The sequence below is a fragment of the Streptomyces sp. NPDC055243 genome (assembly GCF_044544025.1).
Taxonomy (GTDB): Bacteria; Actinomycetota; Actinomycetes; order Streptomycetales; family Streptomycetaceae; genus Streptomyces.
The window spans coordinates 1-56,071 of record NZ_JBITWR010000006.1; the positions used below are offsets into that span (position 1 = coordinate 1).

52 protein-coding genes and 1 tRNA gene (1 of these 53 cut by a window edge) are annotated in these 56,071 nt (G+C 70.5%); 35 read left to right on the forward strand and 18 right to left on the reverse strand.

Annotated elements, in window-relative coordinates; translation table 11 throughout:
* The first annotated feature begins 271 nt into the window (after positions 1–271).
* A complete protein-coding gene (locus ACIGXX_RS18610) occupies positions 272–1,711 on the forward strand; it encodes an RICIN domain-containing protein (protein ID WP_399976937.1) in 1,440 nt (479 codons plus the stop codon).
* Between the two features lie 30 nt (positions 1,712–1,741).
* On the opposite strand, the gene ACIGXX_RS18615 is transcribed toward ACIGXX_RS18610, so the two are convergent.
* Both ACIGXX_RS18615 and ACIGXX_RS18620 read right to left on the reverse strand, forming a co-directional pair.
* A complete protein-coding gene (locus tag ACIGXX_RS18615; RefSeq protein ID WP_399976940.1) occupies positions 1,742–2,386 on the reverse strand; it encodes an NAD(P)-dependent oxidoreductase in 645 nt (214 codons plus the stop codon).
* A gap of 58 nt (positions 2,387–2,444) precedes the next feature.
* Positions 2,445–3,392, reverse strand: coding sequence for an EamA family transporter (locus ACIGXX_RS18620; protein WP_399976943.1), 948 nt, complete (start codon positions 3,390–3,392; stop codon positions 2,445–2,447).
* A gap of 141 nt (positions 3,393–3,533) precedes the next feature.
* On the opposite strand from ACIGXX_RS18620, the gene ACIGXX_RS18625 reads away from it, so the two are divergent.
* Complete coding sequence (locus tag ACIGXX_RS18625; protein ID WP_351171018.1) at positions 3,534–4,061, forward strand: MarR family transcriptional regulator; 528 nt, start codon at positions 3,534–3,536, stop codon at positions 4,059–4,061.
* 393 nt (positions 4,062–4,454) lie between these two features.
* On the opposite strand, the gene ACIGXX_RS18630 is transcribed toward ACIGXX_RS18625, so the two are convergent.
* Complete coding sequence (locus tag ACIGXX_RS18630) at positions 4,455–4,646, reverse strand: DUF397 domain-containing protein (protein WP_351171021.1); 192 nt, start codon at positions 4,644–4,646, stop codon at positions 4,455–4,457.
* A gap of 11 nt (positions 4,647–4,657) precedes the next feature.
* Positions 4,658–5,512 (reverse strand): helix-turn-helix transcriptional regulator, encoded by an 855-nt coding sequence (locus ACIGXX_RS18635; protein ID WP_351171025.1) that lies wholly within the window; start codon positions 5,510–5,512, stop codon positions 4,658–4,660.
* A gap of 316 nt (positions 5,513–5,828) precedes the next feature.
* On the opposite strand from ACIGXX_RS18635, the gene ACIGXX_RS18640 reads away from it, so the two are divergent.
* From ACIGXX_RS18640 to ACIGXX_RS18655, 4 genes are all read left to right on the forward strand, one after another.
* Positions 5,829–6,224, forward strand: coding sequence for an ATP-binding protein (locus tag ACIGXX_RS18640; RefSeq protein WP_383822327.1), 396 nt, complete (start codon positions 5,829–5,831; stop codon positions 6,222–6,224).
* A 169-nt stretch (positions 6,225–6,393) separates the two neighbouring features.
* Positions 6,394–7,398 carry a hypothetical protein gene (locus tag ACIGXX_RS18645; RefSeq protein WP_399976951.1) on the forward strand — a complete coding sequence of 335 codons (1,005 nt, stop codon included), beginning with the start codon at positions 6,394–6,396 and terminating at the stop codon, positions 7,396–7,398.
* A 146-nt stretch (positions 7,399–7,544) separates the two neighbouring features.
* Entirely contained in the window at positions 7,545–8,891 is a 1,347-nt protein-coding gene (locus ACIGXX_RS18650; RefSeq protein ID WP_351171046.1) for a nitrate/nitrite transporter, read from the forward strand.
* A 131-nt stretch (positions 8,892–9,022) separates the two neighbouring features.
* Positions 9,023–10,198, forward strand: a complete 1,176-nt coding sequence (locus tag ACIGXX_RS18655) for a uroporphyrinogen-III synthase (RefSeq protein ID WP_399976955.1) — start codon at positions 9,023–9,025, stop codon at positions 10,196–10,198.
* Here ACIGXX_RS18655 and ACIGXX_RS18660 read toward each other — a convergent pair.
* Complete coding sequence (locus ACIGXX_RS18660; RefSeq protein WP_366462223.1) at positions 10,150–10,722, reverse strand: anthrone oxygenase family protein; 573 nt, start codon at positions 10,720–10,722, stop codon at positions 10,150–10,152. The two genes, ACIGXX_RS18655 and ACIGXX_RS18660, sit on opposite strands and share 49 nt — an antisense overlap.
* A 166-nt stretch (positions 10,723–10,888) precedes the next feature.
* Between ACIGXX_RS18660 and ACIGXX_RS18665 the strand changes: the two genes are divergently transcribed.
* The 6 genes from ACIGXX_RS18665 (at position 10,889) to ACIGXX_RS18690 (ending at position 17,824) form a co-directional block, all read left to right on the forward strand.
* The gene (locus ACIGXX_RS18665; protein WP_351171055.1) at positions 10,889–11,476 is read left to right on the forward strand and encodes a CGNR zinc finger domain-containing protein; all 588 of its coding nucleotides are present in this window, start codon (positions 10,889–10,891) and stop codon (positions 11,474–11,476) included.
* Between the two features lie 159 nt (positions 11,477–11,635).
* Positions 11,636–12,220 carry a sigma-70 family RNA polymerase sigma factor gene (locus ACIGXX_RS18670; protein WP_351171058.1) on the forward strand — a complete coding sequence of 195 codons (585 nt, stop codon included), beginning with the start codon at positions 11,636–11,638 and terminating at the stop codon, positions 12,218–12,220.
* Positions 12,217–13,026, forward strand: coding sequence for an anti-sigma factor family protein (locus tag ACIGXX_RS18675; RefSeq protein WP_383822338.1), 810 nt, complete (start codon positions 12,217–12,219; stop codon positions 13,024–13,026). Before ACIGXX_RS18670 ends, ACIGXX_RS18675 begins: the two co-directional genes overlap by 4 nt.
* 82 nt (positions 13,027–13,108) lie before the next feature.
* Positions 13,109–15,463, forward strand: coding sequence for a UvrD-helicase domain-containing protein (locus ACIGXX_RS18680; protein WP_351171064.1), 2,355 nt, complete (start codon positions 13,109–13,111; stop codon positions 15,461–15,463).
* A 350-nt stretch (positions 15,464–15,813) separates the two neighbouring features.
* On the forward strand, positions 15,814–17,247 hold the full coding sequence (locus ACIGXX_RS18685) for an NAD-dependent malic enzyme (protein ID WP_361469453.1): 1,434 nt from the start codon (positions 15,814–15,816) through the stop codon (positions 17,245–17,247).
* A gap of 295 nt (positions 17,248–17,542) precedes the next feature.
* Complete coding sequence (locus ACIGXX_RS18690) at positions 17,543–17,824, forward strand: HU family DNA-binding protein (RefSeq protein WP_016645140.1); 282 nt, start codon at positions 17,543–17,545, stop codon at positions 17,822–17,824.
* A 70-nt stretch (positions 17,825–17,894) separates the two neighbouring features.
* On the opposite strand, the gene murA is transcribed toward ACIGXX_RS18690, so the two are convergent.
* The gene (gene murA, locus ACIGXX_RS18695) at positions 17,895–19,238 is read right to left on the reverse strand and encodes a UDP-N-acetylglucosamine 1-carboxyvinyltransferase (protein WP_361469450.1); all 1,344 of its coding nucleotides are present in this window, start codon (positions 19,236–19,238) and stop codon (positions 17,895–17,897) included.
* 245 nt (positions 19,239–19,483) lie between these two features.
* Here murA and ACIGXX_RS18700 point away from each other — a divergent pair, with 245 nt between their 5' ends.
* From ACIGXX_RS18700 to ACIGXX_RS18730, 7 genes are all read left to right on the forward strand, one after another.
* Entirely contained in the window at positions 19,484–20,119 is a 636-nt protein-coding gene (locus tag ACIGXX_RS18700; RefSeq protein WP_351171074.1) for a YqgE/AlgH family protein, read from the forward strand.
* Between the two features lie 71 nt (positions 20,120–20,190).
* Complete coding sequence (locus tag ACIGXX_RS18705) at positions 20,191–20,499, forward strand: DUF3039 domain-containing protein (RefSeq protein ID WP_160505308.1); 309 nt, start codon at positions 20,191–20,193, stop codon at positions 20,497–20,499.
* A gap of 95 nt (positions 20,500–20,594) precedes the next feature.
* A complete protein-coding gene (locus tag ACIGXX_RS18710) occupies positions 20,595–22,211 on the forward strand; it encodes a beta-N-acetylhexosaminidase (RefSeq protein ID WP_361469443.1) in 1,617 nt (538 codons plus the stop codon).
* Positions 22,212–22,508: 297 nt separating this feature from the next.
* The gene (locus ACIGXX_RS18715; RefSeq protein WP_351171081.1) at positions 22,509–23,411 is read left to right on the forward strand and encodes an FAD binding domain-containing protein; all 903 of its coding nucleotides are present in this window, start codon (positions 22,509–22,511) and stop codon (positions 23,409–23,411) included.
* Positions 23,408–25,069: a (2Fe-2S)-binding protein gene (locus ACIGXX_RS18720; protein ID WP_399976966.1), complete on the forward strand. Its 1,662-nt coding sequence runs from the start codon at positions 23,408–23,410 to the stop codon at positions 25,067–25,069. The genes ACIGXX_RS18715 and ACIGXX_RS18720 overlap by 4 nt, the downstream gene beginning before the upstream one ends.
* Entirely contained in the window at positions 25,066–27,378 is a 2,313-nt protein-coding gene (locus tag ACIGXX_RS18725; RefSeq protein WP_351171087.1) for a molybdopterin cofactor-binding domain-containing protein, read from the forward strand. Before ACIGXX_RS18720 ends, ACIGXX_RS18725 begins: the two co-directional genes overlap by 4 nt.
* Positions 27,375–27,914: an AAA family ATPase gene (locus tag ACIGXX_RS18730; RefSeq protein WP_351171090.1), complete on the forward strand. Its 540-nt coding sequence runs from the start codon at positions 27,375–27,377 to the stop codon at positions 27,912–27,914. The genes ACIGXX_RS18725 and ACIGXX_RS18730 overlap by 4 nt, the downstream gene beginning before the upstream one ends.
* Before the next feature lie 181 nt (positions 27,915–28,095).
* On the opposite strand, the gene ACIGXX_RS18735 is transcribed toward ACIGXX_RS18730, so the two are convergent.
* Positions 28,096–28,167, reverse strand: a tRNA-Cys gene (locus tag ACIGXX_RS18735).
* A gap of 184 nt (positions 28,168–28,351) precedes the next feature.
* Here ACIGXX_RS18735 and ACIGXX_RS18740 point away from each other — a divergent pair.
* The 4 genes from ACIGXX_RS18740 (at position 28,352) to ACIGXX_RS18755 (ending at position 33,740) form a co-directional block, all read left to right on the forward strand.
* The gene (locus ACIGXX_RS18740) at positions 28,352–29,809 is read left to right on the forward strand and encodes an MFS transporter (RefSeq protein WP_361469435.1); all 1,458 of its coding nucleotides are present in this window, start codon (positions 28,352–28,354) and stop codon (positions 29,807–29,809) included.
* A 123-nt stretch (positions 29,810–29,932) separates the two neighbouring features.
* Entirely contained in the window at positions 29,933–31,729 is a 1,797-nt protein-coding gene (locus ACIGXX_RS18745) for a DEAD/DEAH box helicase (protein ID WP_351171096.1), read from the forward strand.
* A gap of 418 nt (positions 31,730–32,147) precedes the next feature.
* Positions 32,148–32,789 (forward strand): IclR family transcriptional regulator, encoded by a 642-nt coding sequence (locus tag ACIGXX_RS18750; RefSeq protein WP_190080202.1) that lies wholly within the window; start codon positions 32,148–32,150, stop codon positions 32,787–32,789.
* 144 nt (positions 32,790–32,933) lie between these two features.
* Complete coding sequence (locus ACIGXX_RS18755) at positions 32,934–33,740, forward strand: S16 family serine protease (protein WP_351171099.1); 807 nt, start codon at positions 32,934–32,936, stop codon at positions 33,738–33,740.
* Positions 33,741–33,888: 148 nt separating this feature from the next.
* Here the strand turns inward: ACIGXX_RS18755 and ACIGXX_RS18760 are convergent, their stop codons facing one another.
* The 6 genes from ACIGXX_RS18760 to ACIGXX_RS18785 form a co-directional block, all read right to left on the reverse strand.
* Positions 33,889–34,506 (reverse strand): winged helix-turn-helix domain-containing protein, encoded by a 618-nt coding sequence (locus ACIGXX_RS18760; protein ID WP_351171102.1) that lies wholly within the window; start codon positions 34,504–34,506, stop codon positions 33,889–33,891.
* A gap of 72 nt (positions 34,507–34,578) precedes the next feature.
* Positions 34,579–35,550 (reverse strand): glycine betaine ABC transporter substrate-binding protein, encoded by a 972-nt coding sequence (locus ACIGXX_RS18765; protein WP_399976975.1) that lies wholly within the window; start codon positions 35,548–35,550, stop codon positions 34,579–34,581.
* The gene (locus ACIGXX_RS18770; protein WP_383822680.1) at positions 35,547–36,446 is read right to left on the reverse strand and encodes an ABC transporter permease; all 900 of its coding nucleotides are present in this window, start codon (positions 36,444–36,446) and stop codon (positions 35,547–35,549) included. Before ACIGXX_RS18770 ends, ACIGXX_RS18765 begins: the two co-directional genes overlap by 4 nt.
* 5 nt (positions 36,447–36,451) lie before the next feature.
* Positions 36,452–37,744, reverse strand: a complete 1,293-nt coding sequence (locus tag ACIGXX_RS18775; RefSeq protein WP_383822356.1) for a betaine/proline/choline family ABC transporter ATP-binding protein — start codon at positions 37,742–37,744, stop codon at positions 36,452–36,454.
* Positions 37,737–38,384: an ABC transporter permease gene (locus ACIGXX_RS18780; protein ID WP_351171145.1), complete on the reverse strand. Its 648-nt coding sequence runs from the start codon at positions 38,382–38,384 to the stop codon at positions 37,737–37,739. The genes ACIGXX_RS18775 and ACIGXX_RS18780 overlap by 8 nt, the downstream gene beginning before the upstream one ends.
* A 129-nt stretch (positions 38,385–38,513) precedes the next feature.
* The gene (locus ACIGXX_RS18785) at positions 38,514–38,984 is read right to left on the reverse strand and encodes an Lrp/AsnC family transcriptional regulator (protein ID WP_160505290.1); all 471 of its coding nucleotides are present in this window, start codon (positions 38,982–38,984) and stop codon (positions 38,514–38,516) included.
* Between the two features lie 133 nt (positions 38,985–39,117).
* Here ACIGXX_RS18785 and hppD point away from each other — a divergent pair, with 133 nt between their 5' ends.
* The 4 genes from hppD to ACIGXX_RS18805 are packed head-to-tail and all read left to right on the forward strand — an operon-like array spanning position 39,118 to position 41,473.
* Positions 39,118–40,287: a 4-hydroxyphenylpyruvate dioxygenase gene (hppD, locus tag ACIGXX_RS18790; protein WP_351171108.1), complete on the forward strand. Its 1,170-nt coding sequence runs from the start codon at positions 39,118–39,120 to the stop codon at positions 40,285–40,287.
* A 34-nt stretch (positions 40,288–40,321) separates the two neighbouring features.
* Complete coding sequence (locus ACIGXX_RS18795; RefSeq protein WP_351171111.1) at positions 40,322–40,615, forward strand: hypothetical protein; 294 nt, start codon at positions 40,322–40,324, stop codon at positions 40,613–40,615.
* Positions 40,608–40,886, forward strand: coding sequence for an SH3-like domain-containing protein (locus tag ACIGXX_RS18800; RefSeq protein WP_383822360.1), 279 nt, complete (start codon positions 40,608–40,610; stop codon positions 40,884–40,886). Before ACIGXX_RS18795 ends, ACIGXX_RS18800 begins: the two co-directional genes overlap by 8 nt.
* Positions 40,886–41,473, forward strand: coding sequence for a nitrile hydratase subunit alpha (locus tag ACIGXX_RS18805; protein ID WP_351171116.1), 588 nt, complete (start codon positions 40,886–40,888; stop codon positions 41,471–41,473). Before ACIGXX_RS18800 ends, ACIGXX_RS18805 begins: the two co-directional genes overlap by 1 nt.
* A 103-nt stretch (positions 41,474–41,576) precedes the next feature.
* Here ACIGXX_RS18805 and ACIGXX_RS18810 read toward each other — a convergent pair whose 3' ends face one another.
* Complete coding sequence (locus tag ACIGXX_RS18810) at positions 41,577–43,133, reverse strand: tetratricopeptide repeat protein (protein WP_361474642.1); 1,557 nt, start codon at positions 43,131–43,133, stop codon at positions 41,577–41,579.
* 99 nt (positions 43,134–43,232) lie between these two features.
* Between ACIGXX_RS18810 and ACIGXX_RS18815 the strand changes: the two genes are divergently transcribed.
* Positions 43,233–44,612, forward strand: a complete 1,380-nt coding sequence (locus ACIGXX_RS18815; RefSeq protein WP_351164799.1) for an FAD-linked oxidase C-terminal domain-containing protein — start codon at positions 43,233–43,235, stop codon at positions 44,610–44,612.
* A 43-nt stretch (positions 44,613–44,655) separates the two neighbouring features.
* Here the strand turns inward: ACIGXX_RS18815 and ACIGXX_RS18820 are convergent, their stop codons facing one another.
* On the reverse strand, positions 44,656–45,135 hold the full coding sequence (locus ACIGXX_RS18820) for an SsgA family sporulation/cell division regulator (RefSeq protein WP_351164798.1): 480 nt from the start codon (positions 45,133–45,135) through the stop codon (positions 44,656–44,658).
* Between the two features lie 231 nt (positions 45,136–45,366).
* Between ACIGXX_RS18820 and ACIGXX_RS18825 the strand changes: the two genes are divergently transcribed.
* Together ACIGXX_RS18825 and ACIGXX_RS18830 are read left to right on the forward strand one after the other, a co-directional pair.
* The gene (locus ACIGXX_RS18825) at positions 45,367–46,944 is read left to right on the forward strand and encodes an RDD family protein (protein ID WP_351164797.1); all 1,578 of its coding nucleotides are present in this window, start codon (positions 45,367–45,369) and stop codon (positions 46,942–46,944) included.
* A 161-nt stretch (positions 46,945–47,105) separates the two neighbouring features.
* Positions 47,106–47,756: an RDD family protein gene (locus tag ACIGXX_RS18830; RefSeq protein ID WP_351164795.1), complete on the forward strand. Its 651-nt coding sequence runs from the start codon at positions 47,106–47,108 to the stop codon at positions 47,754–47,756.
* 57 nt (positions 47,757–47,813) lie between these two features.
* Here ACIGXX_RS18830 and ACIGXX_RS18835 read toward each other — a convergent pair whose 3' ends face one another.
* Positions 47,814–48,107 carry a hypothetical protein gene (locus ACIGXX_RS18835; RefSeq protein WP_351164821.1) on the reverse strand — a complete coding sequence of 98 codons (294 nt, stop codon included), beginning with the start codon at positions 48,105–48,107 and terminating at the stop codon, positions 47,814–47,816.
* Between the two features lie 474 nt (positions 48,108–48,581).
* Here ACIGXX_RS18835 and ACIGXX_RS18840 point away from each other — a divergent pair, with 474 nt between their 5' ends.
* Both ACIGXX_RS18840 and ACIGXX_RS18845 read left to right on the forward strand, forming a co-directional pair.
* Positions 48,582–50,996, forward strand: a complete 2,415-nt coding sequence (locus tag ACIGXX_RS18840) for an immune inhibitor A domain-containing protein (RefSeq protein WP_399976984.1) — start codon at positions 48,582–48,584, stop codon at positions 50,994–50,996.
* A gap of 156 nt (positions 50,997–51,152) precedes the next feature.
* Positions 51,153–51,506, forward strand: a complete 354-nt coding sequence (locus ACIGXX_RS18845) for a hypothetical protein (RefSeq protein ID WP_351164793.1) — start codon at positions 51,153–51,155, stop codon at positions 51,504–51,506.
* Between the two features lie 61 nt (positions 51,507–51,567).
* Here ACIGXX_RS18845 and ACIGXX_RS18850 read toward each other — a convergent pair whose 3' ends face one another.
* Together ACIGXX_RS18850 and ACIGXX_RS18855 are read right to left on the reverse strand one after the other, a co-directional pair.
* On the reverse strand, positions 51,568–52,152 hold the full coding sequence (locus tag ACIGXX_RS18850; protein ID WP_351164792.1) for a nicotinamidase: 585 nt from the start codon (positions 52,150–52,152) through the stop codon (positions 51,568–51,570).
* Positions 52,153–52,300: 148 nt separating this feature from the next.
* Entirely contained in the window at positions 52,301–53,629 is a 1,329-nt protein-coding gene (locus ACIGXX_RS18855; protein ID WP_351164791.1) for a nicotinate phosphoribosyltransferase, read from the reverse strand.
* A gap of 80 nt (positions 53,630–53,709) precedes the next feature.
* Here ACIGXX_RS18855 and clpS point away from each other — a divergent pair, with 80 nt between their 5' ends.
* The 3 genes from clpS to ACIGXX_RS18870 all read left to right on the forward strand — a co-directional run.
* A complete protein-coding gene (gene clpS, locus ACIGXX_RS18860; RefSeq protein ID WP_160505277.1) occupies positions 53,710–54,024 on the forward strand; it encodes an ATP-dependent Clp protease adapter ClpS in 315 nt (104 codons plus the stop codon).
* Between the two features lie 11 nt (positions 54,025–54,035).
* The gene (locus tag ACIGXX_RS18865; protein WP_351164790.1) at positions 54,036–54,632 is read left to right on the forward strand and encodes a DUF2017 domain-containing protein; all 597 of its coding nucleotides are present in this window, start codon (positions 54,036–54,038) and stop codon (positions 54,630–54,632) included.
* A 377-nt stretch (positions 54,633–55,009) separates the two neighbouring features.
* A protein-coding gene (locus ACIGXX_RS18870; RefSeq protein ID WP_351164789.1) for an amino acid permease crosses the window boundary here: on the forward strand, positions 55,010–56,071 show its 5' portion. The gene runs 408 nt beyond the window's last position; the window shows 1,062 of its 1,470 coding nt (coding positions 1–1,062); it begins with the start codon at positions 55,010–55,012; its stop codon lies off the right edge, out of view.

Below are 56,071 nucleotides of genomic sequence, written 5' to 3' on the forward strand. Positions count from 1 at the left end.
GGGGCCGGGGGGGGGGGGGGGGGGGGGGGGGGGGCCCCCGGGGGCGCGGGCGCCCGGGCCGCACCCGGCGCCCCGGGCGGGGCCGTGGGGGGGCCCCCCCCCCCGGCCGGCGGGGGGGCCCCCCCTCCGTGTTTTGCTTTGCGTTCGGTGTTGACGTAAACATCGACCACATTTACGGTCCCTCAACAGACATCAACATGAAACAACAATTGAGGATGTCGGAGAGCACGACCGCTCGCGTCCACCCCCACCTTCGAAGAAGGGACCTTCGATGTTCCGACGCGCCCGCAGACCCTTACTGGCCGCCATCCTGAGCATGCTGTGGCTGGTCGCCGCCGGCTTCCCGGCACATGCCGCGCCGGTCACCGTCACCAACGGGACCCAGTTCACGGACACCACGGGAGCCGGGGTCCACGCCCACGGCGGCGGAGCCGTCAAGGTGGGTGAGTTCTACTACTGGTTCGGCGAGAACCGTCACGCGGACAACACGTTCAAGGCCGTCTCGGTCTACCGCTCCTCCGACCTGAAGACGTGGGAGTTCAGGAAGAACGTCCTGACGCAGGACAGCGACCCGGAGCTCTCCGTCGCCAACATCGAGCGCCCCAAGGTCATCTACAACAGCGAGACCCGCAAGTTCGTCATGTGGATGCACAAGGAGAACGGCAAGGACTACACCGAGTCCCGCACCGCCGTCGCCGTCTCCGACACGGTCGACGGCGACTACAGCTGGAAGGGCAGCTTCCGGCCGCCGAGCGGGACCACGTCCCGTGACATGACGCTGTTCAAGGACGACGACGGCACGGCGTACCAGATCTCGTCCGGCAGCGAGAACGCCGACCTCTTCATCTACCGGCTGACCGACGACTACACGGCCTTCGACAAGGAGGTCGCCAACCCCTGGCCGGGCCACCACCGGGAGTCCCCGGCACTGTTCAAGCGGGACGGGGTCTACTTCATGCTGACCTCGGGAACCAGCGGCTGGTACCCCAACCAGCAGCGGTACGCGACCGCCGACAGCATCACCGGCCCCTGGTCTCAGATGAAGGAGGTCGGCGACGCGACCGCGTACGGCTCCCAGACCGCGTACGTCCTTCCGGTACAGGGCACTTCGGGCACCTCCTACCTCTACATGGGCGACCGCTGGGGCAACTCCATGGGCGGCACGGTCAACGACTCCCAGTACGTCTGGGCGCCGCTGGCCTTCCCGACCAGGACCACCATGAGCCTGCCGTGGTACCCGCAGATCTCCGTCGACACGGCTGCCGGAACCGTCCGAGGAGTGGGCGGCGGACCCCACTACAGCCTCGCCGCCCGGCACAGCGGCAAGTGCCTGGACGTCTCCGACGACTCCTCCGCCGACGGCGCGGCCGTCGTGCAGTACGCGTGCGACGGCGGCCTCGACCAGCAGTGGCGCCTGGAGGAGGCGGGCGACGGATACGTACGGGTCCTGGCGCAGCACAGCGGCAAGTGCCTGGACGTGGCGGACGAGTCCACCGGGGACGGGGCCTTCGTGAACCAGTACCGATGCGGTTCCGGAGCGCATCAGCAGTGGCGCTTCGAGGACCGGGGAGGCGACACCTACCGGCTGGTCTCCCGGCACAGCGGCAAGTGCCTCGACGTGGCGGACGAGTCCACCGGGGACGGGGCCCGGCTCGTGCAATGGACCTGTGGCAACGGTGCGAACCAGCAGTTCCAGCGGTCTGCGGTGTGAGCAGCGTGAGTTCGGGTCTGTGGCCGGTGGTCAGTACCCGACGGTGAAGCGGGTGCGGTGGTGCTTGGGGCGTTCGGCCTCGTCCAGGAGCGCCACCGCCAGGTCCTCCATGGAGATGGCGGAGTTCCCCTCGGCGTCGACGATCAGTTCGTCGGCGCCGAGCCGGTAGGTGCCGGTGCGGACGCCCGGTTCGAGCAGGGCGGACGGGCTCACGTACGTCCAGTCGACGTCGGTGCCGGCGGTGCGGACGGCGTCGAACTGGGCGTTGGAGGCGAGGGCGATGTGACGCCAGGCGGTGGGGACGTAGGCGGGATCATCGATGGCGAGGACGCCTTGCCCGCCCGGCACGGTGAGACTCCCGGCCCCGCCGACGATCAGCAGGCGTACGCCGGTCTTGTCCAGCCCCGCGAGCAACGCCCGGCTGATGGCGGCGTGTTCGGGCTCGCGGCCGGGGGCGGGTCTGGTGGCGTTCACCACGAGGTCCTGCCCGGAGCTCAACTCGGCTACCTGCTGAGGGACTCCGGCGTCGCCGGTGCGGTGGACGGCGGCGGGGTGCAGGGCGGGGAACCGTGCGGCGTCGCGGACGACGGCGGTGACTTCGTGGCCGCGGGCGAGAGCTTCGGTGACGACGCGGCTGCCGACGTTTCCGGCTGCGCCGAGGACGGTGATGCGCATGGGACCTGCTCCTTGTGCGGGACGGATGGCGCGGGGAGGGAGAGGGGAGCGGGAGGGGCTACGGGTGTCGTCGTGCGGGGCGGCCTTGCCCGACCAGCACGCTCGCGACGACGAGGAGCAGCCCGCCCACCTGCCAGAGGGTGAGGGTCTGCCCCAGGAGGAGCAGTCCGGCGAGGGTGGCGACGACGGGGTTGGTGAGCCCGAGGAACGACACGGACGATGCGGGGAGCCGCTCGATGCCGCGGAACCAGAGGGCGTACGCGATGGCGGTGCCGATGATGCCGAGGTAGGCGTATCCGGCGAGGTTGGCGCCGGTGAGGTGACCCGGCAGCCCTTCGAAGGAGAGCGCGATGGGGGCCAACACGATCCCACCGGCGGTGAGTTGCCACCCGGTGAGGGCGAGCAGCGAGACACCCTCCGGCCGCCCCCAGCGCTTGCTGAGCACGACGGCGAGGGCCATGAGGGTGGTGGCGATCAGCATGGCGGCGATCCCCACGGGGTCTACGGACGCGCTGCCGCGCAGGACGAGCAGCCCGACGCCGACGACGCCTACCAGCCCGGCGAGCAACGTACGACGGGTGGGCCGCACCTTCAGAACCCCGATCCCGAAGCCGGCGACGACGAGCGGCATGACGGCGCTGACGGTGGAGGCGACGCCGCCGGGCAGGTGGTAGGCCCCGAAGAACAGCAGGGGGAAGAAGGCCCCGAAGTTGAGCAGTCCGAGCACCCCCGCCTTCCACCACCAGTCACCGCTGGGCAGCCGCCGGGTGAGGGCGAGCAGGATGAGCCCGGCGGGCAACGCGCGCAGGGCCGCGGCGAGGAGGGGGCGGTCCGGGGGCAGGAGTTCGGTGGTGGTGACGTAGGTGGTGCCCCAGGTGGCGGGGCCGATGGCGGCGAGGGCCGCGGCGGCGAGAGCGCGGTTTCGCGGTGCTTGACCGGGGCGGTGTGCGCTGCGGGTCTCGTGTGCCGCGGTGTTTGCCTGAGCCTGCGGGCTGCTGATGGACATGGTGTGCTCCCCCTAGGTTCCCCTGAACGCTATTATTCTCAACGTTGAGATAAATATGAACCCTGGGTCTGCGAACGTCAAGTATCTGAACGTTGAGATACTCGACGTTCGCGAACCCGGGGCCTTGAGAGGAGTGCGGGAATGGCTGACCCCGAGGTGGTGGCCGACGCCATCGACGAGCTGCGCGGCCAGTGGCACCGGGAGCGTCCGGACATGGACGCGGCGGGCCTGGACGCGATGGCCCTGGTGGGCCGCATCAAACGGGCGGACCACCTGCTGAGCAAGGGGATGAAGCCGGTCTTCGCCGAACACGGCCTGGAGTTCGCGGAGTTCGACGTCCTCGCCACGCTGCGGAGGGTGGGTGCCCCGCACGAACTGACGGCGGGCGGCCTCCTGAAGAGCGCGATGGTGACGTCGGGCGCCATCACCAACCGCCTCGACAAGCTGGAACGCAAGGGCTTGATCGAACGCCACCCGGACCCGTCCGATCGCCGGGCGATCAAGGTCCGCCTGACGGAGGCGGGTCTGGGGTTGGTCGACCGCGCGGTCGTCGACCACGTGGCGAACGAGGAGCGAATGCTGGGCTCTCTGTCGGCGGAGGACCGCGAGGCCCTGGACGGGGCATTGCGGAGGCTGTTGGTTTCGCTGGGGGATACGCATCTGGGCTGAGCCCTGCCGCAGTTGCCCAGGGGGCCCGGTGGCTTCGCGGATTCAAAGGGCGAAGAGGAGCCGTGGCTCGTGCCTGTTGGTGAGGGTCGAGCTGCGCTGAGCGATGGATCTGCGCCAACGGCAGCGTTGCGCGGACGCTATGCCCGCCTATGCCCCCCCGCAGGGCGGGACGCCGCCCACCCTGCTCGCGGCGGCCACCCTCACTGCTGCCGCGGTCCTCTCGCTTTCTGCTTGCGGAGGGGGCGATGGCGACTCCAAGGAGAACAACAAGATCACGGGTGCGGAGTCCGGCGAGAAGAGAGAGTCGCCGACCCCGACAGCATCCGACGACGGTATCGAACGCCGGGGGCCACCTCGGCTGCCTCCTGCTGGTGATGCTGCGCTCTGTGGCGGTCAGATATTGACGCGTGGGGCGGTCTTGAGGGTGCGTATCAGGGCGTGGAGGCGGTCCGGGGTTGTCGTGAGGATGGTGTCTGGGGTGTCGCTTTCGCGGAGGTGGATTGTGCCGTCCGGGGCTGCGGCTATGTAGACGCAGGAGGAGGCTTCCTGGCTATGGGTCGACTTCTGCCAGCGCAGTTCCGACACTTTGGGCTCCTTCAGATGTCGCGGGCCAGCCGCATGATGTGGTCCCGGGACTTGCCCGGTGCCAGCGCGGCAGCTTCCATGCGGTCCAGGACCAGACGGTAGCGCTCCAACTGCGCCGGCGAATCGATGAGTTCGCCGCCGTGATCGGTATCGATTTGTACGGTGTCGAGTTGCTGGACCGGGCCGTGGAAGTAGTCGATGCCCTGACCGGACGTGTGGAAGGGGCCACTGTCGAACGTGATCACGGCGATGGCTACATGCTCCGCCTCGCTCATCGCGGCCAGGTGATCGAGCTGGTCCCGCGCGGTGGCCCGGTCGCCGAATCGCATACGTAGTGCGGCCTCGTGGATGATCGCGGTGTACGGCGGAGGGTGCTCGCGGTGCAGGACTTCCTGGCGCTTGATGCGGTGCGAGACGCGGTGCTCGATCTCGTGCGGCTTCAGGGGTGGCACGGTCTGGTTGAAGAGGGCTCGTGCGTGGGCCGGAGTCTGAAGCAGTCCGGGAATGTTGATGATCTGCGCCACTCGTAGCGCGACGGCGTGGTGCTCGACCTCGGTGAGGTCGAGCATCCGATGAGAGTGGACCTCGCGGTATTCCTCCCACCATCCGCGCCTGCGGTCGCCTGTCATGGAGGCAAGTGCGTCCACCAGAGCCTCGTCGGCGCAGTCGTAGTGGCGAGCCAGCGTGCGTACGCGCTCGCCGCTGACTCCGTAGCGTCCGGCCTCGATGTTGCTGATGCGCGACTGAGTGGCACCCAACAGCGCGGCTGCCTCGGTGGCTGACAGATCCGCGCGTTCGCGCAGCCTGCGGAGTTCCGTTCCGAGGCGTCGGCGGCGGGCGGTCGGCGGCGGGCTCGTCGACGGCATCAGCGTGCTCCTTGCTCGTACGCGTACTGCAGAGGTAACTCACACGAGTTAACTAGGGCTACAGTCCCTGCTTTCCATGGAATGTAGTCCATGAAGGTGGCTACGGTGTGTCTCACGCCACTCAAGTTCCTTGTCCCGTAAGGCGGAAGCGCACCGCGCCGCACGGCTGCGGCATTGCCACCGCTCATCCGGATCGGCACGTCGAGTGGGACAACCCCCCTCCCTGGGAGGCCTCATGGTCACCGTAGCCCCACCCCAAGGCTGGTCCTACGCCCTTCATCTGCCCCACGATCCAAGAGCGCCCCGCGTTGCCCGCATGACCTTGCGGGCCGCCCTCTCCGGGCACGGCATGTTGGAACTCCTCGATGTCGCCGAGCTGTTGACGTCCGAGATGATCACCAATGCCTATCGGCACACGAAGGGCCCCGCCTCGCTGCGGCTGCGGTCCGTGCGGGACGGGCGGCTTCGTGTCGGGGTGTGGGACACCAGCCCCTATATCCCTGCTCCCTTCGACAAGCCGCCCGGTGCCTTCGGTGCGCCTGCGCCTGTGTCCACGGACTCCGACAGTGGGCGGGGGCTCTTTCTCGTACGGCAGTGCGCCGACTCGTGGGGCGGGTGGCCGCTCGGGGATCAGCTGTTCGGGAGCGCGGGGAAACTGCTGTGGTTCGAGGTGGAGGTGCCTGCGGGGTGCGGGGTCGGTGTGGCTGTCTGAGGGAGGGCGGTGGCGGCGGGCAATCTTGGGCCCCCGCACGGCTTCGGCCGTCGTATGCGGGGCTTGTGCCTTGGACAGCCCGTGGTGGATGTTGGGGACTGGGCGGGGGCAGGGGGTCTCCGCCGGGCTCTGCGAGGAGTCGAGTCGGACAGCGAGGGGACCCGCACTCATGAGCCAGCCTCCCGGCCAGCCGCCGCAGGACGGATCACAAGACGGACCGCAGGGCGGATCACAGGGCGGACCGCAGGGCGGATTCGGGCCACCGCAGCAGCCTCAGCCGCCCATACCGGGGCCACCCGCTGGGCCTTACGGCGCCCCGCCGACCCCTCCGCAGCCGCCCGCCGATGGGCAGAATCCGTACACGCAGGACCCGTACACGCAGGACCCCTACGCGACGCAGGGACCGCCTCCCGCCCAGCCCCCGCAGGGCCAGCCTCAGCAAAGCGGCCCCTACGGCCAGCCCCCGCAGAGCGGCCCCTACGGTCAGCCGCCCCAGGGCCCGTACGGGACCGCGCCCCAAGCCCCGTACGGAGCAACCCCCTTCGGCCAGCCCGACCCCCAGTACGCCGGCTACCCACCGCCCCCTCCGCCCGGCGGCGGCAGCGGCAGCGGAGGCAAGAACAAGGTCGCCCTCATCGTCGGCTCCGTCGTCGTGGCCGCCGCCCTCGTCGGCGGTGGGATCTTCCTCGCCACCAGTGGCGACAGTGACGACGACCAGAAGCCCAAGGCCGACAAGAGCGTGTCCGCCAGCCCCTCCGCCTCCGACGACCCCTCCGAAGAGGTGCCCTCCGCGGAGCCCTCGGCAGACCCCACCACCGACGACCCCCTCGACGAGCCGACCGAGGACGAGACGGAACGGCCCGCCGGTGACACCGGGTACCAAGGCCAGTGGCAGAACGACGAGGCCAAGACCCTCACCATCGGCGCCAAGCTCACCTCCGGACAGGGCAAGGGCAAGCACTCCGTCTCGTACATCGACGCCGGCGGCGACGGGCTCTGCATGGGGCTCGGGCAGGCGCAGGGCGGCACCGGCTTCCGCATCGCGCTCAAGTGCGGCACCGGCGACGACGAGAAGTACATCTCCGCCGACCTCACCCAGGCCGACGACGAAGTGACCCTCAAGTGGGACAAGGGCGGCGGCACCGACGTCCTCCCGTGGGTCAACGCCGCCTGACCCAGCCGCCCGCCAGAGCCCCTCACCGCCCGCCCCACCGCCAGGTGAGAGCAACGTTCCCCGCCGGTCACCGCGTGCCACAGGGCTGAAACCCGGCCTCCCTACCTTCGGGTCATCAGCCGCAAGCCGTGGAGATGAGGCCTGTCATGTGGATCCAGCGGTGGGACCCGGAGGACGAGAGGTTCTGGAACGAGGAGGGAGGCGAGCGCGTCGCCCGGCGGAACCTGGTGTTCTCGATCCTCTCGGAGCACATCGGGTTCTCCATCTGGACCCTGTGGTCCGTGATGGTGCTCTTCATGGGGCCCGAGTACGGGATCGACCCCGCCGGGAAGTTCTTCCTGGTGTCCATGGCCACCCTGGTGGGAGCCGTCGCCCGCGTCCCCTACACCTTCGCCGTCGCCCGCTTCGGCGGGCGCAACTGGACGATCATCGCGGCCGGCGCGCTCCTCGTGCCCACCATCGCGGCCTTCACCGTGATGGAGCCCGGCACCTCCTACACCACCTTCATGCTCTGCGCCCTCCTCACCGGCGTCGGCGGCGGCAACTTCGCCTCCAGCATGACCAACATCAACTCCTTCTTCCCGCTGCGGAAGAAGGGGTGGGCCCTTGGGCTCAATGCCGGTGGCGGCAACATCGGCGTACCCGTCGTCCAGCTCGCCGGGCTCGCGGTCATCGGGGCCGGGGGCGGGCCCCGCGTGCTCCTGGGGATCTACATCCCCCTCATCTTCGTCTCCGCCCTCTGCGCCGCCCTCTTCATGGACAACCTCGCCACCGTGAAGAACGACACCGGCGCCGCGAAGGAGGCCGTCCGGGACGCCCACACCTGGATCATGGCCTTCCTGTACGTCGGGACCTTCGGGTCCTTCATCGGCTACAGCTTCGCCTTCGGGCTCGTCCTGCAGACCCAGTTCGGGCGTACTCCGCTCCAGGCCGCCGCCGTCACCTTCATCGGGCCGCTGCTCGGCTCGCTCATCCGGCCCGTCGGCGGGCGGCTCGCCGACCGGTTCGGCGGGGCCCGCATCACGCTGTGGAACTTCGTCGGGATGGGCGCGGCCACCGCTGTCGTGGTCGTCGCCTCCATGCGCGAGTCGCTCGCCCTCTTCGTCGGCGCCTTCATCGCCCTCTTCGTGCTCACCGGGCTCGGCAACGGGTCCACGTACAAGATGATCCCCGGCATCTTCCAGGCCAAGGCCCTCCAGAAGGGGCTCCAGGGAGAAGCCGCCGCGGCCTACGGGCGGCGGCTCTCCGGTGCCTCGATGGGGCTCATCGGCGCCGTCGGCGCGCTCGGCGGGCTCGGGATCAACCTCGCCTTCCGGCAGTCCTTCCAGACCGTGGGGTCCGGGACCGGCGCCTTCCTGGCCTTCCTCGCCTTCTACGCGGCGTGCTTCTGCGTCACCTGGGCCGTATACCTTCGCCGCCCCGCGCCCGCCCCGGACTCCGGGCAGAGCGCCGACGCGGAGACGAAGCCCCAGCTCACGTACGCGGAGGTCTGAGAGAGAGGCGGTCGTAGCCTGGTGTTACACGTACGACATCGTGGTGATCCGGGGTTGTCACGGGCTGTTGGCAAGCTCGTCCAACCCCGGACCACCCATCACGCAGTACTAGCGGGACGAGAGCAGCTGCCATGCACGCGACCCCTCAGAACGGTCAGCAGAAGAACGGTCACCAGAAGAACGGCCACGCACCCCTCGCCGGATTCACCGTCGGCGTCACCGCCGCCCGGCGCGCCGACGAGCTCGGAGCGCTGCTCCAGCGGCGCGGCGCCACCGTCCTGCACGCTCCCGCCCTGCGCATCGTCCCGCTCGCCGACGACAGCGAACTCCTCTCCGCCACCAAGGAGCTCATCGACCACGCGCCCGACATCGTGGTCGCCACCACCGCCATCGGGTTCCGCGGCTGGATCGAGGCCGCCGACGGCTGGGGCTTCGGCGAGGCGCTGCTCCATTGTCTGCGGGGCGTGGAGCTGCTCGCCCGCGGGCCCAAGGTCAAAGGCGCCATCCGCGCCGCCGGGCTCACCGAGAAGTGGTCGCCCGCATCCGAGTCCATGGCGGAGGTGCTCGACCGGCTGCTCGAAGAAGGCGTCGAGGGCAAGCGCGTCGCGCTCCAGCTGCACGGCGAACCGCTGCCCGGCTTCATCGAGTCGCTGCGCGCCGGGGGAGCGGACGTCGTCGGCGTGCCCGTCTACCGGTGGATGCCGCCCGAGGACCTCGCCCCCGTCGACCGGCTCCTTGACGCCACCGTCGCGCGCGCCGTCGACGCCCTGACCTTCACCAGCGCGCCCGCCGCCGCGTCCTTCCTGGCCCGCGCCGAGGACCGCGGCATGTCGATCGAGCTCTTCGCCGCCCTTCAGCACGACGTCCTGTCCGCCTGCGTGGGCCCGGTCACCGCGCTGCCGCTGCAGGCCCGCGGCGTCGAGACGGTGCAGCCCGAACGCTTCCGGCTCGGCCCCCTCGTGCAGACCCTGTGCCAGGAACTGCCCTCCCGCGCCCGTACGTTGCCCATAGCGGGCCACCGCGTCGAGATCCGCGGTCACGCCGTCCTGGTCGACGACGAGCTGCGGCCCGTGCCGCCCGCGGGCATGTCGCTGCTTCGGGCGCTCGCGCGGCGCCCGGGGTGGGTGGTCTCCCGCGCCGAACTGCTGCGCGCGCTGCCCGGCTCGGGGCGCGACGAGCACGCCGTGGAGACGGCGATGGCCCGGCTGCGTACGGCACTTGGCGCGCCCAAGCTCGTCCAGACGGTCGTCAAGCGGGGCTACCGGCTCGCGCTTGATCCGGCAGCCGGGTCCAAGTACGCCGACTGACGGGCCCCGTTGCCCCGGCCGAGGAGCACGAGGGCCCGCGCGAGCAGGCCGATCGCGACGGTGGAGACCAGGGCGCGTACGACGTTCCAGGCCAGCCACGCGTCCTCGAACTGCTCGCGCACGGCGGCCGGATCGGCGATCTTCGCCGGGTCGCCCGCGTCCGCCAGCTCCTCGTTCAGGGGCACGTTCACGACCGACGTGACCGCGAAGGCCACGAGGTAGAGGACGAGCGCCGCGAGCACCCACCGGTACGAGCTCGTGCCGCGCAGCTGCCACGCGGAGACCGCCGTGAGGACCAGCGCCCCGAAGAAGCTCGCGAAGAAGACCGGGTTGTTGAACGCGTCGTTCATGTTCTGCATGACCTCGATGAAGACGCGGTCGTCGCTGCGGCCCAGGCCGGGCATGACGCCGCAGGAGAAGATGTAGAAGGTTCCGGAGATCAGGCCCATGGCGACGACGGCCGCCCCCAGTACGGCCCCGGCGCTGCCCTGCCTCCGCTGGTTCGTCACTCGGTTCTCTCTCATGGGACCGAGTCAACCGGCCGGACGGGCGCCCGACCATGGTTCCGAAGCGCGCCCCCATAAGCATGCGTCTCACGCCTGCACGGTGGCAGGGGTTCCGCACCCGCCCGAGGCGAGGCACTGTAAGGGGGAGCACTCACCGGTAACCCCACAAGGCGGTGACAGGCGCATGGCACTGGGCATGGACCCGGCCACGTACGAGCTGCGATTCGACTCCGGGCGGAGCTGTCTGGATCTCGTGGCGACGAACCATCCCGTGGAACGGCTCGACTCCGTGGACCGGCTGCGTGCCTGGCTCGCGGGCGCCGGGCTCATCCCGGATCACACCGCCCTGCCGGGGGCGGGACCGGTCTGGCTCGTGGCCTTCCGCGAACTGCGGGGCCACATCGGCCAGTTGGTCCTCGCCGAACTCGAAGGGCGGTCCGCGGACACCGCGTTGGCCAGGGTCAACGTCCTCGCCGCGACGCCGCCGCCGGCCCCGCGCGCCGTCCGGCACCCCGACGGCAGCCTGGTCCGCGCCCTGGACGGCCACCCCCGGTGCGCGGCCCTGCTCGCCGCCGTCGCCCGTGACGCCGTCGACCTGCTCACCGACCCCGCGGCGCGCGCCCTGCTGCGCCAGTGCGAGGGCGACAACTGCCCCATCGTGTACCTGGACACGTCCCGCGGGCGCCGCCGCCGCTGGTGCTCCAGTGAGGTGTGCGGCAACCGTGAGCGGGTGGCCAGACACCGGCGGCGGGCGGCGCTCGCGCGGGCCTGAAGCGGGCCCGGCGCCGCCCCGGCGGGAAGCCGCGGAAAAACTCGTGTGATCTCCGTTGAACACAGCTCCGGTCACCTACGTAAGTCCGGGTGAACAGCCGACAGGGCTACGACAGCCGACAGGGCGAAGCCCGACGAAGAGCGGACACCGGAGGCAGACGTGCGCAAGGATTCCGCCGTGGCCGATGAGCGCCCGCAGGAACGCCCGCACCGACATCGCCTGGTCCCCCGACGCAACGGACCGGACGAGGAGTTGATGCGCGCCCTCTACCGCGAGCACGCGGGTCCACTTCTGGCCTATGTGCTCCGCCTTGTGGCGGGCGACCGGCAGCGCGCCGAAGATGTCGTACAGGAAACGCTCATCCGTGCCTGGAAGAACGCCGGTCAGCTCAATCGTGCGACCGGTTCGGTACGCCCCTGGCTGGTGACGGTCGCCCGGCGCATCGTCATCGACGGCCACCGCAGTCGGCAGGCCCGGCCGCAGGAGGTCGATCCGTCGCCGCTGGAGGTCATCCCCGCGGAGGACGAGATCGATAAGGCGCTGTGGCTGATGACTCTCTCGGACGCGCTCGACGACCTGACTCCCGCGCACCGGGAGGTACTTGTCGAGACCTACTTCAAAGGGCGTACGGTCAATGAGGCGGCCGAGACGTTGGGTATACCCAGTGGGACGGTGCGTTCGCGGGTCTTCTACGCGCTTCGCTCGATGAAGCTTGCGCTCGAGGAGCGGGGGGTGACGGCATGAACGAGTCCTACGGACATGACGCGCGTGGCCATGCGGAGGCCGGCGACGTGCACGAGACCGTCGGCGCCTACGCCCTCGGCATCCTCGACGACGCGGAGGCGACGGCCTTCGAGGCCCATCTGGCGGGCTGCGCCTACTGCGCGCACCAGCTGGAGGAGTTCTCCGGCATGGAGCCGATGCTGGCCGCGCTCGCGGACTTCCCGGGCGCGCGCGGTGTGCGTCCCGTACCGGAGATCGGCGAGCAGCTCGCCGCGCGGCCGAGCCCGCGCCTGGCGGACCGGCTGGTGGACGAGGTCTCCGTGAAGCGCGCACAGAAGCGCCGGCGCGGCATGTACATGGTGGCCGCCGCGGCGGCACTGATCGTCGGCGGGCCGCTGACGGTCCTCGCGGTGAGCGACGACGGCGGTACGACGGACGTGGCGGGCGAGCCGCACCCCACGAGCCCCGCCGAGGACGCCTTCTTCAACCACATGGACGACAAGATCAAGGCCACGGACCCGAAGACCAAGGTCAGCGCCACGGTCGGCACGGAGAAGAAGGCCTGGGGCACGCACGCGGTCCTGGAGCTGAAGAACGTGAAGGGCCCGCTCAAGTGCTCCCTGGTCGCGGTCGGCAAGGACGGCGAGAAGGAGACGGTGACCACCTGGTCCGTCCCGAAGTGGGGTTACGGCATCGAGGACAGCCCGAACAAATGGGCGCGCAGTCCGCTGTACGTCCACGGGGGCGCCGCGATGGACCGCAACGACATCGACCACTTCGAGGTGACCACGTTCGACGGTGATCGCCTGGTGGAGGTGGACGCGTAAGACAAGTGCACACAGGGGTCCCCTTTCGCGTACGGTAGACGGCTGCTCAATAGGGCAGCTGCACGTCCGGAAAGGGGCCTCGGTGGCCGACGTACGCGACCGTGAGATCAGCGTCGAACAAGAACATCTCGACCAGGTCTACCGGCGTCTCGAGGAGAAGATCCACGAGGCCGAGTTCCTCATGACCGACGCGGCCAAGCGCTCCCAGGTCGGCACGCCTGGTGCGCTCGCCGAGCGGGACGCGCAGGTGTTCCGCGCGGGAGTACATCTCAACCGGCTCAACAGCGAGTTCGAGGACTTCCTCTTCGGACGGATCGACCTGCTGCTGGGCAAGGACGGCAAGAAGGGCCCGGACGGGGCCTACACATCGGTCGAACCGGCCGAGGACGCGGTGAGCGAGAACAACACCGCCGAGATCGCCGAGACCCTGCACATCGGCCGCATCGGCGTCCTGGACGCGGACTACTCCCCGCTGGTGATCGACTGGCGGGCCCCGGCCGCGGCGCCCTTCTACCGTTCGACGCCGGTCGACCCGGGCCGTGTCGTGCGCCGCCGGGTCATCCGCTCCAAGGGCCGCAAGGTCCTGGGCGTCGAGGACGACCTGATGCGCCCGGAGCTCACGGCGACCCTGGACGGCGAGAGCCTGCCGGTCATCGGCGACGGCGCCCTGATGGCGGCGCTCGGCCAGGCCCGCAGCCACACGATGCGGGACATCGTGGCGTCGATCCAGGCCGAACAGGACATGGTGATCCGGGCCCCCGCCGCCTCGGTGACGTACGTCGAGGGCGGACCCGGCACCGGCAAGACCGCCGTGGCCCTGCACCGCGCGGCCTACCTGCTCTACCAGGACCGCAGGCGGTACGCGGGCGGCATCCTCATCGTCTCCCCGACCCCGCTGCTCGTCGCCTACACCGAGGGCGTGCTGCCCTCGCTGGGCGAGGAGGGGCAGGTCGCGATCCGCGCGGTGGGTGCGCTGGCCGACGACGCGGCGGGCGCGGTGGAGGCCACGGTCTACGACTCTCCCGCGGTGGCGCGGGTCAAGGGCTCGTCCCGGATGCTGCACGTCCTGCGCAAGGCCGCGCGGGGCGCGCTGGAGAGCGGCACCGCCGCGGTGCGGGCCGCCTCGCAGGAGGGCCAGCTGTCCTTCGGCGAGGAGGAGGACGAGGACGCGCCCCAGGCCCCCGCACCGACGCCCACACGGCTGCGTGTGGTCGCCTTCGGGCGCCGCCTGGAGCTGGAGGCCGACGCGCTGGGCCGCATCCGCCGCAACGCGCTCAGCGGCACGGCTCCCGTCAACCTGCTGCGCCCGCGCGCCCGGAAGCTTCTCCTGGACGCCCTGTGGTCGCAGTCCGGCTCCGCGGGCCGGCACAGCGACCCGGAGCTCGCCGCCGAGCTGCGCTCGTCGTTCGACGAGGACATCACATCCGAGGACGACTTCATCCGCTTCCTGGACGCCTGGTGGCCCGAACTCACCCCGCGCGCCGTGCTCTCGGCGATGGGCGACGAGCGCCGCCTGGGCCGCTGGGCGCGCCGCGTCCTGAACCCGGGCGAGGTCCGCAAGGTCGCCCGCTCCCTCAAGCGCGACGCCCTGTCCGTGCACGACGTGGCGCTCATCGACGAGCTCCAGTCGATCCTCGGTACGCCGCCCAGGCCCCGCAAGAAGAAGGACCTGGACCCCCTCGACCTGCTCACCGGGCTCGACGAACTGATGCCGCAGCGCGAGGAGTCCCAGCGCGAGCGCGCCGAGCGGCTCGCGGCGGAGCGCACCGAGTACGCGCACGTCATCGTGGACGAGGCGCAGGACCTGACCCCCATGCAGTGGCGCATGGTCGGCCGCAGGGGCCGGCACGCCACGTGGACGATCGTCGGCGACCCCGCGCAGTCCTCCTGGTCCGACCCGGACGAGGCGGCCGCCGCCCGCGACGAGGCGCTCGGCTCCCGCCCGCGCCGCCGCTTCACCCTCACCGTCAACTACCGCAACCCGGCCGAGATCGCCGATCTCGCCGCCAAGGTGCTCGCGCTCGCGATGCCGGGCTCCGAGTCGCCGTCGGCCGTCCGGTCCACGGGAGTCGAGCCCCGCTTCGCCGTCGTCCGCGACAAGGACCTCGGCGCCTCGGCGCGCGAGGAGGCGGCGCGGCTGCTCGACCAGGTGGACGGCACCGTCGGCGTCGTCGTGGCGATGAACCGCCGCGAGCAGGCGGCCCGCTGGCTGGAGGGACTGGGCGACCGCGTGGTGGCCCTCGGCAGCCTGGAGGCCAAGGGCCTGGAGTACGACGCCACGGTGGTCGTGTCGCCCGCGGAGATCGCGGACGAGTCGCCCGCGGGCCTGCGGGTCCTGTACGTGGCGCTGACCAGGGCGACGCAGCAGCTGACGGTCCTGTCCGGCGAGCGCGACGACCCGGACGGGGAAGGGGTGCCGGACCTGCTCCGCGAATGACTTTGCGGGACGGGAATTGCCTTGCGGGGATCGTTTGTTACCGTTGATGTGGCACCGGCTCGATCCAAGCCCCCGGGCCCAACCTTCGTCGCTACGAGCGACCACTTGCCGCGAGGCGAGCATGGCGGGTCGGTGTCATTAACGTAGGGAGAGGCCCTCGTCACCACGTGACGAGGGCCTCTTTCCGTTTCCCCCCTACCGAGGGCCTTCAACTTCTCGTATGGTGGAAACAAGTTTCCGAAAAAGCGGTGAACGAAACGTTCGCAATCCGAGGCGGCTACCACGTACTGAGTGGTAGGTGCGACGATCGGACGGCAAGAGCAACACGGTGAAAGCAGAGGAAGTCGGCCATGGCAACGGCGCCCAGCGTCTCCTACTCGAACACGGTCCGGTTGGAGGTGCCCGCGAGCGGCACCGCGGTCTCCCAGATCACCACGGCCGTCGAGTCCCACGGAGGCTCGGTGACCGGCCTCGACGTCACGGCTTCCGGGCATGAGGCGCTCCGGATCGACGTCACGATCGCGGCGACCTCCACGACGCACGGCGACGAGATCGTCGCGCAGCTGCGCACCATCGAGGGCGTCACCGTCGGCAAGGTCTCCGACCGTACGTTCCTGATGCACCTCGGCGGCAAGATCGAGATGGCGTCCAAGCACCCCATCCGCAACCGCGACGACCTCTCCATGATCTACACCCCGGGCGTGGCCCGCGTGTGCATGGCGATCGCCGAGAACCCCGAGGACGCGCGCCGCCTCACCATCAAGCGCAACTCCGTTGCGGTCGTAACGGACGGCTCGGCCGTCCTGGGGCTCGGGAACATCGGCCCGAAGGCCGCGCTGCCCGTCATGGAGGGCAAGGCGGCCCTCTTCAAGCGCTTCGCGGGGATCGACGCCTGGCCGCTGTGCCTGGACACCCAGGACACGGACGCGATCGTCGAGATCGTGAAGGCGATCGCCCCCGGCTTCGCGGGCATCAACCTCGAGGACATCTCGGCGCCGCGCTGCTTCGAGATCGAGGCGCGCCTGCGCGAGGCCCTCGACATCCCCGTCTTCCACGACGACCAGCACGGCACCGCGATCGTCGTGCTCGCCGCGCTGACCAACGCACTTCGCGTGGTGGGCAAGGGCATTGGTGACGTACGGGTCGTCATGTCCGGTGCGGGCGCGGCCGGTACGGCCATCCTCAAACTGCTCATCGCGGCGGGCGTCAAGCACGCCGTCGTCGCCGACATCCACGGTGTCGTGCACGCGGACCGCGAGGACCTCGTGGACGCCGCGCCCGACTCGCCGCTGCGCTGGATCGCCGACAACACCAACCCCGAGGGCGCCCGCGGCACCCTCAAGGAAGCGGTCGTCGGCGCCGACGTCTTCATCGGCGTGTCGGCTCCGAACGTGCTGAACGCCGACGACGTCGCGGCCATGGCCGAAGGCGCCATCGTGTTCGCGCTCGCGAACCCGGACCCCGAGGTCGACCCCGCGATCGCCCGCCAGACGGCGGCAGTTGTGGCCACCGGCCGCTCGGACTTCCCGAACCAGATCAACAACGTCCTGGTCTTCCCCGGCGTCTTCCGCGGTCTGCTCGACGCCCAGTCGCGCACCGTCAACACGGAGATGATGCTGGCGGCGGCGGGCGCCCTCGCGGACGTCGTCGCCGAGGACGAGCTCAACCCGAACTACATCATCCCCAGCGTCTTCAACGACAAGGTCGCGGGCGCGGTCGCCGATGCGGTGCGCACCGCGGCGAAGGCGGCTGGGGTGGCTGTGACAGGCGCCACGGCCCAGTAGTACGGCGCGTCGCGGAACGCAGGGGTCCTCAAGGCCCTCTAGGGTGGCGTGGAAGCGCGCCCCCGACTGCCACCTTCAGGGGGCGGTGAAGCTTTTCGTGTGACCCCCCGGGGCCCCGGATTGGCTTTCCCGCCGCAGGTGGGGGCAGGATGCCTTTCTGGGCGCGAGGGTCCGGATGACGGACCCGGGTCCGGGGCCTGACCGAGGACCCTGGCAGCATCGGCTTCGCTGTGCCCATCATGCGGCTCCGCCGCGTGGCACGCCTCAACGGCAAGAAGAACACGGGAGTACAAACATGAACCGCAGTGAGCTGGTGGCCGCGCTGGCCGACCGTGCCGAGGTGACCCGCAAGGACGCCGACGCCGTGCTGGCCGCGTTCGCCGAGACCGTCGGCGAGATCGTTGCCAAGGGCGACGAGAAGGTCACCATCCCCGGCTTCCTGACCTTCGAGCGCACCCACCGTGCCGCTCGCACCGCCCGGAACCCGCAGACCGGCGAGCCGATCAACATCCCGGCCGGCTACAGCGTCAAGGTTTCGGCGGGCTCCAAGCTCAAGGAAGCCGCCAAGGGCAAGTAGCCTCAGGCAGTACATAGAAGGGGCGGTCACCCACCGGGTGACCGCCCCTTCTGCATGCCGTGAGGCCGCGTCAGCCGAGCGTGGCCCTGCCGGGCAGCTCCACCTTCGCGCCGAGTTCCACGAGCTTGTCCATGAAGTTCTCGTAGCCGCGGTTGATCAGGTCGATGCCGTGGACGCGGGACGTCCCCTGCGCCGCAAGAGCCGCGATCAGGTACGAGAAGCCGCCGCGCAGGTCGGGGATGACCAGATCGGCGCCCTGGAGCTTCGTGGGGCCGCTGACGACCGCCGAGTGGAGGAAGTTGCGCTGGCCGAACCGGCAGTGCGAGCCGCCCAGGCACTCCCGGTAGAGCTGGATGTGTGCGCCCATCTGGTTGAGCGCGGAGGTGAATCCGAGCCGGGACTCGTAGACCGTCTCGTGGACGATGGAGAGGCCCGCCGCCTGCGTCAGGGCGACGACCAGGGGCTGCTGCCAGTCCGTCTGGAAGCCGGGGTGCACGTCCGTCTCCAGGGCGATCGCGTTGAGCGAGCCGCCCGGGTGCCAGAAGCGGATGCCCTCGTCGTCGATCTCGAAGGCACCGCCCACCTTCCGGTAGGTGTTCAGGAACGTCATCATCGAGCGCTGCTGGGCGCCGCGGACGTAGATGTTGCCCTCGGTCGCCAGGGCCGCGGAAGCCCAGGAGGCGGCCTCCAGGCGGTCCGAGAGAGCGTGGTGGTTGTAGCCGCCCAGGCTGTCGACACCGGTGACCCTTATGGTCCGGTCGGTGTCCATCGCGATGATCGCGCCCATCTTCTGCAGGACGCAGATGAGGTCTTCGATCTCAGGTTCGACGGCGGCGTTCGAGAGCTCGGTGACGCCCTCGGCCAGCACGGCCGTCAGGAGGACCTGCTCGGTCGCGCCCACGGACGGGTACGGCAGCTGGATCTTCGTGCCGCGCAGTCGCTGCGGGGCCTCCAGATACTGGCCGCCCTCGCGCTTCTCGATGGTGGCGCCGAACTGGCGGAGCACCTCGAAGTGGAAGTCGATCGGCCGGCCGCCGATGTCGCAGCCGCCGAGGCCGGGGATGAAGGCGTGGCCCAGGCGGTGCAGGAGCGGCCCGCAGAAGAGGATCGGGATCCGCGAGGAGCCCGCGTGCGCGTCGATGTCCGCGACGTTGGCGCTCTCCACGTGCGAGGGGTCCATGACCAGCTCGCCCGGCTCCTCACCGGGGCGGACCGTGACGCCATGCAGCTGCAGGAGTCCGCGTACGACGCGGACGTCGCGGATGTCGGGGACATTGCGCAGCCTGCTCGGAGCGCTGCCGAGCAGCGCGGCGACCATGGCCTTGGGCACGAGGTTCTTCGCGCCGCGGACACGGATCTCGCCCTCCAGCGGGGTTCCGCCGTGGACAAGCAGTACATCGTCGGTGACGGTCATGAATCTCGCGTTCCGATTGGATGGACGGGTGGACCAAAGGGCAAGCGTAATGGGCGTGTACCCCCCTTCCGTAAGGCCAAGGGGGCGCGAAACACGTCAGGAGTTCGTGACAACACGAACCGTTCGGAACCGGACACTCCGGGTCACCGGCGAAAGTGTGCGCTCCAGACGCGCCAGTGCGCCCCTGAGCTGCATTCACTCCTGTACGGGCATTGCCTCCCCCCGCGGGGCAAAGATGCGGGATCATGTCGTTCATGACCGAGGTGTCCTCGCTCACAGGGCGGCTGCTCGTGGCCACGCCTGCCCTGGCGGACCCGAACTTCGACCGCGCGGTGGTGCTGCTCCTCGACCACGACGAGGAGGGCTCGCTCGGCGTGGTCCTCAACCGGCCCACACCGGTGGACGTCGCGGACATCCTGGACGGCTGGGGCGATCTGGCCGGCGCGCCGGGAGTCGTCTTCCAGGGCGGTCCCGTCTCGCTGGACTCGGCGCTGGGCGTGGCGGTGATCCCCGGGGAGGAGGACTCCACGTCCTCGGCGTCCTCGGCGTCCTCGGCCCCCGGCTCCCGGCCGCGGCCGGGCCGAGGCGAGCCGATCGGCTGGCGCCGCGTGCACGGCGCGATCGGCCTGGTCGACCTGGACACACCCCCCGAACTCCTGGCCCCCGCGCTCGGCTCGCTGCGGATCTTCGCCGGGTACGCGGGCTGGGGCCCGGGCCAGCTGGAGGACGAGCTCGTCGAGGGTGCCTGGTACGTGGTCGAGTCCGAGCCGGGAGACGTGTCGTCCCCGGACCCGGAGCGGCTGTGGCGCGCGGTGCTGCGGCGGCAGCGGAGCGAACTGGCGATGGTGGCGACGTATCCGGACGACGCGTCGCTCAACTGACCCGGATGTGTACGGCCCGCCCCCGTCCGGACGATGCCCGGAACCGGCGGGCGTAGGTACCCTTGGATGCCATGAGCACTCTTGAGCCCGAGCCCGAGCGCGGGGCAGGTACGGGGACCCTCGTTGAGCCGACGCCGCAGGTGTCGAGCGGTGACGGTGACCACGAGCGCTTCGCGCACTATGTCCAGAAGGACAAGATCATGGCGAGCGCGCTCGACGGTACGCCCGTCGTCGCGCTCTGCGGCAAGGTGTGGGTGCCGGGTCGTGACCCGAAGAAGTACCCCGTCTGCCCCATGTGCAAGGAGATCTACGAGTCCATGAGCGCCGGTGGCGACAAGGACAAGGGCGGCAAGGACGGCAAGGGCGGCGGCAAGAAGTAGCCTCCCGGCCCGCTCCATGACCCTCTTCGCGGCGGGGCGTTGCGTGTACCGCAACGCCCCTTTTGCGTTGTGCAACCGCGTGGCAACCTCGCCGCATGACCTTTGAGCAACTGATCCCGGCACCCGCACGTGCACAGGGACCGCACACCGAAGGCTTTCTCCTCGACCCCTCCACCGTGCTCCGCGCGGCACCCGGCACCGAGTCCACCGAACGCTGGCTGCGCTCCACCCTCGGCGCCGCGCTCGGCCTGCCCCTGGGCCCCGGCGAGGGCAACGCCGTATCGCTGGAGATCGACGGCTCCCTCGCGCCCGAGGCGTACCGGCTCTCCGTGGGGGAGCGCGGCATCGAGATCGCCGGCGGCGCCGCCCCCGGCGTCTTCTGGGGTGCGCAGACCCTGCGTCAGCTCATCGGGCCCGAGGCCTTCCGCCGGGCGCCCCTGCGGCCGGGGGTTCCGGTCGCCGTCCCGGGGTGCCTGATCGAGGACAGCCCCCGCTTCCGGTGGCGCGGCATGATGCTCGACGTGGCCCGGCACTTCATGCCCAAGGACGGCGTCCTGCGCTACCTGGACCTCCTCGCCGCCCACAAGCTGAACGTCTTCCACTTCCACCTCACCGACGACCAGGGCTGGCGCATCGAGATCAAGCGCCACCCGAAGCTGACGGAGGCCGGTTCGTGGCGGCCGCGTTCGAAGTGGGGCCATCGCGCGTCCGAGCTGTGGAACGACACCCCGCACGGCGGCTTCTACACGCAGGACGACATCCGCGAGATCGTCGCGTACGCCCATGAGCGGCACATCGCCGTCGTACCCGAGATCGACATCCCCGGGCACTCGCAGGCCGCCATCTCGGCCTATCCGGAGCTCGGCAACACCGATGTCGTCGACACCGCGTCGCTCGGCGTCTGGGACACCTGGGGCGTCAACCCCAATGTCCTCGCCCCGACCGAGAACACCCTCCGCTTCTTCGAGGGGGTGTTCGAGGAAGTCCTCGAGCTCTTTCCCTCCACCTTCATCCACGTCGGCGGCGACGAGTGTCCCAAGGGCCAGTGGAAGGAGTCGCCCGCCGCGCAGGCCCGCATCAAGGAGCTGGGGGTCGGCGACGAGGACGGTCTCCAGAGCTGGTTCATCCGGCACTTCGACACCTGGCTGACCGCGCGCGGGCGCCGCCTCATCGGCTGGGACGAGATCCTGGAGGGCGGCCTCGCGGAGGGCGCCACCGTCTCCTCCTGGCGCGGGTACGGCGGCGGGATCGCGGCGGCCAAGGCCGGGCACGACGTCGTCATGTGTCCCGAGCAGCAGGTGTACTTGGACCACCGGCAGCACGGCGGCCCCGACGAGCCCGCGCCCATCGGCTTCGTCCGCACCCTGGAGGACGTCTACCGCTTCGAGCCGCTGCCGCCCCAGCTCACCGCCGACGAGGCCCGGCACGTGCTCGGCACCCAGGCGAACGTCTGGACCGAGGTGATGGAGTACCACGGACGTGTGGACTACCAGGTGTTCCCGCGCCTCGCCGCCTTCGCCGAGGTCGCCTGGAGTCCGCTCCCGGCGCCCGCCGAGCGCGACTTCGCCGACTTCGAGCGGCGAATGAACCCGCACTACGCGCGACTTGACGCGCTCGGCGTCGACTACCGCCCGCCGGGCGGCCCGTTGCCGTGGCAGAAGCGCCCAGGAGTGCTCGGACGCCCGATCGACGGGGCGCCCCCGAACGTGTGAGGCGCACCCGATAGTCCGTGTGTCGGGCTGCCCTCGCTGGGAGCGTGGGCAGCCGGACGAAAGCCGTACAAGGCTCACCGAAGAGTGGCAATTCCCGCTGACCGCCGAGGGCGTGTGAAAACGGCACATCCTCCAGGTCTGCGGACGAATGGCTCCTAGCGGACCCCCGCGCCGGGGGCCGGGGAAGATGTGCCAGAGTTGCCACGTCCGGGCTGTGAGCACGTACCGTACGGCGGAACAGGCGTAACGGTGAGAACGGCGAGAAAGCCGCCGGGCATCGGGAAGGGGCAGCCGGTTTTGACCACGCACGCACCGCAGGCGGCGCAGACCGCGCAGACGGCGACGCTGCCTGGGACGTTGGACGAGGCCGTCGAGGCACTCGCCGCGATGCCCGCCGCCGTGCCCGTAGCCGGCGGCACCGACCTCATGGCCGCCGTCAACGCGGGCCTCCTGCGCCCCTCCGCGCTCGTCGGCCTCGGCCGCATCAGCGAGATCCGCGGCTGGCAGTACCAGGACGGCCACGCGCTGCTCGGCGCCGGCCTCACCCACGCACGCGTCGGGCGGCCCGACTTCGCCGCCCTGTTCCCCGCGCTCGCCGCGGCCGCGCGCGCCGCGGGCCCCCCGCAGATCCGTAACGCGGGCACCCTGGGCGGCAACATCGCCACGGCGGGCCCGACCGGCGACACCCTGCCCGTCCTCGCCGCCCTGGAAGCCGTCCTCATCATCGCGGGCCCCGGCGGCGCGCGCCGCGAGGTCCCCGTCTCGCACCTGCTCGCGGGGATGGACATGCTCCGCCCCGGCGAGCTCATCGGCTTCGTACGGCTGCCGCTCCTGCACGCCCCGCAGGTCTTCCTGAAGGCGACGGGACGCACCGGCCCCGGCCGCGCCACCGCGTCCGTCGCGCTCGTCCTCGACCCCGCGCGGCGCGGCGTGCGCTGCGCGGTCGGCGCCGTCGCCCCGATGCCGCTGCGGCCCCTGGAGGCCGAGGAGTGGGTCGCGTCGCTGATCGACTGGGACGGCGAGCGGACGATCGTCCCGGAGGCGCTCACCGCCTTCGGTGAGTACGTGGCCGCCGCGTGCATCCCCGACCACCCTCCGGCGGAGGACGGCTCCCCGCAGCCGCTGCCGCCCGCCGTACTGCACCTGCGGCGCACCGTCGCCGCGCTGGCCCGACGAGCACTGGGGAGGGCACTGTCGTGAGTGACGACCGACACGATGGGAACGCCGCCAACGGCGGCTGGCAGCCGCATCCACAGGGCGAGTACGACTCGGACGCCACGGCCTTCGTGCAGCTGCCGGAAGGCGCCCTGGACTCCTTCGACCACTCGCCGCTCGCCGCGCCCGGCCACGGTTACGTGCCGCCGCAGATAACGGTCACCCCGACGACCGCCGACGCGACGGACCCGGCGGCCACGGGCGTCTGGGCCATGCCGCCCGAGGTGACCGGCATGGGCACCGGCGTCCAGAACGTGCAGTGGCCCGCCGCGGGCGGATTGCCCGAGCCGGCCGCTCAGCCGTCGCATCAGTCGGCCGGTCACGACGTCCAGGAGCACGCGTACGACCCCCGGGCCACCGGGCAGTGGAGCTTCCACGAGGCGGAGGGGCACGCACCCGCCGCCCCTGCCCCGGCGGATGTCACGGGGCAGTGGTCGATTCCGGTCGCCAATGGTGATCTTCCGGACGAATCGGGTGAGTTCACCGCGTCCTCGCTCGCCGCGCAGTGGGGCGGTACGCCGCCCGCGACGCTGCCGGGCGGCGCGGCGGCACCCTGGGCGACCGGTGGCGCGGGCGCGGGTGCGCCGTGGTCGGAGCAGGCGCAGCAGCCGCATGCCGAGCCGTATCCGCACGTAGAGCCGCACCTGCACCCGCATTCGCACCCGCAGCAGCATGTCGAGCCGCAGCACCACGAGCCAGTGGTGCCCCCGGAGCCCTTCGTCCCTGAGCCCCCGGTCGCTCCTGAGATGCATGTGGTGCCCGAGGAGCCCATGGCGCCCGAGGTACCTGAGGCGCCCGAGGTACCTGAGGCGCTAGCGGAGCCGACGCCCGAGCCCGAGCCCGAAGCCGAGGTCGAGGTCGAGGCCGAGGCCGCAGTCGAGACCGAAGCGGAAGTCGAAGCCGAGGCCGACGCCGAAGCAGAGGCCGAAGCAGAGGCCGAAGCAGAGGCCGAAACGGACGCCGACGGCGAGACCGACCCCGAGGAGGCGGTCACCGCCGCCGCCCCCTCCGACGAACACCCCCTCTGCTCCTACGTCCTGCGCGTCAATGGAGCCGACCGCCCCGTCACCGACGCCTGGATCGGCGAGTCCCTGCTCTACGTCCTGCGCGAGCGCCTCGGCCTCGCGGGCGCCAAGGACGGCTGCTCGCAGGGCGAGTGCGGTGCCTGCAACGTCCAGGTGGACGGCCGGCTCGTCGCCTCCTGCCTGGTGCCCGCCGCCACGGCCGCCGGAAGCGAGGTGCGCACCGTCGAGGGCCTCGCCGTCGACGGCAGACCCTCCGACGTGCAGCGGGCGCTCGCCGCCTGCGGAGCCGTCCAGTGCGGCTTCTGCGTACCGGGCATGGCGATGACCCTGCACGACCTTCTCGAGGGCAACCCCGCCCCGTCCGACCTGGAGACCCGGCGCGCCCTGTGCGGCAACCTGTGCCGCTGCTCCGGCTACCGCGGTGTGCTCGACGCCGTGCAGGAAGTGGTCGCCGAGCGCGAGGCGTCCGCGGCCGCCGCCGAGCCGTCGGCGCAGGGCGACCACCCGGGCGAGCCGCGCATTCCGCACCAGGCGGGACCCGGCGCCGGAGGGGTCAACCCGGCGGCGCGGGACGGATCGTACGAAGGACCCTACGGCCAGGACGGAGGCCAGGCGTGAGCAACGAAGCCGCGGCGACGGCGAACACCGCGACCGCAGTGGAGCCGCAGCCGGGCCCGGAGCCCCTGCCGCACGGCATCGGTGCCTCGTTGCCGTCCGCCGAGGCCCGCGCCAAGACGGAGGGCACGTTCCCCTACGCGTCCGACCTCTGGGCGGAGGGGCTGCTCTGGGCGGCCGTCCTGCGCTCGCCGCACGCGCACGCGCGCATCGTCTCCATCGACACCTCCCAGGCGCGCGAGATGCCGGGCGTGCGGTCCGTCGTCACGCACGAGGACGTGCCCGGCGACGCGCTGCACGGCCGCAAGACCGCGGACCGCCCGGTCTTCGCGTCCGACGTCGTACGCCACCACGGCGAGGCCATCGCGGCCGTGGCCGCCGACCACCCCGACACGGCACGGATGGCCGCCGCGGCCATCTTCGTCGAGTACGAGCTGCTGGAGCCGGTCACCGACCCGGAGAAGGCGTTCGCGGCCGAACCCCTGCACCCCGACGGCAACTTGATCCGGCACATCCCGCTGCGGCACGGCGACCCGGAGGCGGCGGGCGAGCTCGTCGTCGAGGGGCTCTACCGCATCGGCCGCCAGGACCCGGCGCCGATCGGCGCGGAGGCGGGGCTCGCGGTGCCGCGTCCCGACGGGGGCGTGGAGCTGTACATCGCCTCCACCGACCCGCACACCGACCGTGACATGGCCGCGGCCTGCTACGGCATCGACCCGGGCATCGTGAAGGTCGTCGTCACCGGAGTCCCCGGCGCGACCGCCGACCGCGAGGACGCCAGCTTCCACCTCCCGCTCGGCCTGCTCGCGCTGACCACCGGCTGCCCGGTGAAGCTCACCGCGACCCGCGAGGAGTCCTTCCTGGGCCACGCGCACCGCCATCCGACGCTGCTGCGCTACCGCCATCACGCGGACGCCGAGGGCAAGTTGGTGAAGGTGGAGGCGCAGGTCCTGCTCGACGCGGGCGCCTACGCGGACACCTCGTCGGACGCGCTCGCCGCGGCCGTCTCCTTCGCCTGCGGTCCCTACGTCGTCCCGAACGCCTTCATCGAGGGCTGGGCGGTCCGCACGAACAACCCGCCATCCGGACACGTCCGGGGCGAGGGCGCCATGCAGGTGTGCGCGGCCTACGAAGCCCAAATGGACAAGATCGCAAAGAAGTTGGGCATCGACCCGGCGGAGCTGCGGCTGCGCAACGCGATGGCCACGGGCGACATCCTGCCCACCGGACAGACGGTGACGTGCCCGGCCCCGGTGGCCGAACTCCTCGGCGCCGTACGGGACTTCCCGCTGCCCGAGCTGCCCAAGGACACCCCCGAGGACGAGTGGCTGCTGCCCGGAGGACCCGAGGGCGCGGGCGAACCGGCCGCGGTGCGCCGAGGCGTCGGCTACGGCCTCGGCATGGTCCAACTCCTGGGCGCGGAAGGCACGGACGAGGTCTCCACCGCCACGGTGAAGGTCCACGACGGCATCGCGACGGTCATCTGCGCGGCGGTGGAGACCGGCCAGGGCTTCTCCACGCTCGCCCGCCAGATCGTCCAGGAGACGCTCGGCATCGACGACGTGCGCGTGGCCCCCGTCGACACGGACCAGCCCCCGGCGGGACCGAGCTGCCACGGCCGCCACACCTGGGTGTCGGGCGGCGCGGTGGAGCGCGCGGCGAAGATGGTGCGCACGCAGCTTCTCCAGCCGCTGGCCCACAAGTTCGGGATGTCCACCGAGCTGCTCCAGATCACCGACGGCAAGATCACCTCGTACGACGGGGTGTTGAGCACGACCGTCACGGAGGCGATGGACGGCAAGGAGCTCTGGGCCACGGCCCAGTGCCGCCCGCACCCGACGGAGCCCCTCGACGAGGCGGGCCAGGGTGATGCCTTCGTGGGCATGGCGTTCTGCGCGATCCGCGCGGTCGTGGACGTGGACATCGAGATCGGTTCGGTACGGGTGGTGGAGCTCGCGGTCGCCCAGGACGTGGGCCGCATCCTGAACCCGACCCAGCTCAAGGTGCGTATCGAGGCGGGCGTCACGCAGGGCGTCGGCGCGGCCCTCACGGAGAACCTCCGCACGCCGCGCGGCTTGGTCCGCCACCCCGACCTCACGGGCTACGCGCTCCCGACCGCCCTGGACACCCCCGACATCCGCATCGTGAAGCTGGTGGAGGAGCGGGACGTGGTGGCGCCCTTCGGCGCGAAGGCGGCGAGCGCGGTGCCGGTCGTGACGACTCCGGCGGCGGTGGCGTCGGCGGTGCGCGCGGCGACCGGACGGCCGGTGAACAGGCTGCCGATCCGCCCCCAGGCGGCGGTGGCGACATGACGGCCGCGCCGCTCGGCGGGGTCGTCGTCATCACCGGGATCATGGCCTCGGGCAAGTCCACGGTGGCGCAGGCCCTGGCCGAACGCCTGCCGCGCGCGGCGCACGTGCGCGGTGACGTCTTCCGCCGGATGATCGTGTCGGGCGGCCAGGAGTACGAGCCGGGTGCCTCGGACGAGGCGGCGGCCCAACTCCGCCTGCGGTACGGCCTGTCGGCGTCCACCGCCGACGCGTACGCGGCCGCGGGCTTCGTCGCGGTGGTCCAGGACGTCATCCTGGGCGAGGAGTTGAAGACGTACGTGGACCTGCTGCGGACGCGGCCGGTGCACGTGGTCGTCCTGGCCCCGAGCCCAAAGTCCGTGGCCGCACGGGAGGCCGGACGCGGCAAGACCGGCTACGGCGCGTGGACGGTCGAGGACCTGGACACGGGCCTGCGGGAGACCACACCCCGGATCGGCCTGTGGCTGGACAGCTCGGACCTGACGGTCGAGGAGACCGTGGACGCGATTCTGGAGCGGTTGGAGGAGGCGCGGGTCTAGGCCGGCCGGCTCCCGCGCACGCGGCCACTGCTCGCGGCGGGTGCCGGGCCCGCCGACGTCGCAGGGGAAGCCGGCTTCGCCGACCAGGCGCCCTTCAGGCGCTGGTTCCCGCGTGGGTGTGGCGCCACGCCCGACGGCTTCCGGCGGGCCGCCCCGCAGGGGACCGTCCTCGATCGCTGTGAGGCCGTGGCGGGAATCGAACCCGCGTTACTGGCTTTGCAGGCCAGCCCCTAAGCCACTCGGGCACACGGCCGAGTTGAACTCGACTCCTTGAACGTAGGCGCCCGCCACCGCCCGATCAAGGAATCCGCCGCCCCCGCAACGGGACTGCCACACCGCGTTCATGAACGCGGCGAGAGGTCGTACGACCAAGGGACCAGGGGCGAGCCGCCTCAGGACAGGGGTCACCGCCTGCCACGCCCCTTACGCTGGCCAGCATGAGCGCCCTGGAACCTCGCGACGCCGAAGTCGCAGCCGCCCCGATAGCCCCGCCGTCCGAGCTCAAGGGCGGAATCCTGCGCGCCCCCTATCGCGCGCTCAGCCTCGGCATCGTCTCCGTGGTCCTGCTCATCGCCTTCGAGGCGACCGCCGTCGGGACCGCGATGCCGGTGGCCGCCCGTGAGCTGGACGGGGTGTCCCTCTACGCCTTCGCCTTCTCCGCGTACTTCACCACCAGCCTCTTCGGCATGGTGCTCTCCGGGCAGTGGGCCGACCGGCGCGGGCCGCTCGGGCCGCTGGCCACCGGGATCGCCGCCTTCGCGGCGGGGCTGCTGCTCTCCGGGACCGCCGGGGCCATGTGGATGTTCATCCTGGGCCGTGCCGTGCAGGGGCTCGGCGGCGGTCTCGTCATCGTCGCGCTGTACGTCGTCGTCAGCCGCGCCTACCCGGAGCACCTGCGCCCGTCCATCCTCGCGGCGTTCGCGGCCAGCTGGGTCGTGCCGTCCGTGGTGGGGCCGCTGGTCTCCGGGACCGTCACCGAGCACCTGGGGTGGCGCTGGGTCTTCGTCGGGATACCGGTTCTGGTCGTGGCGCCGCTCGCCATCGCGCTGCCCGCGATCCGGCGCACCGCTTCCGGGCCCGTGGACCCCTCCGCGCCCGTCGAGGCCTTCGACCGGCGGCGCGTCCGGCTCGCGCTCGGGATCTCGCTGGGGGCCGGGCTGCTCCAGTACGCCGGTCAGGATCTGCGGTGGCTCTCGCTCCTCCCGGCGGCCGTCGGCGCCGCCGTCCTCGTGCCCGCGGTTCTGGGGCTGCTGCCGCGCGGGACCTACCGGGCCGTCCGGGGGCTGCCCTCCGTCGTGCTGCTGCGGGGGATCGCCGCCGGGTCCTTCATCGCCGCCGAGTCGTTCGTGCCGCTGATGCTGGTCACCCAGCGGGGACTCAGCCCGACCATGGCGGGGCTCTCGCTCGCCGTGGGCGGTGCGACCTGGGCGCTCGGTTCCTACGTACAGTCGCGGCCCCGCATGGAGCCCCACCGCGGCAAGCTGATGCTGGTCGGCATGGTGCTCGTCGCCGCCTCCATCGCGGCGGCGCCCACCGTCCTGATCGAGGCCGTGCCGGTGTGGACCGTCGCCGTCGCCTGGGCCTTCGGCTGCTTCGGCATGGGCATGGTCATCGCATCCACGAGCGTGCTGCTCCTGCGCCTCTCGCCCCCGAAGGACGCGGGCGCGAACTCCGCCGCCCTGCAGATATCCGACGGCCTCTCCAACGCCCTGCTCCTGGCCGTCGGCGGCGCCGCCTTCGCCGCACTCGGCGGCGGCATGGTCGGCGCGACGCACGGCGCGGGCGGGGCGAGCGGCTCGCATCCGGGGGCCTTCGTCGCCGTGTTCCTGCCGATGGCGGCTGTCGCCCTGGTGGGGGCGTGGGTGGGGACGCGGCTGAAGGAACGTACGGAGTGAGGGGATGGTGTGAGACCGGTCGCACCCGTCTCACGCCCCGTGCCGTTCTCCGCGGCGCGTCAACCCGCACCGGTAGGGTGGCCCGGTTGTCGTACGTACCCGAGCCGTCAAATACCGGAGACCGTGACTACCACCGCCGCCAACTCCGCATCCCACCACCTCTCTCCCGCCTTCCCCGGCCGCGCCCCCTGGGGCACCGCCAACAAGCTGCGTGCCTGGCAGCAGGGGGCGATGGAGCGGTACCTCCAGGAGCAGCCGCGTGACTTCCTGGCCGTCGCGACACCTGGCGCAGGCAAGACGACGTTCGCGCTGACGCTGGCCTCCTGGCTGCTGCACCACCATGTCGTGCAGCAGGTGACGGTGGTCGCGCCGACCGAGCACCTGAAGAAGCAGTGGGCGGAGGCAGCGGCCAAGATAGGGATCAAGCTGGACCCGGAGTACAGCGCGGGGCCGCTCAGCAAGGAGTACCAGGGCATCGCCATCACGTACGCCGGTGTCGGCGTGCGGCCCATGCTGCACCGCAACCGCGTGGAGCAGCGCAAGACCCTGGTGATCCTCGACGAGATCCACCACGCCGGTGACTCGAAGTCGTGGGGCGAGGCATGCCTGGAGGCCTTCGAGCCCGCCACCCGGCGGCTCGCGCTCACCGGTACGCCCTTCCGGTCCGACACCAACCCGATCCCCTTCGTCGCGTACGAGGAAGGGAACGACGGCATCCGGCGGTCCGCCGCCGACTACACGTACGGATACGGGAGCGCGCTGGGCGACGGCGTCGTCCGTCCCGTCATCTTCCTCTCCTACTCCGGCAACATGCGGTGGCGCACCAAGGCCGGCGACGAGATCGCCGCGCGGCTCGGCGAGCCGATGACCAAGGACGCCATCTCGCAGGCCTGGCGCACCGCGCTCGACGCACGCGGCGAGTGGATGCCGAACGTCCTGAAGGCCGCCGACAAGCGCCTCACCGAGGTCAGGAAGGCCATCCCGGATGCGGGCGGGCTCGTGATCGCCTCGGACCAGGACTCCGCCCGCTCGTACGCCAAGCTGATCCGCGAGCTCACCGGGGAGAAGGCCACCGTCGTCCTCTCCGACGACACCGGCGCGTCCAAGCGGATCGACGACTTCACCGCGAGCAACGACCGGTGGATGGTCGCGGTCCGGATGGTGTCCGAGGGCGTCGACGTGCCGCGCCTCGCGGTGGGTGTGTACGCCACCACGATCTCGACGCCGCTCTTCTTCGCGCAGGCCGTGGGCCGTTTCGTGCGTTCCCGGCGGCGCGGCGAGACCGCGTCGGTCTTCCTGCCCACCGTCCCCGACCTCCTCGGCCACGCCAACGAGATGGAGGTCGAGCGCGACCACGTCCTCGACAAGCCGAAGAAGGAAGGCGAAGAGGACCCCTACGCCGAGTCCGAGAAGGAGATGGACGAGGCGAACAAGGAGGAGGACGAGGACACCGGCGAGCAGGAGCAGTTCTCCTTCGAGGCGCTGGAGTCCGACGCCGTCTTCGACCGCGTCCTCTTCGACGGCGCCGAGTTCGGCATGCAGGCCCACCCGGGGAGCGAGGAGGAGCAGGACTATCTCGGCATCCCCGGGCTCCTGGAACCCGACCAGGTGCAGATGCTGCTCCAGAAGCGGCAGGCCCGGCAGATCGCGCACAGCAAGAAGCGGCCCGACGAGGAGGCCGACCTCCTCGAACTGCCCGCCGAGCGGCGGCCGGTGGTCTCCCACAAGGAGATGCTCGAACTGCGCAAGCAGCTCAACACGATGGTCGGCGCGTACTCCCATCAGAGCGGGAAGCCGCACGGCGTGATCCACACCGAGCTGCGGCGCACCTGCGGCGGGCCGCCCAGCGCGGAGGCCACCGGCGGGCAACTGCGGCAGCGGATCGCGAAGGTCGGCGAGTGGGCCACCCGCATGAAGTAGGGCGGGTCCCTTCCGGCGGGTTCCACCCGGCGGTCACCCCGGCAGTCCCTACCGGCGGTCCCTACCGGCGCTCCCTCCCGACGGTCCCTTTCCGGCGGCGCTTCGCGCTGCGGGGGAGGAGCGGTGCGTTCCAAGTGCGGATTCCCTGTGCGGGAGTCGTGCGCAGTCCCGTCGGCGTGCCCCGCGTATGGGGCATTGCGCCCCTAACAACCGCTCTCGTGCCCGGATTCTGGACGGAGTCTTCCGCTGAGCGGGACGGCCTCGCTAATGTCCCCGCAACGTACACGCCCCGTGGCAGCGCCGCCGCGGAGCGCAGCCGGAGTTCCGACCGGCGGCCTCTGACGCGCGTCGCCCACGGGACCGGCGACGCAACCGCCGCGTAAAGGGGCCGTCGACCCTCACCTAAGGAGTGGGCGTCGTGACCGCGGAGACTTCCCAGACGCTCGACCGAGGACTGCGTGTCCTCAAGCTGTTGGCCGACACCGATCACGGGCTCACCGTCACCGAGCTGTCGAACAAGCTCGGTGTGAACCGCACCGTGGTGTACCGCCTGCTCGCCACTCTTGAGCAGCACGCCCTGGTCCGCCGCGACCTGGGCGGCCGGGCCAGGGTGGGCCTCGGCGTGCTCCGCCTCGGCCGCCAGGTGCACCCGCTGGTGCGCGAGGCCGCGCTGCCCGCTCTTCGCTCCCTCGCCGAGGACATAGGGGCGACGGCGCATCTGACGCTGGTCGACGGCACCGAGGCCCTCGCCGTCGCCGTCGTGGAGCCGACCTGGACGGACTACCACGTGGCGTACCGCACCGGCTTCCGGCACCCGCTCGACCGGGGCGCCGCGGGCCGCGCGATCCTCGCCGCCCGGCAGGGGCTCGCCACCGACCCCGGCTACGCGCTGACGCACGGCGAGCTGGAGGCCGGCGCGAGCGGGGCCGCCGCGCCGCTGGTCGGCGTGACCGGGATCGAGGGCAGCGTGGGCGTGGTCATGCTGTCGGACTCCGTGCCGGAGCGGGTGGGGCCGCGGGTGGTGGACGCGGCCCGCGAGGTCGCCGACGCACTGCGCTGAGGCCGCGCGGGCGAGCGGGGCCCTCCTGGGCGCCGCCGATCACCGGCTTCGCCGAGTTCGTCCTCGATCTCCCCCAAGCTCTCAAGGAGCAGGGGGGTCCCCACGACGGGCTTGTCTGTTCCCTCGCACGTTAGATTGATCCCCGTGTTCTCCCTCTCACGTCTCACGCGCCCCAAGGCCCTCGCCGTCTGTGCCGCCCCCGTGGCTGCCCTGCTCGCCGTCGCGGGCCTCGCGCCGTTGCCGTTCGCCGTGGCCCAGCCGGGGTCGACGGCGAACGTACTCGGCGAGAGCGAGGGCAAGCGGGTCATCACGATCACCGGTGCGCCCACCCGTGAGACGAGCGGGCAGCTGCGGATGACGACGATCGTGGCCACGGGGCCCGACATGGACGTGAGCCTGGGCGACGTGCTGGACGGCTGGTTCCGTACGGACCGTTCCGTGATGCCCAAGGACTCGGTGTACCCCACGGGCGACAACGTGAAGGAAGTCGAGAAGCACAACCTCGGCGACATGAAGAAGTCGCAGGACACGGCCGCGCGGGCCGCGCTCTCCTACCTCGACGCGAACGGCGTGGACGGCACCGACAAGGTGAAGGTCAAGGTCGACCTCGGCAAGGTCGGAGGCCCCAGCGCGGGCCTCTTCCTCTCGCTCGGCGTCATCGACCTGATCGACGGCAACGGCAGCGGCGGTGATCTGACCGGCGGCCGGAAGATCGCGGGCACCGGCACGATCTCCGACGACGGCAAGGTCGGCCCGGTCGGCGGCGTCTCGATGAAGACGCAGGCCGCGAAGCGGGACGGCGCGAGCGTCTTTTTGGTCCCGAAGGCCGAGTGCTCGGACGCTCAGGCGGAGCTGCCGAAGGGCCTGCGGCTGATTCCGGTCACGACACTGAAGGGAACGGTCGAGTCGCTGCGGGCGCTCGACAAGGGCGGGAAGGTTCCGAGCTGCTGACCAGGCGCAGGCCGAACTCGACCATGGTCCAGCCCAGTTGAGCACGCAGCCGGGGTCGGCGTTGCCGTAAGGGGGCCGCTCGCCTCAGCTCGGCGGCGCGGGCGTGGTGCAGCAGCAGGTGTACGTCGGAGTGCATGGCGGAGACCTCTCACTCGGTGGAGTGCGTCGGGAAGGCGTGGGTGTGCAGGCGCACCCTGGCGGAGTCCGGGGTGCCCGGGTCCACCGCCAACGGGCGGTAGCTCTCGATGAGTTCACTGATCTTGCCGACCAGTTCGGCGGTGAGCGCGGGCGTCAGGCGCAGGGTGTAGTCGCTGAGGTCGGAGCTCTCCGTCCACTCCTTGGACCAGTCGTGCTGCGTGCCGATCCAGGTGGAGACCTCCGATGCGTGGAAGGCCGCCACCTCGTGGAGATAGACGGCGATCGCGCCGCGCAGGGCCGGGTCCGGGTCGGCCATGAGCGACTCGTCGAGGCGCGTGCCCTGGTGCGTCGACCGCCACCAGCGCTCGCGTCCCTTGCCCCGCTCGGGCGCGTCCTCGACGAAGCCGTGCGCGGCGAGCTGGCGCAGGTGGTAACTGGTCGCGCCGCTGGACTCGCCGAGCCGGTCCGCCAGTTGGGAGGCGGTGGCCGGGCCCTCCTTCCGCAGGGAGGTGAGCAGTTGGATGCGCAGGGGGTGGGCCAGGCCCCGCAGGGAGCGCGGGGTGAGGGTGTGGATCTTGCGGCTCTCGGGGTCTGTCGTGCCGTCCGTCATGTGTGTGAGCGTAGACATGCAAAGACTCCGTTGCAACCCATTCTTTGCAACGGAGTCTTTGTAACTTGCCGAGTGCCCGAGGAGCCGTACCTAGCCCTCCTTCACGAAGCCCTCCTGGACCAGCCAGTCCAGGGCCACCTCGTGCGGGTCCTGGCCCTCCACGTCCACCTTGGAGTTCAGGTCCTGGGCCACCGTGTTGTCCAGCTTCTTCGTGATGGGGTCCAGGACCTCCGCGATCTCCGGGTGCTCCTTCAGCGCCTTGCTGTTGATCTCGGGGGAGACGTTGTAGTTGGGGAAGAAGTGCTTGTCGTCCTCCATGACCGACAGCTTCATCGCCTTGATGCGGCCGTCGGTGGTGAAGACCTCGCCGAACACGCACGACCCCTTGGAGACCTGGGTGTAGATGATCCCGGTGTCCATCTTGGTGATGCTGGAGTTGGGGATCTTCATCCCGTACTCCTTCTGCATGCCCGGCAGACCGTCCTCGCGAGAGGAGAACTCGCTCTCCACGCACAGCGTGACCGCGCCCGGGTCCTTCTTCGACAGGGCCGCCACGTCCGAGAGGGTCTTCGGCTTGTACTTGGCCTCGTTCTTCTGGTTGATCGCCAGCGCGTAGGTGTTGTTGAGCTCGGCGGGCGGCAGCCACGTGACGCCGTTCTTCGCGTCCGCCTTGCGCACCGCCTCCCACTGCTTCTGGGGGTCGTCGATGGGCTCGGAGTTGCCGAGGTACGTGATCCAGGCGGTGCCCGTGTACTCGTACATGGCGTCCGCGTCGCCGCCCTTGACGGCCTCGCGGGCGCCGATCGAGCCCTGGATGCCCGTCCGGTCGAGGACGTCCGCGCCGGCCGCCTCGAAGGCGATGCCCATGATCGCACCGAGGATCAGCTGCTCGGTGAATTCCTTGGACGTGACGGTCAGGTCGGCGCCCTTCAGGGGGAGCCCCTTGCCGATCGTGCCCGGCTTGACGTCGTCCACCATCGGGCTGCCGCTGGTGAGGCCGCAGCCCACGAGCAGGGCACCGCCCACCACGCCGACGGCCGCCGTACGCAACGTGATCCTCATGAGCCGGCCTCCAACCCGCGTGGACGAAGGACCAGTTCGGCCAGCGACGCCAGCCAGTCCACGAGCAGCGCGAGTGCGATCGTCAGGATCGAGCCGAGCATGAGCACCGGCATCCGCTGGTTGGTGATCCCGGTGGTGATGAGGTCGCCGAGCCCGCCGCCACCGCCGAAGGTGGCGAGCGTCGCCGTGCCGACGTTCAGGACGAGCGCGGTGCGCACGCCCGCGAGGATCAGCGGTACGGCCAGCGGGAGTTCGACCTTGCCGAGCACGCCCCACGACGACATGCCGATGCCGCGCGCGGCTTCGAGCAGGGTCGGGTCGTTGGCGTTCAGCCCCGCGATCGTGTTGGAGAGGACCGGCAGGACGGCGTAGATGATGATGCCGATCAGGGCCGCCTTCTCGCCGATGCCGATCCAGATCACCAGGAGGGCCAGGAGGCCGATCGCCGGGGTCGCCTGGCCGATGTTGGCCAGGGCCATCGCGGGGGGAGCGCCCTTGCGGAGCTTCTTGCGGGTCAGCAGGATGCCCAGCGGGATCGCGATGATCAGCACGAAGAAGGTGGAGATCACCGTCAGTTCGATGTGCTGGCGGAGCCTGAGCCACACATTGCCGTCCGCCAGGGCGTTCTCGGAGATCGGGTCCAGGTCGGCCTGCTGGAACCACCACCAGGTGAGCAGCAGGACGAGCGCGAGGAACGCGGGCAGGATGACGAGTTTCTGCCAGCCGATCCGCCGCACCCGGCCCGCGTCCACCGCCGAGGGCGGTGGCTCCTGCTCGGCCTCGCCCGTGTCGCGGAAGAGGTGGCCCTTGACCTCGTGCTCGCCCTCGGGCCGGGGGTCGGGCCCGTCGGGGGGCGCCGGTTTGTGCTCGGGGATCCGGGGGTTGCTCCCGGGGATGCCGCTCACGCCTTCGCCGCCCCTCCGTCGCCCTCCTGCTCGTGGTGGGTCAACAGGGCCCGCTGTTCCTGGAGTTCGTGCTGGTGCTCCACGGCGTCGAGCCGGTCGGCCTCCAGCATCTCGTGCACGGAGTTCATCAGCGTCTGCATGTCCACGACGCCGGTGAACTCGCCGCGCCGCCCGGTGACCGCGACCCGCCCCGCGTTGTCCGTGAGGACCGCTTCGAGCGCGTCGCGCAGCGTGGCGTCGCGGGTGACCGTGTCGTGCACGAGGGTGCCCGCGCGGGCCAGCGAACCCTCGGCGCGCATCAGGTCGCCGCGCCGCAGCCACTTGTAGGGGCGGCGGCGCTTGTCGAGGAGCAGCAGTTCGTTCGTGCCGCTGTCCCGCAGTTTGTCGAAGATGTCCTGGAGCGGGTCGTCGACGGTCACCGTCGCGAAGTCGGCGATCTCCACATCCCGTACGCGGGTGAGGTTGAGCCGCTTGAGAGCCGCGCCCGCGCCCACGAAACCGGAGACGAAGTCGTCGGCGGGGTTGGTGAGGATGGCCTCCGGGGTGTCGAACTGCGCGATGTGCGAGCGCTCCCGCAGGACCGCGATGCGGTCGCCGAGCTTGATGGCCTCGTCGAAGTCGTGCGTGACGAAGACGATCGTCTTGTGCAGCTCGTGCTGGAGCCGGATCAGCTCGTCCTGGAGGTGGTCGCGGGTGATCGGGTCGACCGCGCCGAACGGCTCGTCCATCAGCAGCACGGGCGGGTCGGCCGCCAACGCCCGTGCCACGCCGACGCGTTGCTGCTGGCCGCCGGAGAGCTGTCGCGGATAGCGGTCGTGGAACTCGGCCGGGTCGAGCCCGACCAGGTCGAGCATCTCCTCCACCCGGGACTTGATCTTCGACCTCCCCCAGCCGATCATCTTCGGCACCAGGGCGATGTTCTGCGCGACCGTCATGTGCGGGAAGAGCCCGGACGACTGGATCGCGTACCCGATCTTGCGGCGCAGCTTCACCGGGTCCATGTCGGTGACGTCCTCGCCGCCGATGCGGATGCGGCCGCTGGTCGGCTCGATGAGCCGGTTGATCATCTTCAGCGTGGTCGACTTACCGCAGCCCGATGGCCCGACGAGGATGACGATCTCGCCCGCCTTGATCTCCATGCTGACGCTGTCCACCGCGGGGTCGCCGCTGCCCGCGTACCGCTTGGTGAGGTTCTCCAGCTCGATCGTCGCGCCCGTGGTGGCGTTCGGGGCCGCCGCGCCCTCGGCTGTCGCGCCGTCGTCTGTGTTGGTCGCGGTGGTCTCAGACACGGATACCCCTCGAAATGGTCAGGCGGCCGATCAGTACGTACGCGGCGTCGAAGAGCAGCGCCAGGATGATGATCCCGAGCGTGCCCGCGAGCACCTGGTTGAGCGCGTTCTTGCTGCCGAGCGAGCCGATGCCGCGGAAGATCTCGTTGCCGAGGCCGGGGCCCGACGCGTACGCGGCGATGGCCGCGATGCCCATCAGCATCTGCGTGGAGACGCGGATGCCGGTCAGGATCGGCGGCCAGGCGATCGGCAGTTCCACCTTCACCAGCCGGGCGGCGCGCGACATCCCGATGCCCTTCGCCGCGTCGACCAGCGAGGGATCGACGCCGCGCAGGCCGACGATGGCGTTGCGCACGATGGGGAGCAGGCCGTAGAGGGTCAGCGCGATGACCGTCGGCGCGACCCCGAGGCCGACGACGGGGATCAGCAGACCGATCATGGCGAGCGAGGGGATGGTCAGGATGGTGGAGGTCGCGGTCGTGGCCAGATTGCCCGCCCATTCGCTGCGGTACGTGACGACGCCGATCAGTACTCCGATGACGGTCGCCACGACCATGCACTGGAAGACTGCGCTGGCGTGCTGGTACGCGTCCGTCAGCAACTGCTGGTGGCGGTTGCCGAGGTAGTCCCAGAAGTTCACTGAACTGCTCACCTCGTCCAGGCGCGGTTCAGACGGCGCCGGGAGTCTCCCGGCGCCCGCGTGCTGCGTACGTCGTGGGGCCGTGCTGCGGTGTGTCTGTTCGTCCGTCTGATTCCTTACCTACCCGCATCAGGTGTCCTCTGACGCCTGTTCGACCAGCGGGATGATCCGCAGCGGAACAGGGTTCTCCATGACGATCGCCGTGGAGGCCCGGACGATGCCATCAAAACCCACCACACGGTCGATCACACGTTGGAGATCCGCGTTCGAACGGGCCACCAGGCGGCAGAGCATGTCGCCGTGGCCGGTGATGGTGTGCAGTTCGAGCACCTCGGCGACGGTCGCCAAATGGGCCCGTACGTCGGCGCCCTGGCCCTGTTTGATCTCCAGCGTGGCGAAGGCGGTGACGGGGTAGCCCAGGGCGGCCGGGTCGACCTCCGGGCCGAAGCCGCGGATGACTCCGTTCGACTGAAGGCGGTCCATCCGGGCCTGCACGGTCCCGCGCGCCACGCCGAGACGGCGGGACGCCTCCAGGACGCCGATGCGGGGCTCGCGGGCGAGCAGCACGATGAGCCTGCCGTCCAGATGATCGATCGTCATGGTGTGCTCTTCTCCGCTCCGGGGGTGGTCATCATGTACAGATAGCCCGCTGATCCGCGACTACCACTGGGCAGATTGCCCACTGAATACGCAAACTATTGCGCACCTTGCGATACGGCGGGAGCCTGCGGACATGGCAGCTACCGCGAACACTCAGCCCACGTCGGCCATCTCTGGCACCCCCCACACCGCGCGCGAGGCCGATCCCTTCCCGGTCAAGGGAATGGACGCGGTCGTCTTCGCCGTGGGCAACGCCAAGCAGGCGGCGCACTACTACTCCACGGCCTTCGGCATGAAACTCGTGGCGTACGCGGGCCCGGAGACGGGCACTCGCGAGACCGCCTCGTACGTCCTCACCAACGGCGGGGCCCGCTTCGTCCTCACCTCCGTCATCAAGGCGTCGACCGACTGGGGCCACTTCATCGAGGGCCACGTCGCCGAGCACGGCGACGGTGTCGTCGACCTCGCCATCGAGGTGCCGGACGCGCGCGCCGCGTACGCGTACGCCGTCGAGCACGGCGCCCGCGGCCTCACCGAGCCGTACGAGGTCAAGGACGAGAACGGCACGGTCGTCCTCGCCGCCATCGCGACGTACGGCAAGACCCGCCACACGCTCGTCGACCGCAGCGGCTACGACGGCCCCTACCTGCCCGGCTACACCGCCGCGTCGCCGATCGTCGAGCCGCCCGCCAAGCGGACCTTCCAGGCGATCGACCACTGTGTCGGCAACGTCGAGCTCGGCAAGATGAACGAGTGGGTCGCCTTCTACAACAAGGTCATGGGCTTCACGAACATGAAGGAGTTCGTGGGCGACGACATCGCGACGGAGTACAGCGCGCTGATGTCGAAGGTGGTGGCCGACGGAACGCTGAAGGTGAAGTTCCCCATCAACGAGCCGGCCATCGCCAAGAAGAAGTCCCAGATCGACGAGTACCTCGAGTTCTACGGCGGCGCGGGCGTCCAGCACATCGCGCTCGCCACGAACGACATCGTGGAGACCGTGCGCACGATGCGCGCGGCGGGCGTCCAGTTCCTCGACACCCCCGACTCGTACTACGACACCCTCGGCGAGTGGGCGGGCGAGACGCGCGTGCCCGTCGACACCCTGCGCGAGCTGAAGATCCTGGTCGACCGCGACGAGGACGGCTACCTCCTGCAGATCTTCACCAAGCCGGTCCAGGACCGCCCGACGGTCTTCTTCGAGATGATCGAGCGGCACGGCTCGATGGGCTTCGGAAAGGGCAACTTCAAGGCCCTGTTCGAGGCGATCGAGCGGGAGCAGGAGAAGCGCGGCAATCTCTAGGGCAGCCCGGAGGGTTGCTGGCTAGAGTGCGGGGATGGCCAGGATCAACGACGTCGGCGGGATGACGGGCTTCGGGCCCATCGACACCACCGACGACACGGAGCCCTTCCACGCGGACTGGGAGGCGCGGGTGTTCGCGCTCAACAGTGCGCTGGTGCGCGAAGGCGTCTACAACCTGGACGAGTTCAGGGACGCCGTGGAGACGATGCCGCCGGGGGAGTACCTGGCGGCGTCGTACTACGAGCGGTGGTTCTACGCGATCCGGCTGCTGCTCGACCGCAAGGGCGTGGTGGCGGCGGGGGAGCTGGACGGTGAGCCGGATGCCTGACCGTTTCGCGCCGGGCGCCCGCGTGACGACCGTGCACCACGATCCGGTGCACCACACCCGCCTGCCGCGGTACGCCCGGGGCAAGCGGGGCGTGGTGGTCGAGCCGGAGGGCCACCACCCGCTGGCGGACGTCCGCTCGCAGGGGCGGGGGGACGCGCCGGTGGAGCAGGTGTACGCGGTGCGGTTCGCCGCGCGGGAGCTGTGGGGCGAGGGGGACCACGGGGTGGTGCTCGACCTGTGGGAGAGCTACTTGGAAGCGGAGGGCGACTGATGTCCGGTACGCACGCAGATGCACTGATCTCCCGTCAAGTGCGGCGCCTGGAAACCCTGTTGGAGGAGCGCGGGGTGGTCGTGGGCGCAGTCCTGGACGAGGCCTTGGACGCGTTCCTCGCCGGCTCGTCCCCGCTGAACGGGGCGCGGGTGGTGGCGCGGGCGTGGACGGACCCGGCGTTCAAGGAGCGGCTCCTGGCGGACGGTACGTCGGCGGTGGCGGAGCTGGGCCTCGCCGCGGGCGGCGTCCAGCCGCAGCGCCTGAGGGTGGTGGAGAACACCGCCGACACCCACAACGTGGTCGTCTGCACGCTCTGCTCCTGCTATCCGGTACGGCTGCTCGGCCCGTCCCCCAGCTGGTACAAGAGCGAGGCGTACCGCTCGCGGGTGGTGCGTGAACCGAGGGCGGTGCTGGCGGAGTTCGGCTTCGAGGTGCCTCCGGAAACCTCGATCACGGTCTGGGACTCCACCGCGGAGACCCGCTACATGGTCCTGCCGCTCCGCCCCCCGACCACGGCCTCCCTCCCAGAGCATTCCCTCACCGACCTGATCACCCGCAACGCCCTGATCGGCACGGCCCCGCTGTAACCGCGGGTGCGGACTGCGGACGGCCCCTGTCCCGCCGCTGCGCGGCGGATGCTCCCCGCCCACCCACCCGATCACCCCGCGGCACGGACGTGCACGGGGTGGGTCAGCTTTGGGTCGAGGGAGGCTCGCTGGGGGTTGGCTTTGGTGTGGGGGTGGGCTGCGTGCCGGGGTCGGCCGGGGGTCCTGCCGGGGCCGGGGCGTACATCTGGGCCGGGCCGCCCTCCGGGGGGTCGCCCAGGGCCTCCAGGGCCTCCCGGGCGTCCGGGGCCAGCAGGGGCGAGAAGTAGGGGTTGATCCGCAGCGCCTCGCCGATGTGGCGCCGCGCCGCGCCGTACCTGCCGAGCTCCCGCTCGATCTCGCCCCGGTGGTAGGCGAAGGCCGCACTCCGCGGGCCCTTCTCCGTCGCCCGCTTCGCGTACTTCAGGGCCTCCTCGCTCTCACCGGCCCGGTGCAGCGCCCAGCCCAGCGCATCCGCCACCTCCGGACTGCCGTGCCGCTCGAACTCCTTCCGCAGGCGCTCCACCGCCGCCTCCGCGTCCCCGTGATCCGCCTCGAAGAGGCCCAGAATCCGCTCGTCGTTGACGCCGTTGACCCTCTCCTGCTTCACCCGGGCCCGCAGCACGTCGTACTGCGCGCGGGCGGCCGGGGCCAGCCGCAGCGACTCGTACAACTCGCCCAGCGCCAGGGCGTACTCCGGTGCGGGCTGTCTGACCAGCGCGTTCCGGTAGAAGAGGAGAGCCTCCGAGGTGCGGCCCAGGGCCGCCAGCGCGCGGCCCTTCCCGGCCAGGGAAGGGTGGTGGTCGGGGTCCGAGAGCAGCGCCGCGTCGTAGTAGCGCAGCGACTCCGTCGGCTCGCCCCGCTCCCATGACAGCTCACCCACCCGGTACAGGCACGCAGCCTTCTCCGCGGGCCCCTCCGCCAGCGCCGCCGCGTCCATCAGCTTCGACGCCGCGTCCTCGCGCCAGCCCCGGTCCCGGTAGACCTGCCCGGAGCGAGCCATCACGGAGGTGCCCGAGTTCAGCTCCTGGAGCGTCTCCAGGGCCCTGCCCACCCCCTTCGCGTCACCCAGACCGCTGTACGCGTCGATGAGCGCCGGATACGTCGACCACCGCTTCGGAGACAGCTTGACCGCGCTCTCGGCCCACTTCTTCGCCCCGCGGTAGTCGTGCCGCGCGTTCGCGAGGACCGCCATGCCCGTCAGGGCCTGCACGTTCCTCTCCGGCCGCGTCTTCAGGGACGTACGCAGCGCCTCCTCCGCCCTGGGGTAGTACGCGGAGTCCGCGGTCCGGAGCCCACGCTCGACGTAGGCGGCCCCGAGCACCGCCCACGACTCGTCGTCCCCGGGATGCCTGCGCACATGCGCCTCCCGCTCCCCGATCAGCACCGTGAGGTCCGGCAGCGCCGCGGGAGCCCCGGCCCCCGCCGCCGCCATCGCCCGCCCGGCGGGACCGAGCGCGGGCGGCGCCGCCTTCCCGCCCGAGCCGGGCCGCAGCACCAGGACCCCGCCGAGCACCACACACCCGGCGACCGAGGCGATCAGCACCCGCCGCACCACCGGCGAGCGGCGCGGGCGCCGCGGCGACTCGCTCCAGACGGCGGGCGCGGGCGGCGGACGCCGTTCCTTCTGGGTCACGGACTCGGACCCGGTCTCGATCTCCATGGCGCTCACTGTGCGTCAATACGAAGAGCACATCCCGGCATGCGGACGGGGCGTCGCACACGGGTTCACACCGATGGCCCCGGGTGCGAGGCTGTGATCATGAGCCGCACACTCATCGAACTCCTCCACGAGGGCCAGGACGGCCTCCCCGCCGAGGCCGTCCTCACCGACCCCGACATCACGTCCTCGTACGCGAACGACATGGCGAGCTTCTGCGACGCGGGCACCCCGGCCGTCGTCGTCCTGCCGCGCACCGTCGAGCAGGTCCAGCACGTCATGCGCACGGCGACCGAGCTCCGCGTCCCGGTGGTCCCGCAGGGCGCCCGCACGGGCCTCTCGGGCGGCGCGAACGCCAGCGAGGGCTGCATCGTGCTCTCCCTGGTCAAGATGGACCGCATCCTGGAGATCAACCCCGTCGACCGGATCGCGGTCGTCGAACCCGGCGTCGTCAACGCCACGCTCTCCCGGGCCGTGAACGAACAAGGTCTCTACTACCCGCCGGACCCGTCCAGTTGGGAGACCTGCACCATCGGCGGGAACATCGGCACCGCATCGGGCGGCCTGTGCTGCGTGAAGTACGGCGTGACGGCGGAGTACGTCCTCGGCCTCGACGTCGTCCTCGCCGACGGACGGCTCATGAGCACCGGACGGCGCACGGCCAAGGGCGTCGCGGGCTACGACCTCACGCGCCTCTTCGTCGGCTCCGAGGGCAGCCTCGGCATCGTCGTGCGCGCGACCCTCGCCCTGAAGCCGCAGCCGCCCCAACAGCTCGTCCTGGCAGCTGAGTTCGGCTCCGCCAAGGCCGCCTGCGACGCCGTATGCAAGATCATGGAGGGCGGGCACGTCCCCTCGCTCCTGGAACTCATGGACCGTACGACCATCAGGGCCGTGAACGCCCTGGCCCACATGGGCCTGCCGGAGACCACCGAAGCGCTGCTCCTCGCGGCCTTCGACACCCTGGACCCCGCCGCGGACCTCGCGGCCGTCGGCGCGCTCTGCGAGGCCGCGGGCGCCACCCAGGTGGTCCCGGCCGAGGACGCGGCGGAGTCCGAACTACTCCTCCAGGCACGGCGGTTGTCGCTCACCGCTCTCGAAGCGGTCAAGGGCACGACGATGATCGACGACGTGTGCGTGCCGCGCTCGAAGCTCGCGGAGATGCTCGAAGGCGTCGACCGCATCGCCGATAAGTACAGCCTCACGATCGGGGTCTGCGCACACGCGGGCGACGGCAACACGCACCCCACCGTCTGCTTCGACGCCGCGGACGCCGACGAGGGCCGCCGCGCCCGTGAGTCCTTCGACGAGATCATGGCCCTGGGTCTGGAACTCGGCGGCACGATCACCGGCGAGCACGGCGTGGGCGTCCTGAAGAAGGAGTGGCTGGCGCGCGAGATCGGCCCGGTGGGCGTGGAGATGCAGCGCGCCATCAAGGCGGCGTTCGACCCGCTCTCCCTCCTCAACCCCGGCAAGCTGTTCTGACTCCGGTCCTGTTCTGCGTACGTCGCCCCCGTGGCGGCGGAGCTCACTCACCGTCCTTGGACTCGTCCGAGGGCCAGGGGTCGCGCAGCCAGAGCTCGTCGACACGGCCCGTGGTCGGTGTGAGCAGCTCGGCGAGGCCGTCGTCGATGCCGAGCCGCTCAGTCTCGGAGCCCGGAGGGACCACCCGCAGCGTGCGCTCGAGCCAGGCGGACACGGCGGGCGCCGGCGCCTCGAGGAGGGCGTCACCGTCGGGTGAACTCAGCGCCATCAGGACGACGCTGCGCCCGTCGACCTTGGTCGGCCAGACCCGGACGTCGCCGTGCCCACAGGGCCTGAACACGCCCTCGACCAGGAGTTCGCGGGCGAACGTCCAGTTCACGGGGTGTTCGGAGCCGATGTGGAAGGCGATGTGGACGGCGAAGGGGTCGTCGGTGCGGTAGGTGAGGCGGGCCGGGACGGGGATGGCGCGTTCCGGCGAGAGGACGAGTTTGAGCTCAAGCTCGCGTTCCACCACGGTGTGCATGTCGGTGCTTCCCTTCCTTGTTCGGGGCCCTGGAGCGGGCCCGTGCAAGGAGAGAGCGCGGTGGGCGCGGAGCATTACGCGGGTTCCGGAAAGTTTTTCCGTACGGAGTCGATACGTGGTTGAACTGTGCCCGGAAAGTGGTCTGTAGGGCAGGAGACGCACAGGGGGGCGCAGAGGTCTGATAGATGTGGAACATCTAAAAGACCCCCGAGCAGATACGGGACGACGGACATGAGCGCCCCAACTCCGGCCCCAGGCGACGACAGGCCCCGCGAAGGCTACTACCCCGATCCGTCCATTCCCGGATATGTCCGGTACTGGAACGGAGCGGCCTGGGTGCCCGGGACCAGCCGTCCCGCCCCGACCGACGGCGAATCGCTCCCCGCGCCTCCGGGGGCGGCCCCCGCGTCCGCCTCCGCGGCGGAGGAGACCGGGCCGCACTTCTTCGACGAGGAGCCCATGCCGTCGTCGTCCATGTCGGCGCCCGAGGCGGCGGCCGGTGCGGACGACCTCGGCGCCTCGCAGCATGGGAGCAGGCCCGAGCCCGCCTCCGCGTGGCAGGCGGACGCGGCTCGGCAGACGGGGCTCGGCGGCGAGCAGGAGCGCCGGATTTCCTGGGGCGGGCCCGAGCAGCGCAACGCCTCGGGGGTCCGGGACCCGCGGGACCCGCGCGTGCCGGTGCCGAGCGAATCGGCCGCCGAATCCGCGTCTCCCTCTGCTCCCTCTGCCTCCGCGTCTCCCTCCGCCTCTGCTCCCGCTCCCGCGGAAGCTTCCTCTCCGCCGGAGACGAACGGGCCCGGCACGGTGCAGATCCGGGCGATCAAGCCGGGCGGGGCGGGCAACGGGACGGGCAAGCCCGCTGCCGGTACGCCGCCGAAGGACCAGCAGCCCCCGGCCGAGGGCACGGTGACGTTCCGCAGGCCCGCGGGCCCGGTGCGGCCCACCGCCGCCGCGCCCGCCACCGAAGGCACCATGGCGATCCGGGCGCTCCGCCCGAAGTCGTCCGCCGCCGGTACGGCGGCACGGACCCCGGCGCCCCCGCAGGCCGCCGTACCACCCCAGGCCGCCGCTCACGCGCCCGCGCCCGCCCCCGCGGCGGCACCTGCGCCCGCGCCCGCGCCTGCCCCCGCGCAGCCCACCGTCCCGCAGCAGGGCGGTGCGCCGGGCGGCGCGGCATCGCCCGTGACCTCGGGGCCCGGTGGCGGATCGCCCTCGTGGGCGCAGCAGGTGCACCAGCTCGCCGAGGGGGACGGGCAGCAGCAGCCCGTCGTGCCGTGGAAGCCGGTGGCCAGCGACCCGTTCCTCGCCATGGCGCAGAACCAGGCCGCGGGGCGGCCCGCGGGGCTCGGCAGGCGGTTCGCCGCGCGGCTCATCGACACGGTCGTTCTCGTGGCCGTGACCGGGGCCGCGGCCCTGCCGCTCGGCACGAAGGCCGCCGATCACGTCGACAGCAAGATCGACGCGGCGAAGATGTCCGGCGAGAAGGTCACCGTGTGGCTGCTCGACGGCACCACGGCGGGGTACCTCGGGATGGTCCTTGCCGTGCTGCTCCTCTTCGGCGTCCTCTACGAGGTGCTGCCCACGGCCAAGTGGGGGCGGACGCTGGGCAAGAAGGTGCTCGGACTCCAGGTGCGGGACATGGAGGAGCACGAGGCGCCGACGTTCGGGGTGGCGCTGAAGCGCTGGCTCGTCTATGTGGTGCCGGGGGTCCTGGTGATCGGGGTCGTCGGCGTCCTGTGGTGCGTCTTCGACCGCCCGTGGCGCCAGTGCTGGCACGACAAGGCTGCGGGAACGTTTGTGGCGGGCTAGTTCTGGCCCCTGGGCATCGGGCGCCGTTGATCCGCGGCTTCGCCGAGTTCGTCCTCAAGGGCCGGACGGGCTGAGACCCTGCGGTCGCGTTCGAGGGCACCCTTAACCCAGACAGCCGCTCCCCAAATGCGCCCCCGGCGCACTCGCGGTCGACTCGGCCCATGAGTACCGAACCGCCGCAATACCCGCCGCCCCCCGACGACAACGACCCCTTCAGGAAGCAGCCCCCGCCGGACAGCGGCGGCGGCTCGCCCTACGGCACACCGCCCCCGCCCCCGCCCTATGGAGGGGGAGGGGGCCCCTACGGCGCGGGCGGAGGCGGAGGCGGCGATCCCTACGGCGGAGCCGGTGACCCCCTCGCCGGCATGCCGCCCCTGGCGGAGAGCGGCAAGCGCGTACTCGCCCGCATCCTCGACATGATCCTCGTCGGCGTGGTCGTCTGGCTGCTCTCCTGGGCCTTCGGCACGAACGAGTTCGACGTCGACCCGGACGAGGTCCAGTACGGCAAGAGCTTCGGGCAGTCCCTGCTCGCCGCCGTGCTCTACATCGCGTACGACAGCTTCATGATCTCCAGGACGGGCCAGACCCTGGGCAAGAAGTGGCTGGGGCTGCGGGTCGCGAACCTCAACGACGGGGCGACCCCGACGCTCCAGACCGCGCTCGTCCGCGCGGCCGTCCTCTGGCTGCCGTTCGCCTTCTGCTGCGCCTGCATCTGGACAGCCATCTGCGGCGGCTGGAGCTTCTTCGACAAGCCCTACAAGCAGGGCCTGCACGACAAGGCGGCCAAGACGGTGGTGGTCAGCACCGGCTGACGGCGGCAGACCGCTGCGGCGGCAGCGACAGCGGCGTATCGGGCGGGTCCGTGAGGTCTACGGGCCCGCCGGCTCGCGTACGGAATCGGCGAGGACCGGCGCGGCGGCGCGCTGGGCCGGAACGCGCTGCTCCGTGGTCCGGGCGGCGGGCGCTGTCGGTGTGGCCGGTGCGGCCACGGGTTTTGGCTGGGGGACCGTCATCGCCACCAGTAAGCCGAGGCCGAGCGCGGCGGCGGCTATCACCGCTACACCGATGCCCGAACTCGTCTGGGAGAGCAGCAGCATGGCCAGCGTCGAGAAGACGACGGTCAGCGTGCCGTAGGTGATCTGCGCGGAGGTGGGACGAGGCAGCGGCATGGGACGAGGCATGGCGTAATCCGTCCTCGGGACAGCGGATGCGGGGGTGGTCGAGCCCAATGTGAAGCTGTATACGAATCAAAGGATGCTCGGCTGCGGCGACTTGAGAAGTGTCGCCTCGCGTTGGAACGCACCGTCGATTGACTCTAATCCGCTCCATGCCCGACGGGAACGGGCAGTAAGCGTGACCTAACCCACGGTGCGGCAGCACAGGGGGCGCACGGGTTCATGACGTCCATCAAGTGGACGGTTCGACGCGCCTGTTGACCATGGCCACGGGCGGGCGCGCGCGTCCGGATAGCGGAGCCGCGAGCCTGCATAGTGTACTTGGCCTGTTCAAGTCAAGGTCTGTCTTTTCTTCCGTATCTCCGGTCCAATGTCGTCACTTGTGACGCGTATCGCGCGCGGACCTCCTCCGACCGGGACCTCGGCCCGCCTTCGCGCGGACGCGGGGGAGGACAGCATCAAGTGACAGTCAGAAGACGGACGTTCAGAGCCACCGCGGCTGCCGTGGCGATGGCCGCGGCAGCCGCCACGTTCTCGGCAGCCACCGCATCGGCCGAGGACAGTGGGCCCACCGGAGCTCCCGCCATCGACCGGCAGGACCCGAGCAGGGTCAAGGCGCAGGTCGACCACGACCTCGACGGGCCCTTCAGCAAGCAGCAGGCCCAGCAGCGCCAGGCGGCCCTTCAGCAGGTCGTCGAGGGCGACGCGAAGGTGCAGAAGCGCGGCGGCTCCCAGGTCGTGAAGCTCGACGACAAGAAGTACGTCGAGCTGGGCCGGGAGAAGACCGACAAGATCTTCACGATCCTGGTGGAGTTCGGGGACAAGGTGGACGACACCACCATGTTCGACCCCGACGGCCCGGAAGGACCCGAGGCGCCGATCAAGAAGTACGGCGGCAAGCCCGGCCCGGCGCACAACAAGATAGCCGAGCCGGACCGTGCGAAGGACAACAGCACGGCCTGGCAGAAGGACTACAACCGGAAGCACTTCCAGGACCTCTACTTCGGTGAGGGCAAGGACGCCAAGGGCAAGACCAAGCACTCCCTGAAGACCTACTACGAGAAGACCTCCTCGGGCCGGTACTCGGTCGACGGAGAGGTCTCCGACTGGGTCAAGGTCGACTACAACGAGGCGCGGTACGGCTCCAACTACTGCGGCGACACCAACTGCGCCAACGTCTGGGACGCGGTGAAGGACGGCGTCACCGCCTGGACCAAGGACCAGAAGGCCCAGGGCCGCACGGACGCCCAGATCAAGGCGGACCTCGCCAAGTACGACCTCTGGGACCGCTACGACTTCGACGGCGACGGCAACTTCAACGAGCCGGACGGCTACATCGACCACTTCCAGATCGTCCACGCGGGCGAGGACGAGTCGGCCGGCGGCGGCGCCGAGGGCACCAACGCCCTGTGGGCGCACCGCTGGTACGCGTACGGCAGCGACGCGGGCAAGACCGGTCCCGGCGAGAACAAGGCGGGCGGCACGCAGATCGGCGACTCGGGCATCTGGGTCGGCGACTACACGATGCAGCCGGAGAACGGCGGCCTCGGCGTCTTCGCCCACGAGTACGGCCACGACCTGGGCCTGCCCGACCTGTACGACACCTCGGGCAAGGGCGAGAACTCGGTCGGCTTCTGGTCGCTGATGTCGGCCGGTTCCTGGCTCGGCACCGGCAAGGACGCCATCGGTGACCTGCCCGGCGACATGACCGCCTGGGACAAGTTCCAGCTGGGCTGGCTCGACTACGCCAAGGCCAAGGCCGCGACGACGTCCGAGCACAAGCTGGGCGTCTCCGAGTACAACACCCGGCACCGCCAGGCGCTCGTCGTCGACCTCCCGAAGAAGCCCGTCACCACCACGGTCACCAAGCCCACCCAGGGCTCCAAGCAGTGGTGGAGCGACCAGGGCGACGACCTCAAGAACACCCTGACGCGCTCGGTCGACCTGACCGGCAAGTCCAAGTCCGAGCTCACGCTGGACGGTTGGTGGGACATCGAGGCCAACTACGACTACCTCTACACCGAGGTGTCGACGGACGGCGGCGCCAACTGGGTGCCCGTGGACGGCACCGCGGACGGCAAGCCCATCACGCGCGATGCCGGTGACAAGCCCGCGTTGACCGGTGCTTCGGGTGCGTACAAGAAGCTCGCGTTCCCGCTCGACGCGTACGCCGGCAAGAAGATCGACGTCCGTTTCCGTTACTCGACGGACGGCGGCGCGGGCGGCAAGGGCTTCGCGGCCGACGCCCTCGCGGTCACCGCGGACGGCGCCAAGGTCTTCGAGGACGGCGCCGAGGGCGACGACAACGGCTGGACGGCGAAGGGCTTTTCGCGCATCGGCGAGTCCTTCACCAAGAACTACGACCAGTACTACCTCGCCGAGAACCGGCAGTACGTGTCGTACGACAAGACCCTGAAGGTCGGCCCGTACAACTTCGGCTTCTCGAAGTCCCGTCCGGACTGGGTGGAGCACTACGCGTACCAGACCGGCCTGATGGTCTGGCAGTGGGACACCTCGCAGAAGGACAACAACACCAGCGCGCACCCCGGCCAGGGCCTGATCCTGCCGGTGGACGCGCACGCCAAGCCGCTCAAGTGGGCGGACGGCACGCTCCTGCGCAACAAGATCCAGCCGTTCGACGCGCCCTTCAGCAAGTACGCGACGGACAAGTTCACGCTCCACAACGCGGACGTGGCGCTGAAGATCAAGTCCCAGAAGGGCGTCCCGGTCTTCGACGACCACAAGGGCACCTACTGGTACAAGGAGAACGGCACGGGAAGTGTCAAGGTCACTGACACCAACACTCAGATCAAGATCATCAAGCAGCCGAAGGATGGCTCCTCGATCACGGTCCAGGTGGGTCCCTCGAAGAAGTAATTAGCGTTTTCGCAGGTCAAGCCATGATCGGCCGTCGCCCCCTAGCGGGCGGCGGCCGATCGTGTTTAGGTGCGTCCTGTGGATTTCTTATTGACACGGGGTCCGGCTGTTCCGGTTTCGGGCCCCGTGCGACGTCTCACGGGGGTGTGACCAGCCATGTCCGCAGGAGGTTTCAGCAAGCTGCCGAACGGCAGCGTGGTGGTGGCCTTGACGCTGCCGAGCCCTTCCCTGGGCGGCGGCAACGTCCGGATGATCGTCCACGCGGTGAACCGTGCGAGGGCGCTGACGCGCCTGCGGAACCTGGGCATGCGCGCCGTCTATCTGCGGGGCAACGCGGAGCCGCCGACGCCGGACGAGATCACGGCGGTCCTTCATCACCCGGACGGGCTCATATGGCGTACGGCGCCGGACGCCGCCGCCGAGCTCTGGCATCCGATCCGGGCCCTGAAGCGGCAGGCGCTCCAGGGGCAGAGACCGTCCGATCTGCCCCTGCGGGCCGGTGGGGGCTGATCGCGCCCACCCGGCGGAGCCGCACATTTCACGGTCCCGCGCCCCTGACGGGGCACTGGACCTAGACGACCGGCTTGCCCGTCAGCTCCACCCCGGCAGCCTTGAGCTCCTCCAGGGCCCGCTCGGTCGTCTCCTTGGAGACACCCGCGGTCAGGTCGAGCAGGACCACCGTGCCGAACCCCTCACGCACCGCGTCCAGGGCCGTGGCGCGTACGCAGTGGTCCGTGGCGATGCCCACCACGTCCACGTCGGTGATCTTCCGCTCCCGCAGCCAGTCCGCCAGCGAGACGCCGTTCTCGTCGGCCCCCTCGAAGCCGCTGTAGGCGGCCGTGTGGGCCCCCTTGTCGAAGACCGCGTCGATCGCCCCGGACGCGACGACCGGCGCGAAGTTCGGGTGGAACCCGATGCCCTCCGTCCCCGCCACGCAGTGCGGGGGCCAGGAGCGGGCGTAGTCCGGGTGGTCCGAGAAGTGGTCGCCCGGGTCGATGTGGTGATCGCGGGTGGCCACCACGTGCCGGTAGCCCGCGGGTGCCTGGCCGATCAGCTCGGTGATCGCGGCGGCCACGTCGGAGCCCCCGGCGACCGCGAGGCTGCCGCCTTCACAGAAGTCGTTCTGTACATCGACGACGATCAGAGCGCGGCGCATCGGGTGTCCTTCGGCTCGGCAAGACTCGTAGGCGGTGGGAGGAGGGAGGGGGACTCGGCCGGATGAACCGAGCGTAGAGACTCCGTCTGCGATACGGGAGAGGGCGTTCGAACGCCCTGCCCTCCGCTCCGGCGCACAATCAGCTGATTCAGATGTATTCCGTCGGAATGACGGCCTCGCCCTTGGACAGCTGCGTGGCCGACAGCGGAAGCCGCTCCCGCGCCGCCGCGTGCCGGTCGCGCACGGTGTCGAGCGGCTCGCGCGCCACCACCTCACCGCCCTTGACCAGCTCGACCAGGAGCTGGTGGTCGGCGAGCTCCACCGGCACCGCACCCGTGCCGATCACCTCGGCCTCGGCCACCCCGTGCTCGTCGGGCCGCCGCGCGGCCCACTTGCGACCGCCCACCGAGGACTTGGCGCCGAGCGACTTCTTGGCCACCGGCTCCAGCGGAGCCTTCGTGTCGGCCGAATGGGCGCGGGCCACCAGCTTGTAGACCATCGAACAGGTCGGGTGCCCGGACCCGGTGACGAGCTGCGTGCCCACGCCGTACGCGTCCACGGGCGCCGCGGCCAGCGAGGCGATGGCGTACTCGTCCAGGTCGGAGGTCACGACGATCTTCGTCTTCGTCGCGCCGAGCTCGTCCAGCTGCTGGCGCACCCGGTGCGCGACCAGGAGCAGGTCGCCGGAGTCGATGCGCACGGCGCCGAGCTCGGGCCCGGCGACCTCGACGGCGGTGCGGACGGCCTCGGTCACGTCGTACGTGTCGACGAGCAGGGTCGTGCCGGGGCCCAGGGAGTCGACCTGGGCCTGGAAGGCGTCGCGTTCGTTGTCGTGCAGCAGGGTGAAGGCGTGGGCCGACGTGCCGACCGTGGGGATGTCGTAGCGGAAGCCGGCCGCCAGGTCGGACGTGGTGGCGAAGCCGCCGACGTAGGCGGCGCGCGACGCGGCGACGGCCGCCAGCTCGTGCGTACGCCGTGCGCCCATCTCGATCAGCGGGCGCTCACCGGCGGCCGAGGCCATCCGGGACGCCGCGGCCGCGATCGCCGAGTCGTGGTTGAGGATGGAGAGGATCACCGTCTCCAGGAGCACGCACTGGGCGAAGGAGCCCTCGACGCGCAGGATCGGCGAGCCGGGGAAGTAGACCTCGCCCTCCGGGTAGCCCCAGATGTCGCCGCTGAAGCGGTACGAGGAGAGCCACTGGAGGGTCGCCTCGTCGACCACGCGGCGCTCGCGCAGGAAGCCGATGACGTCGGCGTCGAAGCGGAAGTTCTCCACGGCGTCCAGGACCCGGCCGGTTCCGGCCACCACGCCGTAGCGGCGCCCCTCGGGCAGTCTGCGGGTGAAGACCTCGAAGACGGAGCGCCGATCGGCGGTGCCGGCCTTCAGGGCGGCCTGCAGCATCGTGAGCTCGTAGTGATCCGTGAAGAGCGCTGTCGACGGAACATCCACCGGCAGCCCAAGGTCCGCTGTGTTCATACGAAGGATGCTACCCCGCATCTCGTCACTCTGACGATTTCGTGAGTCCATTTGTGCGAGGGCCCCCTGCGAGTGGCAGCATGGGACAAGTGAGTACGGCTCCCGCAGAGATCACCCGCCCCGAATCGGACGAAGAGACCTTCGCCGTTCCGGAGCCGGACGTCCCATGGATCACGCTGGTCCACAACGACCCGGTCAATTTGATGAGTTACGTGACCTATGTGTTCCAGTCCTACTTCGGGTACTCGAAGGAGAAGGCCACGAAGCTCATGATGGACGTGCATCACAAGGGCCGTGCCGTCGTCTCCACCGGCTCCCGCGAGGAGATGGAGCGCGACGTACAGGCCATGCACGGGTACGGGCTGTGGGCCACCCTCCAGCAGGACCGGAAGTAGCGACGCATCTGATGCCAGGACAATTCGAAGCCATTCCCGGGGGCGGCGCGGCCGTCGCGCTCGACGAGGTCGAGATCTCGATCATCCGGTCCCTCGCCGTGCAGCTCCTGGAGCTGATCGGGCCGGGCCCGGCCGAGGACGCCTCCGACGACCCGCTCGCGGAGCTGTTCGCGGAGGGCCCCAGCGAGCCGCCCACCGACCCGGTCCTCCAGCGGCTGCTGCCGGACGCGTACGGCGGTCCGGGCAGCGAGAAGGCCGACGAGGAGGAAGTGCGGGCGTATTCCTCGGAGTTCCGGCGCTTCACCGAGAACGACCTGCGGGCCAAGAAGCGCGACGACGCCCTGGTGGTGATCCGCTGCCTCGACGCCATGACGTCCAGGGGCGAGGGCGGCGCCGTCCTGAAGCTGTCCGCCGACGAGTCGCGGCACTGGCTCGGCGCGCTCAACGACCTGCGTCTCGCGATCGGCGCGCGCCTGGAAGTGACCGACGAGGACGACACGGACGTGCTCTACCAGCTGCCGGACTCCGATCCGCGCAAGCCGATGGTGATGGCCTATCTCTGGCTGGGCGGTCTGCAGGAGACCTTGGTCGGCACGCTCATCGACTGAGGCTGAGGGCCGAGGGCTGACGGCGAGGGCTGAATGTCACAGCAAAGTCGTTGTATGTAGCAGCGGTTACCTCGCGTTCGCTCAGCGGACGCTCAAATCCGGATAACGATCGTGTCACTTCATTGCCCGTGTTTGACGCGTCAGGGGAATTTTGTCCGGTTCTTCTCGTGGTGTGGGCCACACGCGGATGAACCGATCACTATTGCGACCGTGATAAATCTTCACGACCACTCGGTGACGCCACCCATGTCACCGGTGGCGCTCGGGCCGGCAGACCGCCGGTAGCACTCCATCCATATCCGGGGGGATCAGGACCTGATCCGTGGCCATGACGCAGACTGCGGGCTCACGGATCTAGCGTGGAGAAAGGCGTCACCATGACCTCAGTGCAGGTCGAAGAGCATCACGACGGCAATGAGGCCGACGGCGCGGGCGGTTCGCCCGGCTCGTCAGGCGAGGGTTATCAGCGCGGGCTAGGTGCCCGGCAGATCCAGATGATCGCGATCGGCGGTGCCATCGGCACCGGCCTGTTCCTCGGCGCGGGCAAGGCCATCCACAAGGCCGGTCCGAGCCTCATCCTGGCGTACGCCATCGCCGGCCTCGTCATCTTCTTCATCATGCGGGCCCTGGGCGAGCTGCTCATGTACCGCGCCGTGTCGGGCTCCTTCTCGGAGTACGCGCGTGAATTCATCAGCCCGTTCTTCGGGTACGTGACCGGCTGGACGTACTGGCTCTTCTGGGTCGTGACCGGCATCACGGAAGTCACGGCGGCGGCCCAGTACATGCAGTACTGGACGCACGGCTCCATTCCACAATGGGCCTACGCGCTGATCTTCACGGTCATCCTGTACGGCGCCAACCTGATCTCCGTGAAGCTCTTCGGCGAGCTCGAGTTCTGGTTCTCGATGGTCAAGGTCACCGCGATCATCGGCATGATCCTCATCTGCGCCGGCGTCCTCACCATCGGCTTCTCCGACGCCGGTGACACCGCGTCCGTGTCCCACCTGTGGGACCAGGGCGGCTTCTTCCCGAACGGCATCGGCTCCACGCTGATGACGCTGCAGATCGTGATGTTCGCCTTCCTCGCCGTCGAGCTCGTCGGCGTCACCGCGGGCGAGTCCAAGGACCCCAAGACCGTCCTGCCCAAGGCCATCAACACCGTGCCGTGGCGCATCGCCGTCTTCTACGTCGGCGCGCTCATCATGATCCTCTCGGTCGTCCCGTGGACCACGTTCCAGCCGGGCGTCTCGCCGTTCGTCGCGGCCTTCGAGGAGATGGGCCTGGGCATCGGCGCCGCCATCGTCAACTTCGTCGTCCTGACGGCCGCGCTCTCCTCCTGCAACTCCGGCATGTACTCCACCGGCCGCATGCTGCGCGACCTGGCGCTCAACGGCCAGGGCCCGAAGTTCTTCACCAAGCTGACGAAGAACGGCCTGCCG

What these genes read in the sequence shown, in the direction of transcription:
- ACIGXX_RS18795 (WP_351171111.1), top strand. Translation starts at nt 40,322, where the DNA reads ATGGCCAGGATCAACGACGTCGGCGGGATGACGGGCTTCGGGCCCATC.
- ACIGXX_RS18625 (WP_351171018.1), top strand. Translation starts at nt 3,534, where the DNA reads ATGGCTGACCCCGAGGTGGTGGCCGACGCCATCGACGAGCTGCGCGGC.
- ACIGXX_RS18730 (WP_351171090.1), top strand. Translation starts at nt 27,375, where the DNA reads ATGACGGCCGCGCCGCTCGGCGGGGTCGTCGTCATCACCGGGATCATG.
- ACIGXX_RS18620 (WP_399976943.1), bottom strand. Translation starts at nt 3,392, where the DNA reads ATGTCCATCAGCAGCCCGCAGGCTCAGGCAAACACCGCGGCACACGAG.
- ACIGXX_RS18710 (WP_361469443.1), top strand. Translation starts at nt 20,595, where the DNA reads ATGACCTTTGAGCAACTGATCCCGGCACCCGCACGTGCACAGGGACCG.
- ACIGXX_RS18785 (WP_160505290.1), bottom strand. Translation starts at nt 38,984, where the DNA reads ATGACGATCGATCATCTGGACGGCAGGCTCATCGTGCTGCTCGCCCGC.
- ACIGXX_RS18645 (WP_399976951.1), top strand. Translation starts at nt 6,394, where the DNA reads ATGAGCCAGCCTCCCGGCCAGCCGCCGCAGGACGGATCACAAGACGGA.
- ACIGXX_RS18855 (WP_351164791.1), bottom strand. Translation starts at nt 53,629, where the DNA reads ATGAACACAGCGGACCTTGGGCTGCCGGTGGATGTTCCGTCGACAGCG.
- ACIGXX_RS18765 (WP_399976975.1), bottom strand. Translation starts at nt 35,550, where the DNA reads ATGAGGATCACGTTGCGTACGGCGGCCGTCGGCGTGGTGGGCGGTGCC.
- ACIGXX_RS18655 (WP_399976955.1), top strand. Translation starts at nt 9,023, where the DNA reads ATGCACGCGACCCCTCAGAACGGTCAGCAGAAGAACGGTCACCAGAAG.
- ACIGXX_RS18685 (WP_361469453.1), top strand. Translation starts at nt 15,814, where the DNA reads ATGGCAACGGCGCCCAGCGTCTCCTACTCGAACACGGTCCGGTTGGAG.
- ACIGXX_RS18850 (WP_351164792.1), bottom strand. Translation starts at nt 52,152, where the DNA reads ATGCGCCGCGCTCTGATCGTCGTCGATGTACAGAACGACTTCTGTGAA.
- ACIGXX_RS18640 (WP_383822327.1), top strand. Translation starts at nt 5,829, where the DNA reads ATGACCTTGCGGGCCGCCCTCTCCGGGCACGGCATGTTGGAACTCCTC.
- ACIGXX_RS18610 (WP_399976937.1), top strand. Translation starts at nt 272, where the DNA reads ATGTTCCGACGCGCCCGCAGACCCTTACTGGCCGCCATCCTGAGCATG.
- ACIGXX_RS18660 (WP_366462223.1), bottom strand. Translation starts at nt 10,722, where the DNA reads ATGAGAGAGAACCGAGTGACGAACCAGCGGAGGCAGGGCAGCGCCGGG.
- ACIGXX_RS18810 (WP_361474642.1), bottom strand. Translation starts at nt 43,133, where the DNA reads ATGGAGATCGAGACCGGGTCCGAGTCCGTGACCCAGAAGGAACGGCGT.
- ACIGXX_RS18705 (WP_160505308.1), top strand. Translation starts at nt 20,191, where the DNA reads ATGAGCACTCTTGAGCCCGAGCCCGAGCGCGGGGCAGGTACGGGGACC.
- ACIGXX_RS18650 (WP_351171046.1), top strand. Translation starts at nt 7,545, where the DNA reads ATGTGGATCCAGCGGTGGGACCCGGAGGACGAGAGGTTCTGGAACGAG.
- ACIGXX_RS18820 (WP_351164798.1), bottom strand. Translation starts at nt 45,135, where the DNA reads ATGCACACCGTGGTGGAACGCGAGCTTGAGCTCAAACTCGTCCTCTCG.
- ACIGXX_RS18760 (WP_351171102.1), bottom strand. Translation starts at nt 34,506, where the DNA reads ATGTCTACGCTCACACACATGACGGACGGCACGACAGACCCCGAGAGC.
- ACIGXX_RS18740 (WP_361469435.1), top strand. Translation starts at nt 28,352, where the DNA reads ATGAGCGCCCTGGAACCTCGCGACGCCGAAGTCGCAGCCGCCCCGATA.
- ACIGXX_RS18825 (WP_351164797.1), top strand. Translation starts at nt 45,367, where the DNA reads ATGAGCGCCCCAACTCCGGCCCCAGGCGACGACAGGCCCCGCGAAGGC.
- ACIGXX_RS18690 (WP_016645140.1), top strand. Translation starts at nt 17,543, where the DNA reads ATGAACCGCAGTGAGCTGGTGGCCGCGCTGGCCGACCGTGCCGAGGTG.
- ACIGXX_RS18635 (WP_351171025.1), bottom strand. Translation starts at nt 5,512, where the DNA reads ATGCCGTCGACGAGCCCGCCGCCGACCGCCCGCCGCCGACGCCTCGGA.
- ACIGXX_RS18675 (WP_383822338.1), top strand. Translation starts at nt 12,217, where the DNA reads ATGAACGAGTCCTACGGACATGACGCGCGTGGCCATGCGGAGGCCGGC.
- clpS (WP_160505277.1), top strand. Translation starts at nt 53,710, where the DNA reads ATGGGACAAGTGAGTACGGCTCCCGCAGAGATCACCCGCCCCGAATCG.
- ACIGXX_RS18830 (WP_351164795.1), top strand. Translation starts at nt 47,106, where the DNA reads ATGAGTACCGAACCGCCGCAATACCCGCCGCCCCCCGACGACAACGAC.
- ACIGXX_RS18815 (WP_351164799.1), top strand. Translation starts at nt 43,233, where the DNA reads ATGAGCCGCACACTCATCGAACTCCTCCACGAGGGCCAGGACGGCCTC.
- ACIGXX_RS18805 (WP_351171116.1), top strand. Translation starts at nt 40,886, where the DNA reads ATGTCCGGTACGCACGCAGATGCACTGATCTCCCGTCAAGTGCGGCGC.
- ACIGXX_RS18615 (WP_399976940.1), bottom strand. Translation starts at nt 2,386, where the DNA reads ATGCGCATCACCGTCCTCGGCGCAGCCGGAAACGTCGGCAGCCGCGTC.
- ACIGXX_RS18800 (WP_383822360.1), top strand. Translation starts at nt 40,608, where the DNA reads ATGCCTGACCGTTTCGCGCCGGGCGCCCGCGTGACGACCGTGCACCAC.
- ACIGXX_RS18665 (WP_351171055.1), top strand. Translation starts at nt 10,889, where the DNA reads ATGGCACTGGGCATGGACCCGGCCACGTACGAGCTGCGATTCGACTCC.
- ACIGXX_RS18700 (WP_351171074.1), top strand. Translation starts at nt 19,484, where the DNA reads ATGTCGTTCATGACCGAGGTGTCCTCGCTCACAGGGCGGCTGCTCGTG.
- hppD (WP_351171108.1), top strand. Translation starts at nt 39,118, where the DNA reads ATGGCAGCTACCGCGAACACTCAGCCCACGTCGGCCATCTCTGGCACC.
- ACIGXX_RS18845 (WP_351164793.1), top strand. Translation starts at nt 51,153, where the DNA reads ATGTCCGCAGGAGGTTTCAGCAAGCTGCCGAACGGCAGCGTGGTGGTG.
- murA (WP_361469450.1), bottom strand. Translation starts at nt 19,238, where the DNA reads ATGACCGTCACCGACGATGTACTGCTTGTCCACGGCGGAACCCCGCTG.
- ACIGXX_RS18865 (WP_351164790.1), top strand. Translation starts at nt 54,036, where the DNA reads ATGCCAGGACAATTCGAAGCCATTCCCGGGGGCGGCGCGGCCGTCGCG.